Genomic DNA, 57,671 nt, shown 5'->3' with positions numbered 1-57,671 from the left:
GAACTCATATAAAAATGATTTATAGTTTTCAAATCCAATTTTGTTGACGAAACGACTAATTGTTGCGGTGGATACAAAAAGACGTTCAGATACATCCACAATTCCCGTGTTTTCCAAATCTTTTTTTGATAAGAAAAAACGTGCAATAATTTGTTCGGATTGCGTAAATTCGGATAAGTTATACTCCAAATATGAGATGAGATTGTCCATAATGGGTCCTCTTTTCGTTAGTAATATCATATACAATTGTGTAAATATTTACAAGAATATAAATATATGTGTAAATCAATCCGCATTGTACGCACTAAATAGGTGAAAAGTGATGTAAATTTTATCAAGTGTATGGGCATGTGTTTTATTAATTATAATATTTGATATATTTGTCGTAGATGGTAAGCGCTACCACTAATCCATTAAGGAGGAGAAAAAATGGATACAGTTAGACTTTTATTAATTTTCGGAATTATTGTGTTCTTCATCACAATGATGATGAAAAAGAAAATCCCTACAATTATTGCATTGCCAATGATGGGATTTCTCGTTGCCTTGGTTGCATCAATTGGTGTGGTACCAATGGCAGGGCTATTTGATTATCCCGTTATGGTCGACGGCGTCGAAAAAATGACACCAGGTATCTTTAGTTTTGTTATTACTGATGGTGTGAAAATGATGGCTGGAGCGATCGCTACGGTTATCTTTGCATCCGCATTTTCAAAAATGTTAATGAAACAAAATGTTGTTGAAAAGATTATTAAAACTGCAGCTGAATATGCTGGGGACCGCCCACTCGTGCTCGCATTAGTATTCTACGTTGTTGTATCTGTCATTTTCATGGCTATTGGGGGATTGGGAAGCATTATCTTGGTTGGGTCAATTATTTTACCAATTATGCTTTCAGCAGGTATTAAACCATTGCATGCAGCGACTATTTTCTTATTCTCATTTAGTTCCGGTGGTGTCTTTAACCCAATGAACTATTCTGCATTTATTCCGTTACTTGCACCATCATTTGGAGACAATGCAGCTCAAGCACAACAGGCCTTGATCTCAATGTCATTACCAATCTACATTGTTGCATTCTGTGTACCGCTTATCTACATCTTTAAAAATATCAAAGGCACTAAATCCGTTAAATCATGGACAACCGACTCAAACATCGGTGGTAAAGGCAACAATGTTTCAACCCTCGCAATGTTTGCACCTGTCGTTCCGGTTGTGATTTTAATCGGTGCTCAATTAATGAAATATGCTGTTCCAGCTGAAATTGCGATTGTTGTCGGGATTATTTACTTACTTCTCACAACAAAAGCGAAAAATGTATTCCAATTAGTAACGCAAAGTTTTGTTGAAGGAACCCAAGATGTTGCGGGTGTTATCTTATTAATGATTGGTTTAGGAATCCTAATTAAAGGGGTTCAATACCAAACAGTACAAACGGTTGTCGGACCTTCAATCAAATTCTTAGTCCAATACTTACAAAATCCACTAACATACGTTATCGGGTTTACTTTAGGATCATTACTTGCATTGTACCGTGGACCTTTAAATACTTATGGTATTGGGGGTGCCTTACCAGCATTGTTTGGTGCTGCAGGATTCAGTCCAATGGCAATCATTTGGGCATTGCGCGCAAATGGAAATATGCAAGGATTTGGAGATCCAACCAACTCACAAAACATCTGGGTTGCAGACTTTGTCAACGTGGATGTGAACGATATCTTAAAAGAGGTACTACTCTATGGAATGCTTATGTCATTGCTTATCTTAAGTTATGCAGTGTTTGTAGCAAAAATTCCATTGGTAATCTAATAATTTTTTAGAAAAGAGGCTTATATGAATCAGAGACAAGTAAGAATTGGAATTGATGTTGGTGGTACTTTTACCGATGCCGTTGTCATTGATAATGAAACAATGGATGTCATTGCATTGAAAAAGACACCGACAACTCATGATAGTGAAGAAGGTGTTGCAAAAGGAATTATTAACATTGTGCGTGAACTCTTAGATGAGTATCACATTGATGCAGAAAATGTTGTCTTTATCTCGCACGGTACAACGCAAGCAACGAATGCTTTATTAGAAGGTGATGTTGCGCGGATTGGTATCGTGGGGATGGGTGATGGTACATCTGCTCGCAATGAAACCAATGTAGAAAAACTTGAACTTGCACCCAATAAATTTTTGGAAGTCTTTCATGAGTTTATCCCGTCTTCAGAAGTTTCTGATTCGACGATAGGTCAAGCCATTGATACGTTGATTGCGAAAGGTGCAGAAGTTATTGTTGCGAGCGAAGCATTTTCTATCGAACATCCAGAACATGAAATTCGCGTCATCGAGCTTGCACAAGAACGTGGTTTTTATGCAACTGGTGGTTTCCAAATTTCGCAACTTTATGGACTAAAATTGCGCACCCGAACGGCGGTTGTTAACGGATCATTGATTCCCAAAATGATGGAAACATCCGACATGACAGAAAAGGTCATTAAAGACTTAGGAATCAAACGCGATTTGATGATTATGCGTGCTGATGGTGGTGTTATGTCTATTGATGAAGTTCGCAAGCGTCCAATCTTGACGATGTTGTCAGGCCTTGCAGCAGGTGTTGCAGGTGCCATTATGCATGAAAAAATATCTGATGGTGTCTTCTTGGAAATTGGCGGAACGTCAACCGATATTTCAGTCATTAAAGATGGCCAAGTTATGATTAAAAATGCCAGTGTTGGTGGACATAAAACATACTTGAAATCTGTTGATGTCCAAACGACCGCAATTGCCGGTGGTACGATGATTCGTCACACGAATCAAGGGATTGTAGTCGGACCACGATCGGCGCACCTTGCGCACTTACCCTATGAGTGTTTCGATATTCCTGAAGGGGAGACCTTTACCATTAAAAGGATTCAACCACGGGCTAAGGATCCGGATGATTATGTTGTTTGTGAAGACAGTACGGGTAAGACGTATGCATTTACGGTTGCAGGAGCTGCAAATTATCTGCAGTGTGTTCATACGGAAGATTACTCATGTGCTACGAGCAAGGGATATACCCAGGCATGGGAAGCTTTTGCACAATATTTAAATATGGATCCAGTAACACTCGCGACACAGTGTATGGACCGTGCTTCGGAACAAATTTGGGCTATCATTGAACAGCTCATTGCAGACTATGAACTTGAACGTTCTTTCATTACGCTTTACGGAGGTGGTGGAAGTGCAGGCGTTATTACTCACTACTTAGGTCAAAAGTATGACCTAAAGAGCAAGGTTGTGAATAATGCTCCTTACATTTCCACAATTGGTGTTGCATTAGCCATGATTACGGAACAAATTGAGCGCAGTGTTGTCAATCCAAATGAAGATGATATTAAACGAATTCGTGCTGACATTATCGACAAAATGTTAGAAATGGGCGCGCTGCGCGAGACAATCGAAGTTTCGATTGAAGTGGATACCTTGAACAATGTCTTAATTGCGAATGCATCCGGTACCAATGAAATAAAAAATAATGATGCTGCCGTAGTGGTACAATCGCATGCAAAACTCAAAGAAATTGCGGTCCAATCACTCGGATATGAAACGGCTGAAGCAAACATTGTTGTTGAAAATGAACGTATTGTTGGGGTTGAAGTGACTCATAGTGAAAAACGCGCATTAGGACTCTTCAAGAAAAAAACAACATCTGCAGTTATCCTGACTAAAGATGGCGTTGTGAAGTTTAGACGTCCCAATGGAAAAATTGTCTATGGTACAAAAGGACAATTTAAAGAAGTTATGGCGTTCATCATGGACGAGTATTCAACCTTTAGTGATGCTGGACAAACAGTTCCAGAGGTACATATGTTTGCCAAGTTCCGAACATTCAACTATTCAGGACTTATGAACAAAGAACAAATTGAAGATATATCATGGATGGATTTGGAAGGACTGGAAGATGATGAACGCATTGTATTCTTGGTTACAAGAAGAGGTTAAGGTTCAGGATTTAACCGATTATATTTACTGGTTTGAGTTGAATATGACCCAAAACAGTAATCGCGTAATGGCTCAGATTGCTGAAGCAGTAACCCAACAGATACAAATTGATCCAGCGGCACTGCTTGATGCGCAAAATATTAGAACTGAAACGGTCGATACGGATCCCGCATCGGTTCACGCTCAATACAATCCAAATACTCAAACAATCACAATTAATAACGAATGGTTACAAAAGTACGAACAAATTATGGATGCAAAACAAGCATACAATCTGCATTTTATGCATGAAGTGTATCACGTTATCGAAATGCAAGGTGTCTGGTACGATGCATTAAAATATCGCCAACGCCATTGCATTTCTGAAGTATCTGCTATTTATTACTCGCAACTGCAAAGTGGGTGTCCGGTACATCCACGTATTGCCGAGTATGTTATTGCCATTCATGAAGGTTCGTATACAAAAGAAACACTAGCGACGTATTTAAAAGAGAGGGTTCAAGATTATGAAATTTATCGATTTGCTCAATGAAGAAGGTTTAAAATTGGTAGTCAGCTGTCCTAAGAATGACTATGAGTATGTAAAAGCAGCATGGGAAAATGGTGCAGATGCAGTGAAAATTCATCTTAATGTTCATCATCATGCAAGTGGAACAGATTTTGGAAGTGCCGCACAAGAACGTGCATTTATTGAGAAAGTAATTGCAAACTCACCCGTCCCAGTTGGGGTTGTTGTAGGGGGAAGTCCAGAAGTTGTTAATGATGATTTGAAAAATGTGTTAGCCTACGATTTCGAGTTCTTGTCACTATACCTTCACGATGCAACACCACAAGTTGTGAATCAAGATAAATTGACACGGATGTTTGCATGCAGCTACGCATACACATTAGATGAAATCAAAATGTGGTCACAAATTGGCGCTGAAGTTGCTGAATTAAGCATCGTCCATCCGGATGATTATGGCAAACCATTGAACATGCGAGATTTGCTCCATTATAAGCAAATTATTGATGCAATTGATATACCAGCAGCATTACCAACACAAAAGAAAGTTCGAATTGAAGAACTTGGAAACATTAAGGATCTCGGCTTCAAAGCAATTATGATTGGTGCAGTTGTTACGGGTAACGAATATGAAGGCTTTGTTGAAACCATTAAATCATTTAGAGCAGCCATTGATGCACTATGAAACGAATTTTAATTTTACCGATTGATGATCGCCCATGTCATACTGACTTTATTCTTGAAGCGACCCGAAACATTCGCGATGTTCAGATCGATATGGTTCCCAAATCATATTTGGGTCACTTTACCCATGCAGGCGATACACTAGCAATTCGTAAGTATTTACTGGATCATTGTGCTGAAGCGGATACACTGGTTATTTCGATTGATGCGTTACTTTTTGGGGGATTGGTGCAATCTCGGACCATGGATACCACAAAGACTCATGAAGATTATGAAGCACTGTTGCACACACTTCGGGAGGTGAAGCACCTTAATCCCAATATTAAAATATTGGCGTACTCTGTTATTGTGCGTCTCACCACAACCGTCACCGATTCCAGTCAACTTCAAATCTGGGAAGATCTTTTTGAATACTCTCAGTTAGTACATCGTGTTGCCCATGAACCACAGTTTGAAGACCAACTTCAAATTGTGACACAACGAATCCCCCAAGCCGTCCTCAATGATTATTTGGCCGCACGTCAACGCAATCACCATTTTAATAAAGCGTGCGTAGACTTAGCGAATGAGGGAATTCTTGACTATGTTTCACTGGTGCAAGAAGATACGCATGAATTCGGACTTCACGTTCGGGAACAAGAAGTACTGCATACTATGATCGAAGCCTATGCATTACAAGATCGCGTGTCGATTAAAAATGGTACTGACGAGATGGTGGCTCTTTTGATCGCTCGAGATCTCAATCAGAATACAAAGGATTTTAATGTTGATGTTACTTTTGTCGACCCAAAGTATATCGCTAAATTTGAAGACCGTACAATTATTGAGAATATTGCAGGTGCCTTTAAAGTTGCAAATATGAGTGCAACTGAAACTGAAACACCATATGTGTTTCTCACACTTCCAGCCACAGGTCGGACCATTGATTTGGCATTTGAACCGAAACTCGCAACACCAACGCTAACTACTGAGCAGTTAGATTATTATAAACGTTACAATGGCAAAGCATTGTTTGTTTTAGATGTTCAATATGGTAATGGTGGTGATATTCGCAGTCTTGACCGTTTGTTGAGTACACTTGATGATGCAACACTACAAGGATACAGTGCGTGGAATACAGGTAGTAATTCAATTGGAACGTTGGTTCTTGATTTAGTGATTGCGATGTATTATGACACGAACCCTACTTATATCAAACATCGAGTGATCGATGACGCCCTCTATCAGGGCGACATTAGGTTACTGGTGAATGCTAAAATGCGTGAAATGGGATTTGATGTGTGGGCTGAGAATTATAGTGACACCATTAATGAATATCTAACGACGTTATTAAACGATACAGCACAAAAGTACCCATTCTTAGATACACCTGAATTCCAAGCGTATTTACCATGGGGTCGAAGTTTTGAAGTGGCCATGAAGGAGATTTAGTTTATGAAAACATATGATGTAATTGTTGTTGGCGGAGGTAGTGCAGGTGTAATTGCCGCACTCTCCAGCGCACGTAGTGGCGCAAAAACACTCCTAGTTGAGTCAAAAACAACGTTTGGTGGGACCAATACCAATGCATTAGTGGGACCACTTGTACCATTTCTTGGTGAATCAAAAACACCAATTGTAGGAGGGATTCCTCAAGAAATTATCGATGAACTCATTGCTATTGGCGGTAGTAAAGGCCATGTCGATGATCCCATTGATTTCGCCTACTCGCTGACACCGGTTGATTTTAAGGCAATGCAAATTATTCAAGCGAATAAATTGTATGCTGAGTCAAATCTTGAGATTGTGACCGGCACAAGCGTTACTGCAGTAGAACGCGAGGGCAGTCGTATTCAAGCAATCAACACGTTAAATGAATATGGAACTATGAATCGCTATCGTGCTGCCGTTATTATTGATGCTAGTGGTGATGCTGATGTTACGCGATTGAGTGGTGAAGCTGTCAATATCGGACGTGAGTCTGATCACAAAAGTCAACCGATGACAATGTGCTTTAACGTGGGCAATGTGGATCTTGAACGCGTCCGTGATGACGTTGCAAAGAACCCCGATAACTTTGCGGTGAGCGATGCGATTCGTAACGGTGAACGCATGGATTATGTTGCAATTTCAGGCTACTTTGATGAAGTTCGTTCAAGCAAAACGTTCCCGATCCAACGCGACCGTCTCTTATTCTTTGAAGGCGTCCAAGAGGGTGAAGTCGGAATGAATACAACGCGAATCATGAATCTCTCAAGTTTGAATCCGGAGGAATTGCAACAAGCAACCATTGAAGGTCACCAACAAGTATTGGCGCTATTCAAATGGTTAAAAGCGGAAATTCCAGCATTTAAAGATGCATACATCAAAGATGTTGGAGAGATTGGTGTCCGCGAATCCGTCCATATCGTTGGTCGAAAACAACTAACAGAATATGATGTACTAAGCGGTGCTAAACAAGAGAAATCAATCGCTGTTGGATGTTATCCAATAGATATTCATTCTCCAGATTCATCAATCATGGAGTTTCTTGAAGAAAACATTGTTCGAAACTTTGAAATTGATTTGGACATGTGTTTACCTCAAAATGTGGATAACTTAATAGTTGTTGGACGTCCAATCAGTGCAACGCATGCAGCCCACGCAGCCAGTCGTGTGAGTGTAACCTGTATGGCATTGGGGCAATCAGCAGGAATCATTGCTGCATTGTCAGCAGCTCAAGCGGTAGATCCACATGAGTTGGACTACACACTCATTAAACAACATATTAAAGCAATGGGCGGAATTGTTGATCGCGATCAATAGTTGTTCGTTAATTCATCTCTATTAAAAAAAAGTTCGTGCATCACCACGGACTTTTTTCAAGAATGTAAAAAACCACGATTAACGTGGTTTTTTTGTTTGATCATAAGCGAGCACCGATACAATAAGTGGAACCATAAAATATAGAATATATGAAAGCGGATCTGTAGGGTCGAACACACCCAAAATATACAGGACGACATCGGCAATCATAACTGCAAAAACACTGATCACATACTTGTTTTTCATGCGACAACTACCTCTCTCTAGTTAGATTCTATTATACATCCATAAAATGTTCGTAAGAGCTCATGGCGCTTAACCTGATGATTCCGGTGTTTAAATGGTACATCTATACAGATGATTGGGATTCGTGTCACATTAAGTAATGATTGCACACGCATCTTTACACCTACAAACAAGTCAGGTCAAATGCAACCGATTGTGGGCATGGTATTGCCCTGTGATCTAGAAGACCTTGAACGACCCATAAAGGCGTTTTTGACGCAATGCAAAGCAGATCAAATCACCCCAACTTCTGATGTTTATGTTTTACAAGTTACAGACGAACTGACGATGGGACCAGAATTTCAATCGACAGTTATTGTTTTTGCCGGATACTAGTCGATAATGATGCCAGTTTGTTCTAACAATGTGAGTGCCTCAGGAAAACTAAATTTAGATCCTTTCAGCTGATTACTTGATATGTCGACAATATACGATCGTGCATCTCTAAAATCAGCTTTTTTTAGGTCGCAATTTGTAAACGTTGTGGCGTCTAAAGAACACCCTCTAAATGAAGCTTCAGTAAGTTCACAAAGATCGAAACTACTTCCTTGAAAATTGTTCGTCATAAAATGTTGCTTCTTCAACGAAAGGTTGATGAAGGAATTATACTTCATAAACGTATTCGTGATTGTGTTCAAGACGCGGCGATGCTTGCTTGGCCCAGTAAACATTCCCCAGGAAACACCGATGAGATTGCAATTTTCAAATGAGGCATTGTTTACTTCCCCAAAATTTGATGTCGGATTAATAATCGTACATTTTTTAAAGGTGCAGTTGAGTAGCACGGTACTATTCAATTCAATATTCTCAAACTTACAGTTTTCAAAAGTACAGTCAATATAACGTTGATCATCGAGTGATGCATCACGCATCTCAATATCTGTAAAGTGTTGATCTTCAATGTAATTCATCGTTGTTCCTCCGCTAAAGTAACCCTAGTTTCTCAAAGGAATTGGGGGTGTGTCAAGTGAGATTTGTCGCAGCAAAAACAGGAAATATTTCTGATTGCAATTATTATCAATAGGGAGTGGACTTATGCACACTATAATAAAAATATAAATTCTTTATCACTGCAGAATCGAAAAGTGACGACGCATGAACAGGTCCATACATTTATCGAATGCTCTTGGAATTGCAAGGGCTGAAGATTGCGGAAGTAACGATATGAAGGTCCATTGTTTTTTCACCCAGGTGTCACTTGCAAAGGCCAAATCATCGTGTTAAAGTAATAACAGACCAATTGGTCTGTTATGGAGGTCACATGTCACTAACACCAAAAGGGAAGATTAGTAAAAAGGAAATTATTGATGCAGCAATCCTTGAGTTTTCACAGGGAAGCTATACTGAAATTTCACTGAACCAATTCTGTAAGAATAATGGCATTAGTAAAGGGCATCTTTATCACTACTTTGAGAGTAAGGAGGCTTTGTATCTCGAAAGTGTCCAAGAAACATATCAATTGATGATGCACTATATTGTGGAGCATACTGAAAAAATATCAAACTATGAACAGGGTTTAAGCCAATATCTAGATGCACGTTATGCATTTGGAAAAGAGTATCCAGATCATTCACGACTGTTTATTCACACGCGCTACAATGTTCCAGAACAATTGCGTGAACCAATCCGAAGTATAAAGCAACAACTTCTCGATTTTAACTTAAACTATTTTCGGACGGTATTGGAGCATGCAACATTGGAAAAAGGATTAACTATTGAAGATGTACTTGAATACTATCTGGTAGTGAATGATGCATTTGATGCAAGATTTCATGAAATTGATTCAGTCGATATTGATCAACACTTCAAAGATATTGAATTGGTGATTAACATGATGATGTTTGGAACGATTAAGAGAGGGCAATAAAGATGGGAATTATTGAACTATCGAGACTTGTGGTGGCGATTGCTTTAGCGGTTGTAACCGGAAAACTTGTTGCGAAACTGGGCTTGCCTGAAATTCTTGGGTGGTTAATTGCAGGCATGGCAGTCGGACCGCATGCGTTAGGTATTGTAAATGAAGCTGTCATGGATGTGAATAGCTACCATGTCATGATTTCTTTCTTGGAAGCATTTGTAGGTGTCATGATTGGTAGTGAACTAATCATAAGTAAATTAAAGGAATCTGGGAAAGCAGTTATTGTAACGACAATTATTCAGTCACTGGTTACATTTGTTGTAGTATCGGCTGCATTTGCACTTGTGTTTAAAATGATGGGGATTCCATTGTATGTCGCGATTGTCATGGGTTCTATTGCCTTAGCGACTGCACCAGCACCTGCGTTATCTATTGTGAAAGAGTTCAATACAAAAGGTCCAATTACGGATACACTCTTACCGCTCGCCGCAATTGATGATATTATTGGAATTATCATTTTCTTTACGACAGTGTCCTTAATAGGTGCCTCAAGTGGTGCAAGTTCAATGTCTTTAGGTACTACATTATTTATTATGATTGTTGTTCCAATTGCCATTGGATTAGTTTTAGGCATTGGAACGGGATATATTCTTCGAAAAATCAAAGATAACCAGCATTCATTTTATGCTATTATGGTCGCAGTTGCACTTGTGACAGCTGTTGGATTATTCATGAACGTTGTAGTGTTTAAAGATTCGTTGGTCAATTTTATGTTGCTGGGGATGGCATTCGCAGCAGGATTTGCGAATATGCTCGAAACAACAAAACAAGAAGCACTCTTTACGTCCTTATCACCAGTCATTGGAACAGCTTTAATTCTTGTGATTTTGGACTTGGGAATGCCGCTAGATTACCATTTAATCTTTAGTGCTGGACTCTTTACGGTTGTTTATATCGTATCTCGGGCGATTGGAAAGTATTTTGGAGCAACAGCCGGTGCAACATTAATGCAGATGCCGAAAACGGTTCAAAAGTACCTTGGGTTTACCTTGTTGCCACACTCGGGCGTATCTTTGGTATTTACAGGTATAGCTGTAACCACAATTCTGCCATTTGACCCAAATTCTGCCATGATTATTCAAGGAACCATTGCTGCAGCTGCAGTCATCAATGAAGTCATCGCAGTTATTGTTGCGAAGAAAGCTTTTGAAATGTCTGGTGAAATTCAGGCATAGCCAAGCTCGATTACACCTAAAAAAATCTCGAATATATAGTTCGAGATTTTTTAAATAAAGACTAGTCAATGATTCCATACTCTTTAAGCATAAGTTCAATATCCGTATCTTTGATTTTCTTTAATGCTTGGTGTTTTACAAGTTTTGGTAATGGAAGTTCAGGTTGTTCACCATCAAGTAAACTTACGGCACCATACATGAGATAACGCAAATCATAACGAGAATTGTAAACCTCTGGAACACCTTTTTCAACCCCTGCGAGTACATAGACAGCTTCCATAGCGGTACGTCCTGAATACTCAATGGTAAAGACGGTGTCACGTCCTGGATCGTCTAGCGTTTCGGCGAATTGACCAAGGAACGCAAAGTTTACGGAATTTTTAGGAACAACGTAGGGGCGATCGCCCGTAGCCCGCGGCATGAATTGCGATGTAATAAATGGCATCATGACAGGAACGGCAGTACACGATTCAGCGAGTTCATCAATGTCGTAAACTGGAACTCCAATGTGGTATAGCCATTCTTTTGTAATTTCTTTACCGGTACAATCACGCATCGGTTTCTTAATAAAATCCCCAGGGACATCTGAGAATAGTCCGTAGACCCAAACTACAACATCATTTTCAGGTTGGCCAATATATTGACCTTGGCGGTTGATTGTCCAGCTCATGAGCCATGATGAATCAACAGCGGATACAATTCCCCCTGTAACGACTTTTCCGCCATAAGGGGAACGTTTGGTGATTGCTTCTATATATTTTGGAACACGCTCATCGTGACATGTAACGGTACACGATTCCCAATTTGATTTTTCAGGGTCACTGCAGAATTTTTCAGGATGACCAAATTCAGTAGATTGTGCAGCAATGTTTTTCCACAATGTCCAAACGCCTTTTGCTTCTGTTTCAAAAGGTGCAGGTGTATCATCGTCACCATAGCCTGATCCTTCCGTCATTGATCCATTCGTAATGAATAAGAAATCATCTTCCGTTAAATCGATGGAGATGTCGGTACCCGCTTTGTCGTAAGCAACGATTTTTTTTGCTACTTTTCGGGAGTCGCTAAGATCAAATTCGACATTCTCAACATTGACACCATATCTAAACTGTGCGCCATGGTCTTTCAAGTAATTGACCATTGGCAATACAAATGACGTATATTGATCGTGTTCTGAAAATTGCAATGCTGAAAGATCTGGAAGTCCATCAACATGGTGAATGAAACGGTTCATATAGAGTTTCATTTCAAGGGCACTGTGCCAGTTCTCAAATGCAAACATCGTGCGCCAGTATACCCAGAAATCACTCGCAAGTAATTCTTTTGAGAAAACATCATCGATCGTTTTATTTTCAAGTGAAGCATCGCTCATCATTACAAATTCAGCAAGTTCTTTGGCGAGTTTTTGTCCGAGGTTGAATTTGCCGTTATCATAACGTTTTCCTTGGTTCTTTGTGACCCGGCAATTGCTATAGTTTGGATCATCATAGTTTGTATAGAAGAAGTGGTCGAGTACACTCACACTTGGATCTTCGGTTGAAGGGAGTGAACTAAAAAGACTCCACAAGACTTCGAAATGGTGACCCATTTCACGTCCACCACGAGAAACATATCCTGCGTTTTGACGTACGATTCCATCCAGTGAGCCACCTGGTAAATCCAGTTGTTCAAGGAAAGTAATCTTGCTCCCGTCCATATGTGCATCCCGGATGAGGAAGCATCCTGCTGCTAATGAACCAATTCCGGTACCGATAAGATAAGCACTCTTATCTTCGATGCCGATTGGTTTTCGTGCATTCACGAGTGAATGATACGATCCGTTGGTTAACATTAATCGAGGATCATGTGTTTTTAATTCCATTGTAATTCCTTCTTTCTGTGCAAGAAACGTCGTAACCATATGACGTTATAACTTGCTTACATAAATAGTCTACGCCCTTGAAAAGGAGGGCGCATTATACAAAAAAAGATGGATGTCTAAGTTTCGGACAGTCCATCTTTTTTGTATAAAAACTAGGCACTCTTGTGAGTGTGTCTAGTTTGCACTTCGTTCTAATGAGTTTTGGATGTTGCCATCAAACAAGTATCCGATACGGCCCACAACTTCTTGGGGATCTTCTTTCATCCCCGTTTCAATCCAACGAATAACAAGCGTTGTAAGCGCTGATTGATAAAATGAGGAAATAAGGTCAACATCCCGTTTTTTAGCCCCAATTTGAGCATTTGCATTGTGAACATATTGTTCCATGACATTACCAGCAACCCGATAAATATAGTTGAGTAAAAAATCACGTTGCATTGAATCGTACACGTGGTAAATTGCGGTTTTGTTTTCCAAAGCAAAGGTGGCGGCAAGAATAAAGCTTTCTTCCCATGATAATGTGTCATTATAGGTTTGGATAACGGCATTCAGTTCATCTTCAAAAATTTCTTCGAGGAGTTGATAGACATCGTTATAATGATAATAAAAGGCATTACGGTTTATTTGACATGCGATAGCAATATCTTTAACTGTGATTTTTTTTAGTGGTTTCTCATTTAACATCGAGATGAACGCATCGCGAATGAGACACTTGGTATATTGTTGGGCCATGGTCCTTCGCCTCCCATTGTTCTTAAATTATAGCATCCGCTTCTTAAAAAAATATGAAAGAATGCGGGGACCTTTGTTATTATGGTACACTTAAATCATATTTCAGTAAGGTAAGGATAAACTATGCTAAATTTAAGAAAATATGAACGAAATATGCTCGAGTCAATGATTTGTGTTTTCTTTGATGCAGTCCACGAATCAACCCAACAAGAGTATGATGCGACTCAGCGCCATGCTTGGACTGGACGATTCGAGGATATTGACCGTGAACGCTGGCATCAACGATTTCAGAACTCACACACAGTAGTAGCGTATCATGATAGGCAAGTGGTAGGGTTTGCGAATCTTGTCGACGGTTACTATATTGATATGATGTTCGTAGCTTCAAGGTATCAAAGCCAGGGTATAGCCAGTAAATTACTCGCCGAACTTGAAGCTACAATACCAAGTCAAACTAAACTAGAAGTAGATGCATCAAAAAGTGCAGTATCTTTTTTCGAAAGAAAAGGGTATAAAATCTATACCAAACAAGAGCATAATCGAGGCACAGTCCACTTGATTAATTATAAAATGAGAAAGACACAGGTCTAAAAGGAGTCAGTATGTCATTACTTACAAAACAAGCAGAAGCATTACTCGAAAATGAGACAGATTTAATCGCCAATCTTGCAAATATTTCGGCACTCATTAACATGAACATGGACCGCATTAATTGGGTAGGATTCTATCTGTTTAAAGACGAACATTTAATTTTAGGACCATTCCAAGGGAAACCAGCTTGCGTTCATCTTTATCCAGGAAAAGGGGTTTGTGCCGCTGCACTGGAAGCAAATAAGACAATGAATGTTGCGGATGTGCACGCATTTCCAGGTCATGTTGCCTGTGATGCAGCATCGATGAGTGAACTGGTGGTCCCGATGTATTTAAACGGGGTACCTTTTGGCGTGTTGGACATCGATTCACCCGAACTGGATCGTTTTACCACAGATGATGAAAAGGAGATGGAAGCAATCGTGAATGCGCTTCTTGCACATCTCGAAAACACAAATGCCATTTAACGGCTCTATTTTTTAAGAAATATAAAAGGTAGCAGGTGCGTTACGTCGAGCAATCATGTAAACTATAATTATAAGGGGGATTAGATATGGAATGGATACTAATCGCGATTTTACTGGTAATTATTGTATTATTAGTTTTATCACGTAAACGAGAATCGCACGATGCTTTTGTAGAATATGATCGTTCAAAAAATATAAAACCGGATGGCATTACAAGTCATACTAGTTTTACAACGACTCATGATGGTCATCTTCACTCACACGAAGAAAAGAAGTCAGATTTTAATCAATCGCATTTCAATGCGATGAAACGAAATCAACAACGTCCGAATCAACAGTTTACAGGTGCATTTGAGTTGGATGCTGATGATAAAGTATATGTCGCAGGGCTCATCAAAGAAATGCAAAAAGTTCGGGCTATTAAATATATTATTGATAAATATGGTGTGAGTCTACGCGATGCGAAAGCAACAGTAGATACAATGAGTCGCAACGTGCTTTAATCATTCAAATTGCACGAACGTGCATGACAGGGGGATGTTATGAGTGATTCGAAAAATTATCTGTTTAAGCGGATAAATGTGTTATTTAATAGTTTTTGGGTATTAGCGATGGTGGCGGGAATAGGATTGGCAGTAACACTAATAGGCTCAAGTTCAGCACTTTTCTATCGTGCACTTACGGCCATTTTTGATCGTATACCTTATGTAGGTAACTTAGCCTATTCGTATGCGAAAGCAACACAACTCATTGATTTAAAAGAGTTTGTAACATCGATTTTTAATCCATTAATCATGGTAGATGCCTTATATTTTATCGTTCCATTTGTGATCTTTCAAATTGTGGTAATGATAATGAAACGATACATCGTAAAGCATGATCATGCACTTCTAGCAGCGGTTACCACACTCATTATCTTAATATCGATGTGGATGACAACACCAAACAGTATGTTCTTAACACGGATGTTTTCCAACCCTACAGTGATGCAAAAAGATACTGTGATGCGTTGGGTAATCGCGTTGGAGATTGCTGGATTTATTGCATTATTATATGGACTTCATCGCGAAGGGCGTTTTGACTTGCGTCAACTGTGGACGCATGAACGTGCACGTAAGTATACGCGCAATGGTCTTATCGCGACATTTTCCGTAATGGCGGTTATGAGTGTTGGATTGGTTACGACACGTGTTGTCGTCAATGATATGAAGCAAAACTTTCACGTCTCCTATGTCTTAGACTTTACACCCAATCAAGATGGTCATATTCTTTTAAAAGTTCCAAGTAAAATTAAGGATCCGTTGACATATGTTGGTGTGAAACTTCCAGAATATGTTGATGAGAATACAGTCTTAAAACAATTTGGAGTCGAGTCTCTTGATGTCGGTGCGATAATCAATGGTTTTACCGATGATACGATTAATAAAGGCGTAGCCCAATTTATAAGTGTTCCAATGTTTAATGCTGTTGTATCACTAATTATCGTTGTTTCGGTCGCGGTATTGGAATTCGTCTCACGACGGAATCAAATGCTTGCGCCACCTCTATATTTGATAGAAACGGTCTTGCTTGCGGGATTATTCTTTGGAATTGCCTACCAATTTGGTGTTATTACGATGGTTCTTGCGGGAATAGCATTGATTGGTGTAAGCATTCATTTGATAACCTATATGCGCGAGTCAGGCATGTTGGAGCGTCTATCATTAAAAGTTAAATCAGTTCGAACACACTAAGAGCAATGTTAGTGTGTTTTTTCATGCATCAGAAGATGTCGTGGTGAATCAATGTGATAAAATAGGGATAAAGCGAGGTAAACACCATGACCAAAATTAAACATCCAGTCTATGATAATTATCCAGAGTATCCGTATATATCACCTGAACGAGATCTTGCGCGATGGGAACAATATCCAGAAGAATTTCCTTATTCCAAAGTCGAAAAGAAAAATATGGAGCGTCTTCCAGAGGGACTTTTACCCGGTGATGTGATCATGTTGTGGCGTATTGGTTTGGGCACATTCAACTCACAAAGTATGATTCCTAACTATTTCGAATATAAGTATGGTATCGACAGCGATGAAAGTTTAGAATTGCTCGTTCGTAAAGGGTATGCATACAAAGCAAGTGCGAGAGAGTCTTTGGATACATTAAGTATTCCAGTGCTCAAACGAATCTTAACGGAAAATCAATTGGACAAAAAAGGAAAGAAACAAGATGTGTTGGATCGTGTTCGTGACAATGTCAGTGATGAGATATTGGAGCAGTCTTTTTTACTTCGTAATTATGTCATCACCGACGAAGGACGTGCGATTATCAAAACGTATGACGCAATCATACAAAAACACGGTCCTAAAATGTAAAATATCACATCAAATCATACATTCGATTCGTGGTTCAAAATGCAATTCGCACCGCAAGTATTTTTTTGTTAGACTATAAAAAACGGAGGAATTACCATGAAAAAGAAACAAGTACAGAGCATCGCCATCGTTATCGCAGTTGCACTCGTCGGTATAGGCTTCTGGTTCACATGGCAACGTGTTAATCCGAAACCGGAACCTAAGCTCGTCTTTAAAGATAATATAACGTTTAAAGTTGGTCAAAAATCATTTGAAGATGAAGGTGAAACCCTTGATCCTGCTTTACCAACAATTACGGTCGCGTCAATCATCGATATACAAGCCTCTGATTATGATGAAGCATCTTTCAATAAAGTGCCATGTGGGAACGAACCACAAGATATGATGTTCCGCTTTGTCGATACTGCTGATGTTGGAAGTTACGAGGGAACAGTTTATGCAGCTAAAGGAAATGTCTGCAAAACGTATACCTTTAACTACAAAGTAGAAGCATAAAGAAAGATGGAACAGATTGTTATTAGTGAGCGTCATCAATTATTCAAGTGGCAGTACCCGGAATGGGCTTTATATCTTCATCTCATTCGAGGAGAACATCGAAACTATCTAATTGATAGCGGTATTGACCATGTTTCACTAGAGCCCTTGTTGACTATCTTAGCAACACTTTCAAAACCACTCGTTCTCATTAACACACATTATCATTGGGATCATGTTTTGGGTAATTATGCCATCCCTGCAGATTGTATTATGGCACACCAGCAAACGGCCATAATTCTTAGTAACTCGTGGGATACACGTGTTAGAGAAGCTTCGGATTATTTAAGCATGCAGCCGCCAAAGTGTCTACCAACTGATACATTTACCCAAGATTATGAGTTCGAAGATGATGGAATCTATCTATTTCATACACCAGGTCATACCGCGGATGGCATCAGTGTCTATGATCGTATTGAGAAAGTCCTTAACGTCGGAGATAATCTCGGTGATGACCAGGAACACATCGTTCCTGACTTAGATTTGGATGTCTCAACATACATCGTAACGCTAAACCAGTATGCATCTTTTGAGATTGCGACAATGGTTTCAGGACATATGGGTTTAGCACCGCCAACCATCATTGAAGCAATTAAAGAAAGCATTGCGAACACATCCAATGGTTAAATTCTTATGAAAAACACGGACGCTTCAGTTCGTGTTTTTTTTTTTTATGAAAAAAATAGTTTTAGAAATATTTGCCAAAAAGCTTGACAAAATACGTTTACATTTGTAATCTACGGATGTGTTTACAAACGTAAACAACTGGAGGAAGTTATGGACAACATTATTGAAGTACGCGATCTCGTGAAGCACTACCGCAAAAAGAATGGCGAAATCTTCGAAGCTGTGAAAAGGATTAGCTTTGAAGTGAAACGTGGAGAAATCTTTAGTTTCTTAGGACCAAACGGAGCAGGAAAATCGACAACAATTGGCATGCTGACGACACAAAAAGAGATTACCGATGGACACGTGTTCATTGACGGCAAGCCATTGCGTCTTAACGCAATCGAAGCACGAAGCAAAATTGGTATCGTGGCACAACACAAGAATTTAGATCGAGGTCTCACTGCACGTGAAAATCTCATCTACCATGCGTTGTACTTCGGAATGAGTCGCAAAGATGCTGAATCTCGTGCGGATTTCTTATTGGAAAAATTCGCACTTAAAGATTGGCAACACGAATACGTGAAGAGTTTCTCAGGTGGGATGGCACAACGCTTGAAGATTTCAAGAGCTATGGTTCACAAGCCAGAAGTATCATTTTTAGATGAACCAACTACAGGTCTTGATCCAGCATACCGTGAAATTTTATGGGAAGAAATGTTGGAACTAAATCGTGAGGGAATAACAGTGTTCTTGACAACACACTATATGGAAGAACCCGAACGATTCTCAGATCGTATTGCGATATTCAGTAATGGTGTCATCCAAGCGATTGGTACCTCGGCAGAATTGAAGCAATTAACACCTGGTAACCAGATTATCAACGTTGAGTTTGAAACGATTGAGCAAACACTCAAAGATGCATTAGCTGACCTACCCGAAGTCAGTTCAGCATCTGAAACATCGCCAACGAGCTTAACACTCTATCTTGAAGACAAACCCGCAGCATCAGAAGCTGTCCTTGAGTGGATTAACAAGAACCACTTAAAAATGCGTTCCTTCAACCTTAGCAGCATTACTTTGGATGATGTCTTTGTACACTTAACAACAAAAGGAGCAAAATAATGGAAACAAAAATTAGGAATCGTCAAATTATCACAACAATGGTCAAACGTGACTTAGTGATTCAGTCCCGTGACAAATATGAATTTATATTTAGAGTTGGGATGTTACCATTTATTCTTATCTTAATTTATGGATATGTGCTCCCTAAAATCGGTGTCGTATCCGCAGACTTTCCACAGTATATGTTCCCTGGTATGGTTGGAATGAGTTTACTCCTTACAGGTATCCATGGTACTGCAGTTCCCTTAACAATGGACTTCAATAATTCCCGAGAAATTGAAGACCGTCTTCAAGCACCAATTGATACACGATACATTGCGATAGCGAAAATGATTGTTGGTATCATCGAATCATGGATTGGTGCGTTAATCGTACTACCAATTTCACTCATATTCATGAACGAATCCCTTGCCTTCTCCTTCACATTCGGACAAATCATTGGACTTATCGGTGTTTTGATTCTTGCATCATTTGCATCCGCAACACTTGGGTTGTTAGTAGGAACAATCGTGAAACCAATGCAAATGGCTGCGATGTTCCCAGGATTCTTAATGCCTATGGTATTTACAGGAGCAATCTTCTTTACATGGGATGCATTGTCAACATTACCAGTATTTCAAATGCTTGTCCTTGTAAACCCGCTTGTGTATATTAACGAAGCACTTCGAGCATTGATGTATGTGGATGGAGCGTCTATGCCCCTTATGTTTAGTGTGCTGGGTATGGTTGTATTCACAATAATAATGGGTTATGTTGGCTTTAAACGCTTCATGCGTTTAGCACAAAACTAACATGACTATATCTTTCCTGATTCTCGATTTATCAGTCTAAATCTAATATGAAGGCACTTACTTTCCCCGCGGTAAGTGCTTTTGTTTATCGAGTATGCGTTCGCACGATAATATTGACATATGATGTCAGTGTGCTAGAATACGGGAAGAACACATCCGGAAGACTGCCGAGTCGTACGGTGTCATAAAGAAATGCATGCAAGGCCAAAGTAAATGCTACTTTGGCCTTTTTATATGCTTGAGGAGGAACTATGAATTATTCGAAAATAAGCAATCGGCATATTATTTGGAAGTTTGCGATTCCACAAATGATTGGACTCATTTTCAATTCCATCTATTTTATTATTGACGGAATTTTCATTGGGAGACGTTTGGGTCCTGACGCGCTTGCAGCGGCAGGGGTAGCGATTCCAGTTGTTGAAATCATGATAGCGATATCCATGCTGATTTCAGTAGGCGCGGGGGTTGTTATTTCATCATCTTTAGGTAAAAATGATACCAATGCTGCAAACCAAATCTTCAATAAAGCAAATATGATAACGTTGATTCTCGCAGCGAGTGTCGTTATTTTAGGGAATCTATTCTTAGAACCGTTGGCCCGTTTTATGGGTGCGACCGATCTGATTTTGAACGATACGATGGTTTACTTGCGTTACTTTATAACCGCATCACCGTTTTTAATTTTTAGTTTTACGTTGAGTACCTTTGCGCGCAATGACAATGCACCACGACTCGCAATGTGGGCACTTATTGTGGGGTCATTATCCAATATCTTGCTCGATTGGGTCTTTATGTATCCTTTGAATATGGGAATGGCAGGTGCTGCTCTTGCGACAGCACTGGGACCGGTATTTAGTGTCATGATTTTATTGCCACACTTTTTACGAAAAAAAGGTATCTTGTCGTTCAAATTCATGACCTTCTCGATTAAAGATGTCTGGGACATTACCGTAAAGGGGATGGCAGCTTTTATTACCAACTTTTCTATCGGTTTAGTAACCCTCTTCTATAACCTTTCAATCACTCATCAAGGTATGGGTGAAGCGACATTATCGGCCTATGTAATCATTGGCTATCTTGCCTTAATCGCATTGACGGCATTCTTGGGTTCCTCCCAAGGGATTCAACCCGCGATTAGCTTCTTTGCCGGAAGTGGTGATAATGACCGAATTGTGTCTTTAACACGATCAACGCTTTGGTTTAATGCTGGTTTGGCGCTCGCCTTTACAACTCTTATGTGGGTGGCTGGACCTGTTGTTATCAGTCTCTTTACGAACGATGCACTTTTAATCACCAACACAAGTGCAATTGCCAATATCTATTTCTTGAATCTTGTCTTTGCAGCTGTTAATATCGTGCTTGCAACAGTTCTTCAAGCATTGGATTATCAGAAAGCATCAACGAATTTATCACTGATGCGCTCAACGGTTCCCCTCATGGTTTTATTGGTTGTTTTACCATTGTTCTTTGGACCGACGAGTATTTGGTTCGCAGTCACTGGTGCGGAAGTACTGACTATGGTTGCTTCAGGATGGATTTGGCGTAGTATAAGTGCCCATCTTAACGCTCCAAAAGATACGCATTCACAATTCATTTAACAAGAGAGCCAGACGCTCTCTTTTTTATGTACCTAATTTGAAGGTGACGCACAAAAAGTATATGATTAATGAAGAAATCGAGGCGATATCATGAAACGAATTGAAAAATACTGGCAACTCTTCTCCTCCTCATTTTACTTAAGTGCATTTACGTTTGGAGGAGGGTATGTCATTATCCCCTTACTTCAAAAGAAATTTGTGGATAACTTGGGCTGGATTAGTAATGATGAAATGATGGATATGACCGCTATCGCACAATCTGCACCAGGTTCGCTCGCAGTGAATGCATCCATTTTGATTGGATATAAAATTGCGGGTATTTCGGGTGCATTGGTTTGTACATTGGGGACGGTTTTACCCCCATTAATCTTACTTTCCGTGATTTCGCGCTACTATGATGCCTTCAAGGCTAATCGCTATATTGCGGCTGCTTTACACACGATGCAAGCGGGTGTGGCTGCGGTAATCCTCGATGTCGTCATGACGCTCGGGCATCAAATCATCCAATCAAAAAATATGATGTATCTCATGATTATGGTTGTAACGTTTACTTTATCACTACTGTTTCAAATTAATGCGTTAATACTGATTGTTGTTGCGGGCTTGATGGGTGTTTTTGAAATGACTGTGAGGTCACAGAAATGATAATCTATTGGGAATTGTTTATCAGTTTTTTACAGATTGGCTTGGTGAGTTTTGGGGGTGGATATGCTGCAATGGCGCCGATTCAAGCTCAAGTGGTAGATAAACATGGTTGGTTGACGCTTTCACAATTTACAGATCTTATTACCATATCTCAAATGACACCCGGTCCAATTGCATTAAATTCCGCAACCTTTGTGGGGCTTCAAGTCGCCGGTATTCCCGGTGCAATTGTTGCGACGTTGGGAAATGTGTTCCCATCCATTGTGATTGTATCTGTGTTGGCTTATATATACTTTAATTACTCGAAAGTACGCGCGATTCAGGCGACATTAGATGCAGTTCGTCCGACGGTCGTGGCCTTAATCGCTGTTGCTGGTGTTTCTATTTTTATGAATGCGATGTGGAATGGAAACACTGTAGCTATTGATACGCTTGATGTGACCAACGCATTTATTTTCATGGGTGCATTTATTATTATTCGAAAACTAAAGTGGGATCCCACCGTATTGATACTTTTAACCGGCGGCGTCGGAATCTTTTTGGTCTTGATAGGAGTTTGAAATGAAACAAAAAATAGCAAAGTTATTAATGATTGTGGGGATTGGACTCTTTTCCTACAATATCGTGGCATACAGTACGAATTTTATGGCTAATCTTTTGCCACTTTCGAAATTTGCAATCGGGCTTGTAGCGATTTCACTACCGTGGTATCTTAAAAAATCATGGTTTAAACAGCTCGATGACAGTATCTATATTCTCTATTTTCTCTTCATACTCGCAACACTTTATGCAGGGGAACGTTTTGGGTTTTATTCCACGTTTGAACACTATGATTCAGTACTTCATTTTTCTAGTGGGGCGTTATTGACATTGATTGGTTATGAGGTATGGCGTCATTTTATGCAAGCAAAGCCTGCTCCAATCATAGTCATCGTGATTTTTGTTTTTTGTTTTGCGATGACTTTGGGAATCTTCTGGGAGCTTTATGAGTATATGGCTGATGGTTTGATGGATTTGAATTTACAACGCTATATGGACCGGAGTGGTCATGAAGTCCTTTGGGATACGATGAAAGATATCGTTGTAAATATGGCAGGATCACTCACGGCTTGTATCTACATATTTAAAAATCACCAGAGGTCTATTAAAAAAAGCTAAAATCGCATATTATTAAACTATGAGGTGAAACGATGGCAACGATCAAAGATATCGCAAAACGCGCAGGCGTTTCGCATGGAACAGTTTCAAACGTCTTAAATAAAAATGGCAATGTCAGTGTGGAAAAAATTCGTCGAGTGGAACAAGCGGCCAAAGAATTGGGTTTCGTCATGAACGTACAGGCCAAGCAACTTCGAAAAGGAAGTGCACGAAAGGTCGGCTTGATTCTGCCGAGTTTAATGCTCCATAAATATAATGAAATCTATAAAGGTATTGAATTCGAAATCGCGAAAACTGAATTTGAATTTGATGTCTACTTTTCAAATGGAAATCGCGAGATTGAATTAAATATTATAGAAAAAATTGCATCGTCGGGTGCGTCATGCGTCATTGCATATAGTGTATTAAAGCGACTTGAAGAATATGAAGCGTTGGATATTCCGGTGATGATTTTGAATCGAGACTTAACACTCACGCATCCATTGGTTCATTCAATCAGTTTTGATTATCGGGCATTAGGAAATGCGCTTGCACGACAAGTAATCCAAGATAACCGTCGCAATATCGTTGTTGTCACCGGGCAATCAAAAGTCATGTATCGAGAATTTCTTGAAGGTGTGAATGACGTTTTGGAAGATGAAGATGTTGCCATGACCCACAAGCGTCTGGATGATCTTTTGTTGATGAAAGGAACGTTAGACATTTTGTCACAACATCATTTGTATGATGCAATTATTGCGATGGATGAAGATGTTGTTGAAAATGCCATAAAGCTAACACGCTTTACGAATCATGCCACGATGCCAAATATTTATACTGTAGGGGCGACAGGACTTCTTGATCCGCAAGCAGCCTATCGTATGGATGTGAATTATCAACAACTTGGGAAAAAAGCTGCAGAAATCGTGACCCAACTTGATTTTGAAGCACCTGTAAGTCACTTGATGCTAGCAGATGATGGATTCAAATACGAAACCGTGACGAAACAGGATGAACCGGAAGAAATTAATGTTCTCATGCTGAAGTCACCGACAACCAATGCCATCCGCGCAATTGTCGCAGATTTTACGACCCACTATAGCATTCGTGTTAATATCGTGGAACTTACATACGATGAGCTCCTAAAGACTGTATCGCTACCTGATTCGGTAAAGAATTATGACCTTATCCGAATCGATATGGGATGGATGACGCGTGTTGGTGCCCAAATTTTTAAAAAGTTGGATAACTTAAAAATTGACACCCTTCAAGCACGTGTACCGCGATATATTCCGGATGACTATACACATATCGATGGCACCATGTATACAGTCCCACTCGATGCATCAGTCCAAGTCTTGTATTATCGTAAAGATTTGTTTGAAGATGCGATCATCAAACGCAGTTTTTATGAAATGCACAAACGTAATTTGACGGTTCCCACAACGTATGAGGAATATGACGAAATCAGCGAATTCTTTACGCGTGAGTTCAACAACAAGTCGAAGACACACTACGGGACATCTTTGGTGTATGGTTCCAATATCGTAACAGCAAGTGATTTCATACCACGAGTTCGTGACTACAGTCAAAAGAACCAAGTGGATATCAAGATGTATGATCTAAAGCATCCGGTGATGCGTGGCGCTATTGAAGCGTATGTTCAATCAAAAAAATATTCCGATCGAGATACAAATCACTGGTGGAGTGACGTCTTAAATAATCTTACAAGTGGCAGCACCGCAATGGGAACAGTCTATTCGAATCATGCGTCATCTCTGATTGAATCAGAAGAAGGCATTCATCGCATTGGCTATGCAGATATTCCTGGTGGACAACCGATGCTTGGTGGGGGTGTTATTGGTATTACAAAAACCACAAACCATGAAGCAGCGGGTATCAAATTTTTAGAATGGCTTTACAGTCCAGAGATATCAGCATTAATTACATATCTTGGCGGAAGTATTTTAACCAACAAAGTTCATGAGAACGTTGATGTCCTCCGTATTTATCCGTGGATAGAGAAATATCCCGAATATTTTGCAAAGGGAAAACGTCGCGAAGAATCGCTAAGCGATATTGGTATTGATGAATTCAGCTATGAAATGATCTTGGGAGAAGCGATTCGATCCTATATTCTGGGGGTCTCGACACTGGATGACGCATTAGAACGGGCAATCGAAACATTAAACAAGAGAAGGTAAAGCCTTCTCTTTTATATTGGAACGTTCAAATCACATAATTAAGCCAAAACCGCTATTTAACTGAATATTAATGTAATCCCTTTCATCAATCACACTATTTTAACAATTTTTAAATTGACACGTTCCAATTTCGTTGGTAATCTTGATGTAGGAGGAAGCTTATGTCCGAAAATAATTACTTAAAACAAATGCTCCAAAAACATGGAGTCTTAATTGCATCCCACCGTGGGTTGAATGGCGGGTACATTGCTCAAAATACGATTCTCGCATATAAGAATGCTTTACGTCACGGTGCTCATATACTCGAAATTGATGTAATCAGAAGTTCTGATGGCATTTTCTATGCATTCCACAACGGTCTTGAGAAAACAGTACTTGGATTTGACAAAGATATTCGTGAGGCAACGTCTTCGGAAATTGAAACTTTGTACATTAGCGGATCGAATGCCACACCAACACATTACAAACTTGAACGTCTGGATGATGTCCTTGCGTTTGTAAAAGAAACACCTGATTGCTTGGTCAACATTGATCGTTCTTGGTTCTATTGGGAAGACATTATTGAATACATCAACGAGGCGGCAATGGCATCACAGATTATTATTAAGTCCCCAGTCGACAAAACATTACTCACAACACTCAAGGAAAAAGGACCATCAATCATGTACATGCCGATTACCAAAAGTGTTGCGGATGTCGAAACAGTGAAAGCTATGGCATTAAATACAGTAGCTTTTGAAATGATTGTCGCCAAGGATACGGATACGTTGGCTGATAAAGCATACCTCAGTTCCCTTAAGGCAGAGGGATACAGCTTATGGATTAACACAATTACATTGGATGATAAAACGATTCTCTCGGCACATCGTGACGATAATCGTGCGATTGAAACCGGTGATTACGAGGCGGTATGGGGACACTTTATTGATCTTGGTTTTGATATGATTCAAACCGATTGGCCTGCATTGATTCAGAATTTCATCAAAAACAGATAAAGGAGATTATGATGAAAAAAATTATAGTAAGCATTCTTGTAACATTATTGGTATTGACAGGATGTGGTAGCACTGCAGAGAAAAAAGATTCACTCGTTATTTATTCGAACTCGGCAAGTGATGGACGGGGCGAATGGTTAACTGAAAAAGCAAAAGAAGCAGGATTCACCGTTGAAATTGTTCCAATCCCAGCTGGTGACCTCACAAACCGTCTTATTGCAGAAAAAAACAACGCAATTGCAGATATGGTTTATGGATTGAATACGATCGAATTTGAAAAGTTAAAAGCACAGGACATGCTTGTTGAATATACACCAACGTGGGCGAAGGAGGTGGATACATCATTAGGTGATGGAAAGCATTACTATCCAATCGTCGTTCAACCTTTAGTCTTTATTTATAATGAAAGTGCAGTAGGTAACGATGTACCTAAGGACATTGTTGAATTTGCGGATCCAAAATATAAAGATCAATACAATGTATTTAGTTTAGGTGGTGGTACAGGAAAAACATTATACTCAAGTATTCTTGTTCGTTATGCAGATCCAAGTGGCGTTCTTGGGGTCTCAGAAGAAGGGTGGAAGGTTGCGAAAGCTTACATTCAAAATGCTCATTTTGAAATAAAAGGTGAAGATTATATTGGAAATGTAATATCAGGAGAACGACCAATTTCCATGATGTGGGGATCAGGGGTAATGCAACATCAAGGCGAACGTGATTACAAGTTTGGAGTTATCTCGCCAGAAATTGGAGTACCGTATGTCGTTGAACAAGTCGCAATTCTAAATGATTCGAAAAAAGAGCTTGCAACAGCATTCGCAAACTGGTTCGGATCAGCCGAGACACAAGCAGCATGGAGTGAAAAGTTTGGAACAATCCCTGCTCATCCAGAAGCAATGAAAAATGCGTCCGCAGACGTCATAGAATTTATGAATTCAGTCCATGCACAAGACATTGACTGGGAGTTTGTAACCAAAAACATTGATCTATGGGTGGAAAAAGCTGAATTAGAATTTGTTCAATAGTACGAATTAGGAAGGGAAGACTATGATTAAATTTGAGAATATAGAAATCAAATACGGTGACTTCGTTGCTATTGAAAATCTTAACTTGGAAGTTGAGGAGGGTGAGTTTTTCACCTTTCTAGGACCTTCAGGTTGTGGTAAAACAACAACGTTACGAGCACTTGTTGGCTTCTTATCACCATCACAAGGGGATATTTATGTGGCGGATGATCGCATTACAAAGCAAACAGTTGAACAACGTCAAATTGGAATGGTTTTCCAGAGTTATGCACTCTTTCCAACGATGAACGTATACGAGAACATTGCATTTGGATTGCGTGTCAAAAAACTATCTAAAGATGTGATTCATCAGAAAATTATGGATGTGGCTCAGAAAATTGAATTAAAAGAGGAACAGCTCTATAAAAATGTTTCGGAATTATCCGGTGGGCAACAACAACGTGTGGCGCTAGCCCGTGCAATCGTCATGGAACCCAAAATTCTCTGCCTGGACGAACCGTTATCAAATCTTGATGCAAAGCTTCGCGTGGGATTACGTCAAGAGCTCAAGCGTTTGCAACGAGAGTTAGGCATCACCACATTATACGTAACACATGATCAAGATGAAGCACTTGAACTATCGGATAGAATTGCCGTTTTCAATCATGGAAAAATCGAACAAGTCGGAACCCCTTTCGAAATATACAATAATTCTCAAACCGAATTTGTCTGTGAGTTTATTGGTGCTATCAATAAACTTGAGGTCCCTTTTATTGAGGCAATTTCTGCTACAACATCAAAGCTTGATGCTACAAAACCAGGTTATATTCGTTTTGAACGCATTCATCGTAGTCAAAATGAACACTTTGAATTCGAAGGTGAAATTAAAGAAGTCATGTTTAATGGGCACGTTAGCACGTATGTTGTATCGGCATTTGGTCAAGAGTTCAAACATATTGAAAAAAATATGACAGATCGCCAATACGCCATCAATGAGATCCTTACTTTCGCGATTAATCCTGAAGATGTCATGCAGTTTTAGGGGGGATTATGGAAATAATAAAAGAAAAAATTCATAATGTAAAACTCGGTAGCCTTGCCGTTAAACTGGTAATTGCTTGGTTCTTAATCGCGTTTGTAATTTATCCGAATGCAAATCTATTAGTCAGTATTTTCTTCAAGAACGGACAGTTCTCCACAGATGCATTTGGAAAAATATTAACATCAGAACGTGCTATGAAAGCATTAATGAATAGTTTCGTTCTTGCGTTTACCTTGGTAATCACTGTAAATATTGTTGGAACATTGATTGTTCTTTTTACGGAATACTTTGAAATCAAAGGTGCGAAAATTCTACGTCTGGGCTACATGAGTACACTTATTTATGGTGGGGTTGTTTTAGTAAGTGGATATAAATTTATTTATGGTCCTACAGGAATCGTTACGAATCTTTTGACAGGACTGTTTCCAGCTATGAATGCTAACTGGTTCACAGGATATTTTGCGGTGGTTTTTGTGATGACATTCTCCGTGACGTCAAATCACATGATTTTCTTAAGAAATGCGATCGGTGGTTTGGATTACCATACAATTGAAGCAGCTAAAAACTTAGGTGCATCAGGTTCCAGTATTCTGATGAAAGTTGTGATGCCAACGCTTCGACCAACCTTCTTTGCAGTCACAATCCTTACATTTTTAACAGGCTTAGGGGCCATGTCGGCGCCGTTAATAGTCGGGGGTCCAAACTTTCAAACCATTAACCCGATGATCATGGCGTTTGCCAAAACACCGAGTTCACAAGAACTCGCAGCTTTACTTGCTGTGATTCTTGGTGTGGCGACGATTCTCTTACTGATGATTCAAAATAAGCTCGAAAAAGGAAAAAACTACATTTCGATTTCTAAAACTAAAACGAAATTACAGAAACAAAAAATTGATAATAAAGGACTTAACATCTTAGCTCATATTACAGCCTATGCTCTGTTCTTTATTTACACACTTCCAGTTGTTCTTGTTATCCTCTTTGCATTCTCCAATTCATTAGCAATCACAACCGGAAACTTAGCGTTTAGCTCATTCACACTTGAAAACTTCCAACGTCTCTTCGTGGATGCATCAGCATTCAAACCGTATCTCATTAGTGTGATTTATGCAATTAGTGCTGCTGTAATCGTTACTGCCATTGCAGTGGTCGTATCGCGAATTGTCCACAAAGGAAAATCAAAGACGAATGCATTCTTTGAATACAGTATGCTAATCCCTTGGATTTTACCATCGACACTGATTGCCTTAGGACTCATGTTAACTTATGATCAGTCCCGATTAATCGTTGGAAATAAAGTCTTGATAGGCACACTTGTCATTCTTCTTCTGGGTTACATTGTAGTGAAACTGCCGTTTTCGTTTAGAATGATTCGGTCAGCATTCTATAGTATTGAAGATAGTTTAGAAGAAGCTGCGCAGTCGATGGGTGCAAGTAAGTTCTACACATTACGTCGAATCATTATTCCCATCATCTTACCAGTGCTCCTTTCGGTAATTGCGTTAAATTTCAATAGTCTTCTTGCTGAGTATGATTTGACAGTGTTCCTCTATCATCCACTATATTCACCATTGGGTGTTATTGTTAAGGCGGCAAGTGATGATATTGCATCAACCAATGCGATTGCAATGTCCTTTGTCTATACAGTCGTATTAATGATAATTTCTTCGATTACGCTTTACTTAACACAAAAAGATGATCGATAGTCTCGTAGCAATTATGAACGCGTTGCATGAGTTTTCCTTCTTTGCAATCTTACTACGGTTAGGCTTAGCGATGATTCTTGGAGCTATGATTGGAACCGATCGTTCGCGAAAAGGCAGCCCAGCTGGTTTAAAAACACACAGTGTGGTTGCTGTAGGATCAGCGTTAGTAATACTCACCAGTCAGTACATCAGTGAATTAACGGGAAGTACGGATTTATCGAGAATGCCTGCACAAGTAATTAGCGGTATTGGGTTTCTCGGTGCAGGTACCATCCTTGTCATGGGCGGTAATCGAATTAAAGGATTAACATCTGCTGCAACTATTTGGTTTAGTGCTTGCATGGGGATTGCTGTTGGTATTGGATTTTATGAAGGAGCCATCGGATCCGTAATTTTTGAAATCATAATCTTCAAAGTACTGTCGCGGATGTCGATTCTTCAAAATGGTGTTTCCACTATTGAAATCTACATATCCTATACAAGTTGTTTCAATCTCCAACAATTTGTACGTTCACTCGAAGCAGCTCATGCACGAATTATTGAAATTGAATCCAATAAACTTCCAACCTTGAGAGATGGGGAAGAACGGATTTATAATACACAATTTATCATTCAATTGGATCAAGAAATTGATCACGATGAACTGGTTTCATCGCTAAAGAAAACATTGGGCGTTTTAACAGTGTTACAGTTTTAAAAAGTGCATTCGCACTTTTTTTTCATTTGTGAAAAAAGTTTCGAAAGTTCTTTAATAATGCGTGTTCAGTTGATATAAGGCTCTATTAGTGGGAAAAACGAACGTTGTTCATTTTCTTAAAATAAAAAATCAAAGGATCACTGTTGCATCTCTGTATACAATAAAAAATAAGTCTTGTATAATGTTCGAGACTTACCCAACGAAATGATATTTAAGAGGAGAAAATGTGTATGGATATTTTAGGGAAATACATAAAAAAATATAAATGGTGGTTTGTTGCCTCATTTGTATTAATTGGAACCTCTGCAGCAGCACAGTTAATCCAACCAAATATCCTTGCAACAATCATCACAGCAATAGTTCAACAGGACACAAGTACAATTACACGATTGGGTGTAATTCTTATCGGTTTAGCATTGCTTGGATTTGTAGCAGGGATTCTAAATACCGTTATCGCAGCACGGATTGCACAACGTGTTGGGAGTGAATTACGTGGGGAAATTTTTGAAAAGGTACAAGAATTCTCCTACAGTAACATTGAAAAATTTAGTGCAAGTAATCTCGTGATTCGTCTTGTTAACGATACGCAACAAGTTCAAAACTTAATCATGATCATGTTGCAATCCTTAACGCGTATCCCGGTAATGTTTATCGGAAGTTTCATTCTTGCCATGACAGTTTTACCACAATTTTGGTGGATCGTTATTTTAGCGATTGCTTTAGTTGGCCTTGTTGTCGGCGCAGCATTTGGGAAAATGGGTCCTCGTTTTGGAAAAATCCAAATGTTAATTGAGAAGATCAACGCCATTGCAAAAGAAAACTTCATTGGTATGCGTGTCGTAAAATCATTCGTCCAAGAAGATTCCGAGAAAGCAAAATTCAACGCTGAAAGTGATATCCTAACCAAAGAAACAATTCAAATTGGTTACATCTTCTCAATCATGATGCCTTCCTTTTTCCTCATTATGGACACAGGGATTGCCCTCGTAATGATTCTGGTAGGACGTAGTGCAGAAGTAGACCCAAGTATCATCGGAAACTCCGTATCTTTTATCAGCTACTTAGTTATGGTAATGATGTCCTTAATGATTGGTGGTATGATGGTTAGCTTCTCATCCCGTGCTTTTGTTTCTTTAGGCCGTATTAAAGAAGTGATGGAAACCGTACGTGATATGGATTATGTCAGTGAATCTGAAGCGATTGCTACAGGGGATGTTGTCTTTGAAGATGTGTCCTTTGCCTACGCAGAAGATGCACCTGACACCTTGAAACATATAAGTTTCCGTGTTAAACATGGTGAGACACTGGGAATTGTCGGTGCCACTGGTGCTGGAAAAACCTCATTAGTCCAATTGATGGCGCGTATTTATGACCCATCATCCGGGCGTGTACTCATCGGAAATCAAGATTTAAAAGCAGTTTCTGAAGCAGTCTTGCGTCAAGATGTTGCACTTGTGTTACAGCGACCAACACTATTCTCAGGAACCATCGCAGATACAATTCGCCAAGGGAAAAAAGATGCCAGTCTTGAAGCAATGCAACGCGCTGCTGATATTGCGCAAGCGTCTGAGTTTATTGCGAAAGAACCCAAAGGATTTGAGTCAGAAGTCTACCAACGTGGTGCTAACTTCTCAGGTGGGCAAAAGCAACGCTTATCAATAGCTCGGGGCTTAGTTGGTAATCCGAAAGTGTTGATTCTTGACGATAGCACGAGTGCCCTTGATGCAAAGAGCGAGAAAAAAGTCCAAGAGGCCTTGAAGACTGACTTACCCGATACAACAAAAATTATTGTTTCTCAGAAGATTTCGTCAATCATTCATGCCAACAACATACTGGTTCTTGATGATGGTGAATTGGTGGCTCAAGGAACCCACGAGACACTCATGAAAACATCAGAAATCTATCAACGTATTTTTGAATCGCAAAAAGGCAAAAACCTCTTTGCGTCAGAAGAATAGGAGGTACTTATGAAAAACACATTGGGTTATTTTTGGAAATATATCAAAGTTCACAGTCTCAAGCTGTGGGTCGTGATTGCAGCGTTAATCGTAAGTACATTCTTGACGGTTAAATCACCAGAATTTATTGGTGAAGGAATTAATGAATTGGGTGCCTATATCATGGGCAGCCAAGATAAATCAGGATTCTTTAGAGTTATTATGTTCATGGTCATCTTTGCGGTGGCCTCATGGGTATTCAACTTGATTCAAAACGTGTTAATGTCGCAAATCTCAGGAGATGCAACCAATGACATGCGAAAAGATCTCTTTGAAAAACTTGAAGGACTTCCGATTGAATATTTTGACAAGTCGAATGATGGAGACATATTGTCACGTTTTACCAGTGACTTGGATAATATTTCGAACACATTAAACCAATCCATCCATCAAATAATGGTCAATACATTTATGCTCGTTGTAACCATAATCATGATGTTTATGAATCATGTTGAATTATCGTTTGTAGTTTTGTCGATGTCGCCCTTGATTATTGGTGCAGCCATCTACATTATTAAACAGGCCCAGAAATTTGTAATCTTACAACAAAAACGTGTCGGAGAAATGAACGGTTATGTTGACGAACAATTCTCTGGACAAAAGCTGGTTATTGCGAATGGTCTACACGATGCATCACGCACACAGTTTCATGAAAAAAATGAAGCATTGTTTGAAGCAACGTTTAAAGGGCAATTCTATTCAAATGTTCTCTTTCCAACGCTTCAAGGACTTTCGATGCTAAGTACAGGAGTTGTAATCTTCTATGGTGCATGGATGACCTCAGTTGGTCGCCTTCCTATAGCACAAGCTGCTGGTACCATCTTCTTATTTACACAATATGTACGGATGATTTACCAACCTTTATCACAGATTGCATCACAATATACACAAATGCAGTTAGCGTTTGCTGGTGCATCGCGTATCATGGAAGTACTTCAAGAAGAAGATGAAAAAGACCGCAGTACAGTAACGGCGATCGATGGAATTCATGGTGATGTTAATTTAGTTGATGTATCGTTTGGTTATGATGAGTCACTGGTTCTTCATGGTATTAATATATCAGCAGATAAGGGACAAATGGTCGCTCTTGTTGGTCATACAGGTTCTGGTAAGACAACGATTATGAATCTTCTGAATCGCTTCTATGATGTCCGTCAGGGGCGAATCGAATTTGATGGCCGCGATATTCGCGATATTTCATTACCAACGCTACGGAAACATGTCGGCATCGTGCTCCAAGATTCTGTATTGTTTACGGGTACAATTCGCGATAATATTGCTTTTGGAGATCCTCAGGCATCCCAGGAAGTCATTGAACGTGTTGCGAAACAAGCCAATGTTCATGATTTTATCATGACGCTTGAAGATGGCTATGATACGGTTGTAAGCGAAAGTAACAGTCGTATGAGTGTTGGTCAAAAACAATTGATTAGTATTGCACGAACGATGTTGGTAGATCCAGATTTGTTAATTCTGGATGAAGCAACAAGCAATGTCGATACTGTAACCGAATCTGATATTCAAAAAGCGATGGATGTTGTGATTGAAGGACGTACAAGTTTTGTGATTGCACACCGCTTAAAAACAATCCTCAAAGCAGATAAGATTGTTGTACTCGAGAATGGTCGTATCATCGAAGAAGGGACCCATGAGTCTTTACTTGCTGATGGCAACCATTACGCGGAACTTTACAATAACCAATTTGTATTTGAAACGACTGTCGATTAAAAAGAAACCGCACGTTATCGTGCGGTTTTATTGTGCATGGTCATATTCAAACAAACGGTAAGTTTCGATGATTTCGATAAGCTTGGAAGCGTAGTTAGGGTCAGTCGCATAACCGCCGTCTTGAAGCGCTTGGGCAGCTTCACGATACGTTCGTGCTTCACGCACACCGTCATAACGCGAAAGATACATCAATTCAGCATGGTCTGCAATGGATGTTCGATAATCGGGATATCTTCGAAAGGTATCCTCCATTGAGGCAAAGGCACCATCTTCGAACTCAGTTGTGGTAACGGTATAGGATTTTCCGTGATAGTCCCCCTTAATTCCAAAAAGATTATTGGCTTCAGTCGACAGTTCACTTTGTCCCCAATTGGACTCAAGAATAGCTTGCGCGTAGACAACACTTTTAAATGTCGGATGTGGGGTCATATTGGCATTCAAGGTTTCAATAAACTGTTCTTGAAATGATATCTTGGGCTGGGAAAAATGCTCGCGAATCATCATAAAACTCATCGATACGACGAAAACGAGCAGAATCCATCCAATCATACTTGGTTGCTTTTTCCGGCGTCTATTGCTCATGTTGATACCATGTTATCTGTTTTCGTTGTGAGATTAAAGTAGGGTATCCCCAGTATAGAGCCACAAAGGCTGTCAAGGTAACGCTCGTTGCAATCGAAATCATGATGGCAATTTGGTACATAATAGCCGTAAGTGGTACTGTACCCGACAGAATTTGTCCTGTCATCATCCCTGGTAATGCAATAATCCCCATGTTAAGCATGGAATTTAATGTTGGGATGAAGGCCATTTCTAAACCATTCTTTACATGCGGCATTAAAATTGCTTTGGGTTCGATACCGGCATTAAGGAGGGTTTCGGATTTTGCACGTTCTTGATCAAGGTTTTGAGTGAAGGCTTTAAGGCCTAGGTTCACCGCCGTCATTGAGTTTCCGAAAATCATGCCACCTAAGGAAATCGTATATTGTGGATTAAAGAAATCGGTACGAACGACCAGTGTAACAAAAAAGACAAGAATCAGTGTGCCACACCCTGCGATGGCCATGACAATGCGACGCCGGAAGGCTTTATTCAGGCGTTGATTTTGTTTGAGGATGCGATGGCTTGCAAAGATAACCATCGCAACTAAATACGCGATCACAAATAAAGGGTGTGGGTTGCCAAAAACATACGTTAAAACAAGACCCGCAAGGTAGAGTTGAATCGACATCCGTAAACTCGCTACGAAGAGCAGTTTGCTTTGGTCGATTTTTGCGTACTTCATAATCGCTAAAACGAGTATGAGCAATACATAGACAGTTGAAAATTGGAGAATATCGAGTTGAATAATTCCGGAATTCATGAATTTTCACCTCGTTTCACAGCACTAAAGTCAATCAATGCATCTGCGTATTCACGCGCCAAGTCAGGGTCATGACTGATAACGAGTACGGTCATCTGCTTGGTTTTTATATAATTTTTAATATTTTCGAGAACTTTGGAACCCGTTGCTTTGTCCAATGAAGCCGTTGGCTCATCCAGTAAAAGGACCGTCGTCGCAAGTGATACAAAGATTGCAATGTAAACGCGTTGTCGTTCACCTCCGGATAATACATCAACATTTTTACCAAGGTCAAATTGTGCTTCGGTAATTTTAAGAAACGCTGAAATATCAGTATCAGTTAGAGGTTCTAAATGTCGCAGTTTCCGGAATTGATTAAAGTTATCGCGAATGGAACCAGGAAAGAGAAAAACGGATTGGCCACATAAGAGTAAATCTTGACGTAGTGTGATGGGGTCTAAGGTATTAATATCACGGTCGTTATAATATATTTGGTGATCACTGACCGACAAAGTACTGTTTAAAAGCTTGAAAAAAGTACTTTTACCGACCCCGCTGGGTCCGATGATGAAACTCATAGATTGTGCTTCAATTGTGATGTCTGGGTACATCAACATGTTTTTAAAGGTTAAATTTTTGGTATATATCATAAAAGCCTCCACATCAATTATAACGCAAAAAAAAGAAAAAGTAGGAGATCCTACTTTTGTAATGTGAGAATATGGGGTTTTCCATCGGTGATTGCAAGGGTGTGTTCGTATTGACAGCTTAGTGAGCCATCTACGGTGCGTGCAGTCCAACCATTGGAATCCAATTTTGCATAGTGAGTGCCAACATTTACGATCGGTTCAATCGTGATGACCATGCCTTTTTTGAGGAGTGTACCGGTTCCTTTTTGACCTGTAAAGGGAACCATTGGGTCTTCATGAATTGTTGGACCTAAACCATGACCAGTAAACTCTAAGGACATTTTGTAACCAAATTGTTTGATATACTCATCCATGACATATCCAATGTCACCGGTGCGATTGCCTGCAACCGCTTGTTCAATTCCTAATTCAAGTGCTTTTAGTGTCACATCCATCAGTGTCTGGATGGGTTCGGGTGTGTTGTCGCCAACACAGTATGCCCAACAAGAGTCCGATAAGAACCCATGCAAATCAATACAAAAATCAACTTTCACGAGGTCATTAGTTTTTAGAACCTGTGAGGTCGGGAAACCATGACACATTTCATCGTTGACGCTAATGCATGTTGCATACTTATAGCCTTGGTAGCCAATCTGGGCAGCAGTTCCGCCATTCTCTTCAATCATTGTTTGGACAAATTGATCGATATCGTGCGTTGTAATTCCGGGTTTAATAAATGTGCGTAGCGCTTCGTGAACGCGTGCAAGTAGTTGCCCAGATGCTTCCATTCCTTCAATTTCGCGGGCTGATTTAAGTGTTATCATGGTGTTCTCCTTGTTGTTTAAATGCTGATGGTGACATTCCCAATTTCTTTTTGAAATATGCAGAAAAATGGGTGGCACTGTTAAATCCGGTTGCGGTGGCAATATCGGATATTGAATGGTTGGAACGTAAGAGTAGTTTCTTCGCTTCATTCAACCGTTTATTAAGCAAAAATTCGATGGGCGAATATCCCGAGTGGTCTTTAAAAATATGAGATAAGTAGAACTTATTAAAGAACGTTAAGTCGGCAAGCTCATCCAATGTAATATCTTGTTTATAGTGTGTATTAATATAGTTTTCCACAAAAATGCATTCATTTTTACCTTCAGTTTTTGTTTGTTTGATGGACATTTTTAAATGCGTTCGTCGCAGAATATTGATAATGAGAACATTGAGAAGATGGTCAGAGACTGACTCTAAAAAAGCGTCAGGCGACTTGAATTCCTGTAATAATGAGCGCAAATAGAAAAGAACTTCGTGCTTGTATTCTTGATAATTATGCATGGAATAACCACGATATTCATCCTCGTTGGGAATAAAAGTCATCCCTTGGATTCCCAATACGATATAAACAAGTGGATCTTCATTGCTACTCATCTCTGTGTGCATAATATTCGAATCAATAATAATTAAATCATCACTTTGAACATTGACGGTGTATCCATCAAAGAAGAGAAACTTTCCTTTTCCCGATACAACGTAGAAGAGTTCGGTGAATGAATGGGAGTGCAAAATCGAGTGCCAGTTTTTTTCGTAGGCGTACTGCTCAATGCTTAAAAGCTTAGGTTTCACGGTCTGATTTTTTTTGTTCATGAATGAAGAGGCTCCTTACTCTTAGTCTATATGTTTTTAAAAGAATGTCAATTCTTAAGAAAACGAAATTATAGCAAGATATCGTAAATTGTCCACAATTTACGCATTGTCGGGCTTCAATAAGATTGGGTATGATGGGCGTAGAACGAAAATAGAGATTAGGAGATTATTATGAGCGAAACAAAAGGCCGACTTACATTACCTGGCGAACATGAATTTTATGATGAAACGAAAGAATTGATGCGACGATGGGGGGCTGATGCAATCCGTGATAGTGATGGGACGAAGTTAGAAGAACGTGTTAAAGATTTGGATGCAAAAATCTACACAACATATTTTGTAGCTCGAAACTATAATGAGTTTGCCCTGCAACACTTGGATGAAACCCAACAAATCTTTGTTATGAGTGAACGCACCATTGCGACATCAACGTCCGTGACAATTAAAATTTTAAAAGGGTTCTTCACCGAACAAATTCAACCCAATACGCTGGAAGATCCAAAGGAATGGTGGCAAGTACATAACCGAACAACAGGTGAATTACTGCCTGTGGAAGCATGGACTTATGATGTGGCCACACAATCTGTCACAATTAATAATGTGCAACCTTTCCACGAATACACGGTCAACTTCTTAGCCTTTGTGATGTGGGATCCAACACAGATGTACAACCACTTAACGAATGATTGGGGTGATGTTCCGAAAGATATACCGTTTGATGCCCGTGGTCCCAAATCATGGGAATTCATGAAAGCAACCTTGCAGACATGGTTAGAAAATAATCCGAAAACAGATGTGGTCCGATTCACCACCTTCTTCTACCATTTCACGTTATTTTTCAACGATATGAAAAAAGATAAGTTTGTCGATTGGTTTGGGTATGGTGCCAGTGTGTCACCAGCAGCTTTGAAAGCATTTGGAGCAGAACATGGATACCGTTTGGTTGCCGAAGACTTCATCCAAGCCGGAACGTACAACTCAACCTTTAATGAACCAACACAACGATACCTTGATTACATTGATTTCCAACAACGCTTTGTCGCAAGTCGTGCAAAAGAACTGGTTGATATGGTTCATGCTCATGGTAAAGAAGCAATGATGTTCTTAGGTGACAACTGGATTGGTACCGAACCGTACGGCAAGCATTTCGCTTCAATTGGTTTGGATGCCGTTGTTGGTTCTGTCGGGGGCGGTGCGAGCCTTCGTGTTATTGCAGATATTCCACATGTTAAATACACTGAGGGTCGTTTCCTGCCTTACTTCTTCCCAGATACCTTCCGTGAAGGAAATGACCCTGTAATTGAAGCATCAGATAATTGGTTACGAGCACGCCGTGCAATCATGCGTAAACCTGTGAATCGTATTGGCTATGGTGGTTATCCAAGTCTTGCTTACCAATTCCCTAAATTTGTCGATTATGTTGAACGGATTGCCGATCAATTTAGAGATATTATTGAAAACATTGAAGACGTGAAGCCCCATGCCAATTTAACAGTTGGAATTTTAAACTCATGGGGTCGATTACGAACCTGGCAAGCCTTTATGGTTGCGCATGAGTTATGGTACAAACAAACATATTCGTTCTATGGCATGATGGATGCTTTAAGTGGAATGAGTGTGGATGTGAAGTTCATAAACTTTGACGATGTGAAACAAGGTGCTTTAGCGGACATTGATGTTGTGATTAATGCCGGTCAAGCAGGAACTGCGATGAGTGGTGGAAGCAATTGGAATGATCCGGAAGTGGTCAGCATCATCCGCCAATGGGTTCATGAAGGTCATGGATTCGTCGGTGTGGGAGAACCCAGTGCATACGATAAATCCGGAAAATTCTTCCAGTTATCAGATATCTTCGGCGTTGAGCGAGAACGTGGTTTAACACTCTCATCAAATAAATATTTCAATACTGCCATGGATAAACACTTCATTACAGAAGACAAAACGCAACCATTCGAAAGTGGTGAGCCCGTAACGAATATTTATGCAACCCATAAAGGGACTGAAGTCATCGATATCCAAGATCAAAATGTAACGATTGCGGCGAACCAATACGGTCGCGGTCGCGGTGTCTATTTATCAGGTCTTCCTTACTCGCCAGAAAATGCGCGAATTCTCTACCGTAGTTTATTCTATGCGGCGGGAAAAGAAGCAGAACTACACCGTTGGTTCTCAACAAACTTCAATTGTGAAGTGAATGTGTACCCCGCGATTGGGAAAGTTGCGATCATCAATAACACCGCCGATGAACAACGTACGACTATTTATGATGGTAATGGGAATTCCCATACGATGATTCTTCGAAGTGAAGAACTCCGTTGGGAATCCATCGTGGAAAATTCAATTCAACTTTAAAAGTAGAAGAAACGTATTCGCTATAAGCATACGTTTTTTCTTTTATCAGCAGATATAGTGGAATTGTCAAGAATGTGAAAAGGAATCCTCGAAACACGCTATGTATGAAATTTATTAGTAAACCGGTAAAAACAAGATACTACAAGACAAAGGCAACATTCACGTAGTGAGAACGCTTTCAAGTATGTATGATGAACGTAGAGGAGGATTTACTAATGAAAAAATTATTTGTTGTAGCAGTAACAGCATTACTTGTTCTGACAGGATGTGGCTCTAAATCGAAAGATACGCCATCGGCATCAGAACCTACAGTCTTAAAAATTGCCGGCTTAGAAGGTGGCTATGGAAATGAAGGGCTTGAAGCTGTAGCCAAAACCTTTGAGGAAACAAAAGGTGGCACAGTAAAAGTTGAGCTCACCTTAGCGAAAAACATCACTGACGTTTTACGACCACAAATTCAAGCAGGTGATGTTCCAGATGTGATTCATTTAAGTATTGGTGCTGAAGGAAAACTAACAGATACCATGATTGCAGAAAAAAACATTGAAGAGATTTCGGATGTTGTTACTATGAAAATTCCTGGTGAAGAAGTAACGGTCAAAGATAAAGTGCTTCCAGGATTCCTAGAAAGCATTCGTACACAACCTTATGCAGATGGTAAAACATATCTAATGCCTCAAAACTATTCACCACTTGGTCTTTTCTACAATGAAGGACTCTTTGCTGAAAAAGGCTGGACAGTTCCAACAACTTGGGATGAAATGTTTGCTTTAGGGGATAAAGCAAAAGCAGAAGGCATTGCCCTCTTTACATATCCAACAACCGGATATTTTGATGGATTCTTCTCGTCACTCTTAAATGCAACAGCAGGTCCAGATGTGTATGCCAAACTGATGAACTATGATGAAGCGGCATGGAAACTTCCAGAAGTGAAAGAAGCATTTGATATCGTAGGGAAGCTTGCAACATATACACACCAAGACACCGTTGCACAAGCAAATAAAGAAGGGTTCACAAAGAACCAACAATTAATCTTGGATAATAAAGCACTCTTTATTCCAAACGGAACATGGCTCACTGAAGAAATGAAAGATGCACCGCGTACAGATTCATTTAAATGGGGATTCACAGCAATTCCAAAAACAACGAAAGATGCATATTCATCAACATTTACCGAAGAAATGTACATTCCTAAAGGAGCAAAAAATATAGATGTTGCTAAAGAGTTCTTAGCATTTATGTATTCAGATAAAGCGGTAGAGCTTCTCTACACTAATGGTGGAGCAATCCAACCGACAGCAAAAGCAAATAGTCTTATTCCAGCAGATGATGAAAAACATCTCTTCTACAGTGTCTATGATAATGGTGCAAAAGCGAATACAGTTGGTTTTGTTGCACACGATGCAGTTGAAGGTGTTGATTTAACATCACCAGAAGGTATTTTATATGGAACTGTAAATGCCGTTGTTTCAGGTCAAAAAACAGCAGACCAATGGTACAACGAAGTCGTCGAGGCAGTCGCTAAATTTAACTAGTATGAAGTTTAACGGCGATGGATGTCTATTCATCGCCCTTATTATGAGAAGAGGTAGCTTATGATCCACAAAAAATCCCGAAATCGCTTTATCATTGCATGTTTGGCGCCGGCTCTAATTCTAATTGGTGTCTTCATGGTTTATCCAACCCTCAATATTTTCTATATGTCGTTATTTAAGTGGGGTGGGTTATCAGCCAATAAAACATTCGTCGGTTTGAGTAATTTTGTAACCCTGTTTGAAGACCAAAAATTTATCCAATCGTTTCAAAATACCGTGTTATTAATCGTCATTGTAACACTTGTGACATTTGTGTTTGCCATTCTCTTTGCGAATGTCCTAGTCCGTGAAAATGTGAAGGGAAAAGGATTCTTCCGCGTAATTTTCTATATTCCAAATATATTATCGGTAGCTGTAATTTCAGCGGTCTTTGCGCAGATATATGCAGTGGATCAAGGCGGTCTCTTAAATAGTATCATTGCATTATTTAAACCGGATACCTGGCAAAGTATACAGTTTCTAGGAGATCCGAATATTGTCTTGTATTCAATTATTGGAGCGATGGTTTGGCAGGCAGTTGGTTACTATATGGTTATGTATATGGCAAGTATTAGTAGTATACCTGAGCATATGTATGAAGCCGCTAAAATTGAAGGTGCATCAAAGACACGACAGTTCTTTCAAATTACTTTACCCTTGATCTGGACGAATCTTCGAACGACACTGACATTCTTTGTCATATCGACGATAAATATGAGTTTCTTATTTGTAAAAGTCTTGACCTCGGGAGGACCGGGTGGATCCAGTGAAGTTTTCTTAAGTTACTTATACAAACAATCTTATGACAATGCATCTTATGGCTATGGTATGGCTATTGGTGTCATCGTCTTTATATTCTCATTTGCTTTATCAGCCATTATTAATCGTGTTACCAAGCGTGACACCATACAAATGTAGAAGGAGCGTAAAATGACAAAACTTAAAAATATGCCAATTGATAAACTCTACAAAGTGTTTGTATATGTTGCGTTAATAACGCTGGCAATTTCAATCATTATTCCGTTAGGTTGGGTATTTCTCGCATCGGTGAAAGCGCCATCGGAATTCTTTATGAATCCTTGGAAACTTCCCGAAGCCTTCCATTTCCAAAACTATATCGATGCATTCAACCAAGCCAAAATGGGTGAGTACTTTATGACATCGATTATCGTGACAGCATTGGCAATTATAATCTTGCTTGTTACGGCGATACCGGCTGCTTATGTGTTGTCGCGCTTTGACTTTAAATTTAAGAAACCCATCAATAGCCTTTTTATGGCAGGTCTCTTTATTAACGTTAACTATATTGTTGTTCCGATATTCTTAATGCTACTGGAATGGAACCAAGGTGTTAAAGCAGTGTTTGGTGATGTCTTCATCAACAATCGCTTCACACTTGCATTGGTTTATGCGGCGACAGCATTGCCGTTTACAATCTATCTGTTATCCGGATACTTCAAAACGTTACCCCATGCATTTGAAGAAGCGGCATCCATTGACGGTGCTTCGCATTTTCAAACGATGATGAAGATAATGATACCCATGGCCAAACCGAGCATTGTGACCGTCATTCTATTCAATTTTCTGTCGTTTTGGAATGAATATATTATTGCCCTCACACTGATGCCTGGCACAACCAAAACCTTGCCTGTTGGTTTGATAAATTTGCAACAGGCTGCACGAGGAGCTGCCAATCCAGGACCGTTGTATGCGGGATTGGTGATCGTCATGCTTCCAACCTTAATTTTGTACATCTTTGTGCAAAATAAATTAACCCAAGGGATGACTCTTGGTGGATTGAAAGATTAGGAGATTATTATGAGCGAAACAAAAGGCCGACTTACATTACCTGGCGAACATGAATTTTATGATGAAACGAAAGAATTGATGCGACGATGGGGGGCTGATGCAATCCGTGATAGTGATGGGACGAAGTTAGAAGAACGTGTTAAAGATTTGGATGCAAAAATCTACACAACATATTTTGTAGCTCGAAACTATAATGAGTTTGCCCTGCAACACTTGGATGAAACCCAACAAATCTTTGTTATGAGTGAACGCACCATTGCGACATCAACGTCCGTGACAATTAAAATTTTAAAAGGGTTCTTCACCGAACAAATTCAACCCAATACGCTGGAAGATCCAAAGGAATGGTGGCAAGTACATAACCGAACAACAGGTGAATTACTGCCTGTGGAAGCATGGACTTATGATGTGGCCACACAATCTGTCACAATTAATAATGTGCAACCTTTCCACGAATACACGGTCAACTTCTTAGCCTTTGTGATGTGGGATCCAACACAGATGTACAACCACTTAACGAATGATTGGGGTGATGTTCCGAAAGATATACCGTTTGATGCCCGTGGTCCCAAATCATGGGAATTCATGAAAGCAACCTTGCAGACATGGTTAGAAAATAATCCGAAAACAGATGTGGTCCGATTCACCACCTTCTTCTACCATTTCACGTTATTTTTCAACGATATGAAAAAAGATAAGTTTGTCGATTGGTTTGGGTATGGTGCCAGTGTGTCACCAGCAGCTTTGAAAGCATTTGGAGCAGAACATGGATACCGTTTGGTTGCCGAAGACTTCATCCAAGCCGGAACGTACAACTCAACCTTTAATGAACCAACACAACGATACCTTGATTACATTGATTTCCAACAACGCTTTGTCGCAAGTCGTGCAAAAGAACTGGTTGATATGGTTCATGCTCATGGTAAAGAAGCAATGATGTTCTTAGGTGACAACTGGATTGGTACCGAACCGTACGGCAAGCATTTCGCTTCAATTGGTTTGGATGCCGTTGTTGGTTCTGTCGGGGGCGGTGCGAGCCTTCGTGTTATTGCAGATATTCCACATGTTAAATACACTGAGGGTCGTTTCCTGCCTTACTTCTTCCCAGATACCTTCCGTGAAGGAAATGACCCTGTAATTGAAGCATCAGATAATTGGTTACGAGCACGCCGTGCAATCATGCGTAAACCTGTGAATCGTATTGGCTATGGTGGTTATCCAAGTCTTGCTTACCAATTCCCTAAATTTGTCGATTATGTTGAACGGATTGCCGATCAATTTAGAGATATTATTGAAAACATTGAAGACGTGAAGCCCCATGCCAATTTAACAGTTGGAATTTTAAACTCATGGGGTCGATTACGAACCTGGCAAGCCTTTATGGTTGCGCATGAGTTATGGTACAAACAAACATATTCGTTCTATGGCATGATGGATGCTTTAAGTGGAATGAGTGTGGATGTGAAGTTCATAAACTTTGACGATGTGAAACAAGGTGCTTTAGCGGACATTGATGTTGTGATTAATGCCGGTCAAGCAGGAACTGCGATGAGTGGTGGAAGCAATTGGAATGATCCGGAAGTGGTCAGCATCATCCGCCAATGGGTTCATGAAGGTCATGGATTCGTCGGTGTGGGAGAACCCAGTGCATACGATAAATCCGGAAAATTCTTCCAGTTATCAGATATCTTCGGCGTTGAGCGAGAACGTGGTTTAACACTCTCATCAAATAAATATTTCAATACTGCCATGGATAAACACTTCATTACAGAAGACAAAACGCAACCATTCGAAAGTGGTGAGCCCGTAACGAATATTTATGCAACCCATAAAGGGACTGAAGTCATCGATATCCAAGATCAAAATGTAACGATTGCGGCGAACCAATACGGTCGCGGTCGCGGTGTCTATTTATCAGGTCTTCCTTACTCGCCAGAAAATGCGCGAATTCTCTACCGTAGTTTATTCTATGCGGCGGGAAAAGAAGCAGAACTACACCGTTGGTTCTCAACAAACTTCAATTGTGAAGTGAATGTGTACCCCGCGATTGGGAAAGTTGCGATCATCAATAACACCGCCGATGAACAACGTACGACTATTTATGATGGTAATGGCAATCCTCATAGTATGATTTTACGAAGTGAAGAATTACGATGGGAGTCCTACGATGAAAACAGCATTATCATATAGCTTACAAATTATCTTGTTTATCATAGGTGTTGCATGTGTGATATTGGGGCAAAAGACAATTGGTATTCAAAGTCTGGGTATGATGATGATTGGATTGATACTCCTCTTATTTGTCCTACACCGCTACAATAAACGTTATCAAATTAAATAAACTAACAAAGAGGCAAGACATCCATTATGGGGTGTTTTGCCCCTTTAAAAGTCCAAGCTCTAACATGCAAGAGTATGACAAAAATAGTGGATTGATTTGCTGCTTCAAAATCGAACAAACTTCAATATGACATTATATTCATGAGCACTTCACATTTTATTAAGAATTTCACTGTTAAAATAGGATTCATAACTAAGGGGGGTAAAGATGAAAAAAATACTAAGCATAAGTTTAGTCGTTTTGATGTATATTTTGGCATTACCAGTGATTGCTGAGAGTCGACCGGGAAGTTCGACATACTCGAACGATATTTTAGATTTAGTTTATGCAACAGCGCGTGATAATCAAGAAGAAGATTTACTGATTGATGATCAAGCAATCGATGACTATGTCAAAATGATTCACACCGTGGGTCCAAGCTACTATTCAGCGACAGATCAAAAGACATATTATGTTTTTGATTATAAGGGAATCGAGAACTTTGAAAATTTAGCTGAGTTAACAGCTGTGATTGATTTAGGTACCCTGGGAGAATCAGGAACACCTAAGAAAATTCAAAATCTAACGATTTGACCACAAGAATTTACAGATAACTCTGGTGAAATCCAAATTTTTGCAGGTGAGTACTCAAAAGATACAGGAACCTATGAACAATTGGGCGATACATACTGGGGTGATACGGATCCTGCGACTGCAAAAACACTCGCACATGCGAAATTCAATGAATACCAGTCGGTCTTTGTGTCGGAGTTAATCTCAATGTCTACACAGTATAGTGGACCTCGTATTGGTGTTCCATTGGATGGGTTTGATGCGCTTTTAGTAAACTTAAACTGGATGGTCGGGTTAAAACGCAATCTTAATTTTGATGTCGAAGCAGAGATGGTCACTCGTTACATTAGACGACCGGTCCACCTTGAAACATTGAATGATAGTTTGTACTATGCAATAACACTACAAGACGAAGATATACCATCCGTAATTCGTAAAGAAGGCAATACATTCCAGAAGGCAAATGCCACACAAAAAACTGTCGGTATTGATTTGGATCGTCTTGCAGACTTTGTTGATGACCATCTCGGCGATTCCGGTGTTACGACAATTCCTTTTAAAGTGATTGCGACCTTAGAGGATGGCCGTACATTTGAAGCTGACCGTGTCTATCGCGATGATATAGACAAAGACTACGATGATGAACGCTATACATTCTTCTACGATTATGATTCTTCGGATTCAATCATCGGCAGTATTCAACGTATTGACTTTTATGTTGCGAAGATGGATATTGTAGCGCTACAACTTACAAAAAACTCTGAACTCTATGAAGCATACGATCGTGCTGATATAGAAGATATTGGATCTTACATGGATACTGATTTCTATGCAATGGGTCAAGGTCTTGTCTTACATTCATATTCCTATGATGAATTTGACATTAACCGTGATTCTAATGTTATTACACCAACCTATCTTCCAGTATTTGATGCCAAGTATGACGTCTATTTTGACAGTCATGGGGGTGACACCGTGTCACCAGTACTTCAAGTGTACCTCGGATCCCAAATTACGAAGCCAACTGATCCAACAAAATCCAATGCAATTTTTAAAGGTTGGTTCACAGATGATACATACACGACACCATGGAACTTTGGTCAAGACTATGTTGAGAAGACAATAACCTTGCACGCAAAATGGGAAGAACTTGCAGTTGATACTTACGACGTGACATTCGAAAGCAATGGTGGAACTGGCATCGCGCCACAACACGATTTAGAAGCCGGTGCTACAGTAGTGAAACCAAACGATCCAACTCGAAGTGGATATACATTCGCAGGATGGTACACTAGCCCAGTGTTTGAAACACTGTGGAACTTTGATACTGACACCGTACAAAATTCCATGACACTGTATGCGAAGTGGAATCAAAATCCAATCGTAAACACTTATGATGTGACATTTGAAAGTAATGGTGGAACTGCCGTCGCACCCCAACACAATTTAGATGCTGGTGCTAAAGTAGGGAAACCAAACGACCCAACGCGAAGTGGATATACATTCGCAGGATGGTATACCAGCCCAACGTTTGAAACGCTGTGGAATTTTGATACTGATACCGTACAGAATAGTATAATACTGTATGCGAAATGGGATCTGAAGGAAGCTATCTTACCTGCGACAGGGTATGCTAGTAACTCAGCAATCTTAGCCGGTGGTGTAGTCGCAGGGCTTGGACTGATTTTACTTTCATTTCGTAATAAGAAAATAAAACAATAACCAAAAAACTGAAGCCAAAAGGTTTCAGTTTTTTTATCGCATCTCGATAAATGACAAAACAATGCGACGTTTAGATTAATTGCAACGCGACACAATTGCTATAAAGCTTGAGAACATTGATGTTCTTGAAGTCATGGCAAAATGACTGGTTTTTGTGAAGAAATGTAATAATGGAAAAGATGTCATGAAAGTTACACACGCAAAGGAGAAAAATGCGTGTTGGCGGAAGGAAAAAGAGGTAAAAAGAAACAAGGGTTTCCATGTGTTGTTCAATTATGATAGAATTACAATATATTTGAACAAAGATACAAATCTTTGCATGGAGGCAATTATGCAAGCATTAATTCTCGCAGCTGGAATGGGGTCACGTTTAGGGAATCTTACTGAGGTTCACCCAAAATGTATGGTTGAAGTCAATGGCGTATCAATGATTGAACGCGTACTTCGTCAATTGGATGTAAAGAACTTAGAGCGAATTATTATCGTGGACGGATATCAGAATGATGTCTTAGAATCATTCATTCGTGAATTTGATATAAAAACACCGATCCAATTCATCACAAATGAAATCTATGATCAAACGAATAATATTTATTCACTTTACTTAGCACATGAGGCGTTACTGGAATCGGACACGATCCTTCTCGAATCAGACTTAATCTTTGATGAAGCATTGCTTGACGTCATTCTTAATGATCCTAATCCAAACAGTGCTCTCGTATCAAAATATGAAGCGTGGATGGATGGAACCGTTGTAACGCTTGATGATGCAAAAACAATTACCGATTTTATCGGCAAGCAAGCATTCAATTACCAACATACCGATACTTACTACAAAACAATTAATATTTATAAGTTTAGTAAAGCATTTTCAAAAAACGTGTATGTTCCGTTTATGGAAGCTTACATGAAAGCATCTGGCGTTAATGAATACTACGAAAACGTGCTAAAGTTTGTTGTTGAATTATCCGACGTTTCATTTAAAGCCGTCCTCAATGATGGCATTACGTGGTATGAAATTGATGATGTTCAAGATCTTGATATCGCGCAGGTTATGTTCGCACAAACAGCCCATCAAAAACTTGATTTAATGCAAAAACGTTATGGCGGATACTGGCGTTATCCGCAATTGATAGACTTCTGTTATCTCGTGAATCCTTTCTATCCGAATGAGCGTCTGTTGGATGAAGTAAAAGCAAATTTTGATCGTCTGGTACGTGATTATCCCTCGGGTATGGGTGTTAATACATTACTAGCAGCCAAACATTTTGGAATTCGTTCGGAACAAATTGTAATCGGAAATGGTGCTGCGGAACTTATTAAATCTTTAATGGAAACACTGGAAGGCAATATTGGGGTAATCACACCAACTTTCGAAGAATACCCAAATCGCTGTGGTCATATGCAGGTCGTACCTTTTGATAGTTCAGTTGTTGATTATCAATACGATACCGAAACGCTGATCGATTTTTATGAAGATAAGAACCTTGATTCACTAATATTGATTAATCCGGATAATCCTTCAGGAAACTACATCACACACGAGAACGTTCTCAAACTCGTCACATGGTGTCAGGAAAAAAATATTCGTCTCATCCTCGATGAGTCATTCATTGATTTTGCAGAAAGCGATGATGCCGGTACACTCTTAAAATCAGATGTTTTAGATACATATCCCAATCTGTACTTAGTTAAGAGTATTTCTAAATCGTATGGCGTCCCTGGATTTCGTCTTGGCATCCTAGCAACGGCAGATACATCAATGATTGCCCATATTAAAAAAGATGTGTCCATTTGGAACATCAACTCCTTCGGAGAATACTACATGCAGATTGTGGATAAGTATAAGAAAGACTTCAAGCAGGCAATGGTTCAGTTTAGGGCTGTGCGTCGCGACTATGTAGATCAGTTAAATACAATTCCGAACCTCAAAGTTTATCCATCTCAGGCAAACTACATTATGATTGAAATTTTGGGTGAGCATACAGCACAAAGTGTTACCGAAGAACTCCTTGATATGCACAATGTTTTTATTAAAGACTTATCAACCAAAGCTGGCTTTAAGAAAGAGTTTATTCGAATCGCAGTAAAACGTCCTGAAGAAAACAAAACTCTTGTGGATGGACTACGTAGCATTATGGAGCGCGAATCATGAAACTTTCGCCTCTTAAAAAAAGTCACTTGAATGTAAGTGGGCATATCTACGGTCCTGACTTTATCAATCTTGCCAAAATAACCGATGACTGCATTAACTTTGATGATAAGACCCGCTTTCTCAATCAAGAAGAGAAAGACAAACTAAACGAGCAAGCCATTGTAGCCTATGAGAATGTAGTATATATTGTTGAAAGAGATGGGAAGTATTGTGTCATCTGTAATGTAGCCATGAGTGATTATACAGAGGGTAATTTGATTACCCATGAACTTGTGTTGCCAGATATCATTCAAGGAATGCTCAGCAATCTTAAAGCATATAATGCAGAAACGGCACCGGTGTTTTTGATGAGTCCAACGGATTTACAATTGAAAAATATTGTAGATACATACGACCATGAGACAATTCAAATGGATACAATGGCAGTTCACATTTTTAATGAAGCCAACGCCGAACTTATTATGCAACGACTCAGTATTATTGAGACACTTATAGTAGGTGATGGTCATCATCGTCTCTATACAAGTTCTTTGTGGCGTCGAAAGGGTACCATCTTTAGTTGCTTAATGAGTATTGATGATATCGAAATTAATAGTATTGATCGCATGATTCCGCAAGTCGATGATGCATTGTTCGCTAAAGCAATGACATTCATTCAGAATCAGTTTGAAGTATCTGATGCAAGCGTCCCATTAACCAAAGGAATGGTTCGTGTAAGTCGTGGTACTGAAAGTGTCAATGTTAAATTAATTGATCTGGAATCGGATGATTTTTGGAATAATGATGTCTACAGACTTAATACGCAGATATTGTCACAAGCATTCGGAATTTATGATACAAGCCAATTAGAGTACTATATAAGTTCGAAATCATGCAAAGATAAATGCAAGCACAATATTCAAGCGGTACAGCTAGAGCTTGCACCAATTTCCAAAGAGGAAGTCTTATTTGTCTCGAGTAAGCGAGCAATTATGCCGCCCAAATCAACCGCATTTGATCCAAAGTTTCCATCGTTTTTGATTTTTAATGAATATCAGTAACCCAATGTCCGATGGCATTTTAATCATTTGATGACATATTTCGCTATAGTGATGACGTCATACCCGCAAAGTGGTTGTACCAAGTTATAATTTGAAAGAATCATTGTTAAGGTTCTTGGGACTTTAACGCGATTCGAGCGTTCATAGATACATTTATGTTGGTGGGCATAATGATATCTAATGGCACAATAAAACATAATGATAATGCTAAACGTCTATCGCATGCGGGAATAGTAATTCACGATAAGTGGAAAACTAATGTGATGGCAACCTCATAATAATTGGCTATCTTATGTAAAAAAAACTCTGTTTCGTCATTTGACAAACAGAGTTTTTTATTATTTGAAGAACTGAGGAAGGTAGGCTTTATGAGCATCCAACATCTCAAGTACAACTTCACGTGCCTTGTATGAACTTGGGCACAAAGGATTACTGCTTAGCGCAGTGATCGCAAGATCTGTATTTCCAGTGATGGCTGCTTCAATAGTCATTAGTTCAAATGCCTTAATGTTTTGAACTGTTCCGTTTATCGCCGGGCGTAGGGTCCCCACAGGAATTGGAACAGGTCCATCTTTTGTGATGGTTGCAGCAACTTCGATAACGGTGTCTGTAGGAAGATTCGAGATGGCCCCGTTATTTAACGTATTAACGTACTGAATGTCTTGACGATCATTGTAAATTGAATCAATCAAACTACATGCTGCATCAGAATAGTGCGCACCACCGCGTAATTCTAACTGTTTTGGTTTCACGGCAAGATTCACATCTTTGTATTGCTCGAACAATTCTGTTTCTAGTTTTTGTACAACTTCACCACGTACGGTACCATTGTTAAACTCTTCAATGTTTTTTGCTAATTGCTCTTGTGTGAAATAGTAGTAGTTATGGTAAGGACATGGAATTGCGTTAAGTCCTTTGATAAATTCAGGCGTATATGCCAAGGTACTAAAGTTTTTCATTTCTAAAGTTTCAGAACCTTTTTGGATATAGTTTTCGATGACTGTATCGAAGACACTGGTGTTGTTATGGAGGATATCAGTGATAAAGACATGATGGTTCAGGCCACTCAATTGCAACGTCAATGCATCATAGTCGACGTCAAGAATCTTCGCAAAGTGGAACTTCATATCGACAGGCACATTACACAAACCGATAGTACGTTTAAAATCGGTGTAACGAGTGATTGCTTCAGTAACCATTCCCGCAGGGTTCGTAAAGTTAATCATCCATGCATCAGGACAGAGTTCTTGAATGTCTTTCACAATGTCTAAGATGACAGGAATCGTTCGAAATGCTTTGAACATGCCTCCCGCACCATTAGTTTCTTGCCCGATCATGCCGTGTGAGATTGGAATTCGTTCGTCCAAAATCCGTGCATCAATTTGACCGACCCGCATTTGGGTGGTTACAAAGTCTGCATCTTTCAGTGCCTCGCGACGATCAAGGCTTAAAATGACTTTGATTGGTAGACCTGCTTTTTCAACCATACGCTGTGCAAGTTTTCCAACAATTTCAAGTTTTTCTTTACCTTCTTCAATATCAACGAGCCATAATTCTGTAATTGGAAGTGAATCATAACGTAAGATGAAACCTTCAACGAGTTCAGGAGTATAACTGCTACCCCCTCCAATTGTAACGACTTTAAGCTTTTTCATGTTTTGTCACCTTCATCATAATATTGTAAGCAGCACCGATTTTTCCAGCATCATTGAATTGCTTACAAACATCAATGTGCCAATGTTTTGAGTATTTGTTCATTTGTGCCACTTGATCGCGAATGTCATTAACGATTCGTGGTACTGCGCTTACACCGCCACCAATCAATATTGTATCCGGGTCAAGGGCAAAGCCGATGTTAAGAACACCGGTTGCCAGAGCCCGGATCCAGCGTTTATAGATAGCTTCAACATCTGGATCGCGTGCATCAAGCATTGCGAAGACTTTCTTACCGTCTAACGATTCATAAGGAACATTTTTGGCATTTGCGACCATTTTAATCATGGGGATCGAAGCACTGGTTGCGCTCATGATCTCGATATCGGCGTAATCTTCGAATTCACGATGAATCATATATCCGAACTCACCAGCAAAGAAATTACTGCCAGTGTAGAGTTCGTGATTTATGATGATTCCGCCACCGATACCACTGCCGATGGTAATGCAGACAAGGTTACGTGCATCAACCCCATTACCAATCCATTTTTCTGCTAAGGCCACACAGTTTGCGTCATTTTCGATCACAATCTCAAATCCTGTGCGTGCCTTAAGAATGTCACTCAAGTTTGATCCCCCAATTACCGGGACCGCACCACCTTCAATAATTGATTGGGTATCCGTATTGACACCACCGGGAATACTTAGTCCGACACCGTCAAGATCTGGGTAACCCCTAATAATATCAACAACTTGATTGACAAAATCATCTAAGGACGTTTTGGGTGTCACACACTGACCTTGTTCGTCAACATATGCAATACCCAGATCGTTGTAGACGCCATATTTAATCGAACTGCCGCCAACATCTATTCCTAAAAATCGTTTCATAAAAATCTCCTATTTCTACGTTTGTGGAAACGTTAATCCATTTTATTTGCTAAGTTTACAAATGGAATATAAATAACTACTGATAAAGCCAATGTACAGATCGATAGGAAGGTGGCACTGAGACTTCCTCCTGTGGCTAAGAATGTATTCAGAATTGGTGGTACGACCCATGGTGGGGCGATATAAACACGTCCTGCAAATGGTATAACAGCGGTAAAGAACCAACCAATCGTAACCATAATCGGTGGAATAATAATAAATGGTATAGCAAGTACCGGATTCAAGACAATCGGCAATCCATAAATAACAGGTTCGTTAATTTGGAAGACCCCTGGCATCAATGATAATTTCGCTAACTCACGATAGTCTGCACGTTTTGAAACGATGAAGATTGCGATAATTAACGCCAACGTTGCACCAGATCCACCAGCCATTCCGTAGAGATCAATAATATTTCGCGTGATTGCATTGGGTGCTTGCACACCATGTACTAAAACTGCTTCAGCATTTTGTGATAGTGATGCAGAATACATCGTATCAAGTACCGGTCCGACGATTAAGGAACCGTGTAGTCCAAAGAACCATAAGACCTGTGCAATAAGTGTAATTAAAATCAAGGTAAACGGTGATTGTCCAAGACTTGTCAGTGGAATTTGAATGGAAGTGTTAATAATATCTTTTAACGTCGTTCCAAGAACTGTTAAAGTAAGATATGAGAAGATTCCAAACATAAACATGACAACACCAGCAGGGATTACGGCACTAAATGCTCGGGATACTGCGGGTGGGACTTGTTCTGGCATTTTAATAACCCAACCCTTACGATTCATAAACATAAAGACTTCAGTTGATACAATCGCAACAATAATACCTGTGAAAATCGCTTCTGAGTTGAACGATGTCCATGATACTGTTCCCCATGCAGCATCAGGGCCTGCTTGTTGTGGTAGTAGCATAAAGTATGAAACAACTGCGAGAACACCTGCAGTGAGTGAGTCTTGTTTGTCAAATTCTGCAAGTTTATACGAAATCGTAAATACGGTAAATACAATTCCTAATGCGAGCGATCCCCACCAAATTTGGTTTGAAATCGGTAATAATACACTGTCGAAAAACGGCTGTATATTTTCTGCATAGAAAGACCATTTATTCAATGATGCACCGAATAGTGATGTTGGTGTGAGGAGGATTTCCTTAACCATAATGTTAAGCGCTCCAAACATGCTAATAGGCATAATAGCAATAAAACCATCACGAAGTGCAACTAAATAACGAAGGTTACTTAATTTCACTGCTATTGGAAGAAATTTATCTTCCAACCATTTCATGATTAATCCCATCTAATTTTCTCCTTATCGATGTAGCACTGACTAACTCGGCCGTTGTTAGCCCTTACACCACATACTATAGCCGAGTGAAATTACCACATCAAGAATAGGAATATGCAACTGTACTGGTACAAAAATGTGGTATGATAAGGCAAATGGAGATAACTATGAAGCGATATGAACAAATAGTATTTGATGTAAAACAAGAAATTGGAGATGGTTATTTATTGTATGGTGATAAATTGCCTTCACTTCATGAAATGATGAAACGGTATGCCTGTAGTAAGGGAACCGTTCTCAAAGCGTATGACACCCTTCGGAATGAACACATCATCTATGCAAAAGCACAAAGTGGTTATTATGTCGCAAATGATCTGCAACAGTATCAACATGATGAAAACATTGCGTACGATTTGAGTTCGGGGAATCCAGTAGTCGATGCATTTTCAATCACCGAAGCAAAACATGTTTTAAATGTTGCGTTGGAATCGTATCGAAAGAGTTCGCTCGAACAAGAGATTCGTGGAGTCCTCTCACTAACTCGATTGTTGGCGGACTATCTCAATGATTTTCATATCTATACAAAACCCCGCAACATTTTTCTCACGCAAGGTGTAATTCAAATGTTGACGCTATTTACGCAAATGACTTTTCCGAATCAAAAAACCAAAATTTTGGTCGAATCACCAACATTTTCATTTGCGAATAAACTTTTACATAGCCATGGAGCACCCGTATTAACGATTGCGCGCGACGAAAACGGATTGGATATGGACCATTTAGAACTACTTTTCAAAACAGAGCCTATAAAATTTTTTTATGTCGTACCACGCAATCATAACCCATTGGGGACAGTGTTGCCTGCGAGCCAGCGTCGTCGCATTATGGAACTAGCGCACCGTTACGACGTTTATATTATCGAGGATGACTATTTTAATGACTCCTTTCATATTCCCAAATATGAGCCTCTTTACTATTATGCTAACTTTGACAAATGTGTATATCTCAAGAGTTACTCAAAACTCTTTCCCTTTATTAGAATTGGTTATGCGGTTGTATGCGATGCCTTGCTTGAGACATTTAAAGAAGCGATTGAACATTCATATTTTACATCCTATCAAATGCCATCTTTAGTCTCACAAGCAACACTTGAAGCCGCAATTCGAAGCGATATTCTCCAAAACAACGCAGGGACATTATCCGATCGCTTGCATGAAAAAATAAAGACTTTAAATACAATTACCCAAAAATGGGATCCAACGATAGCATGGCACCTCCCAGCCCAATCGGGATACTATTCCACTATTTTTGTTAACGAATTGATTGACGTTGATGCGGTAATAGTTAAACTAAAACAACAAACGATCAGTGTCTCTTCAATTGAAAAATCGTATTACCATCCCCATGAGATTAAAAAAGGCATTCGCATCACGATTACACGTATTACGAATGTACAACTCGACCATGCACTCAACGCAATCTATAAGACTTTATGCGAAAGCATGACCA

At 39.6% G+C, this 57,671-nt stretch carries 54 protein-coding genes (2 of these 54 running past the window's edge); 41 read left to right on the top strand and 13 right to left on the bottom strand.

Annotated features, from left to right (window positions below; translation table 11 throughout):
* A protein-coding gene (locus tag GVV22_RS04015; protein ID WP_159648877.1) for a MurR/RpiR family transcriptional regulator crosses the window boundary here: on the bottom strand, positions 1–210 show its 5' end (the start). Its footprint begins 579 nt before the window's first position; the window shows 210 of its 789 coding nt (coding positions 1–210); the start codon lies at positions 208–210; the stop codon falls past the left edge of the window.
* A 219-nt stretch (positions 211–429) separates the two neighbouring features.
* Between GVV22_RS04015 and GVV22_RS04010 the strand changes: the two genes are divergently transcribed.
* The 6 genes from GVV22_RS04010 to GVV22_RS03985 are packed head-to-tail and all read left to right on the top strand — an operon-like array spanning position 430 to position 7,945.
* Entirely contained in the window at positions 430–1,809 is a 1,380-nt protein-coding gene (locus tag GVV22_RS04010; RefSeq protein WP_159648876.1) for a transporter, read from the top strand.
* Positions 1,810–1,833: 24 nt separating this feature from the next.
* Complete coding sequence (locus GVV22_RS04005; protein ID WP_159648875.1) at positions 1,834–3,972, top strand: hydantoinase/oxoprolinase family protein; 2,139 nt, start codon at positions 1,834–1,836, stop codon at positions 3,970–3,972.
* The gene (locus tag GVV22_RS04000) at positions 3,932–4,504 is read left to right on the top strand and encodes a hypothetical protein (protein ID WP_159648874.1); all 573 of its coding nucleotides are present in this window, start codon (positions 3,932–3,934) and stop codon (positions 4,502–4,504) included. The genes GVV22_RS04005 and GVV22_RS04000 overlap by 41 nt, the downstream gene beginning before the upstream one ends.
* Positions 4,479–5,162 carry a hypothetical protein gene (locus GVV22_RS03995; RefSeq protein WP_159648873.1) on the top strand — a complete coding sequence of 228 codons (684 nt, stop codon included), beginning with the start codon at positions 4,479–4,481 and terminating at the stop codon, positions 5,160–5,162. The genes GVV22_RS04000 and GVV22_RS03995 overlap by 26 nt, the downstream gene beginning before the upstream one ends.
* Positions 5,159–6,592 (top strand): DUF4127 family protein, encoded by a 1,434-nt coding sequence (locus tag GVV22_RS03990; protein WP_159648872.1) that lies wholly within the window; start codon positions 5,159–5,161, stop codon positions 6,590–6,592. Before GVV22_RS03995 ends, GVV22_RS03990 begins: the two co-directional genes overlap by 4 nt.
* A gap of 3 nt (positions 6,593–6,595) precedes the next feature.
* Entirely contained in the window at positions 6,596–7,945 is a 1,350-nt protein-coding gene (locus GVV22_RS03985; RefSeq protein ID WP_159648871.1) for an FAD-dependent oxidoreductase, read from the top strand.
* A gap of 78 nt (positions 7,946–8,023) precedes the next feature.
* Here the strand turns inward: GVV22_RS03985 and GVV22_RS03980 are convergent, their stop codons facing one another.
* The gene (locus GVV22_RS03980; protein ID WP_159648870.1) at positions 8,024–8,191 is read right to left on the bottom strand and encodes a hypothetical protein; all 168 of its coding nucleotides are present in this window, start codon (positions 8,189–8,191) and stop codon (positions 8,024–8,026) included.
* Positions 8,192–8,302: 111 nt separating this feature from the next.
* On the opposite strand from GVV22_RS03980, the gene GVV22_RS03975 reads away from it, so the two are divergent.
* A complete protein-coding gene (locus GVV22_RS03975; RefSeq protein WP_159648869.1) occupies positions 8,303–8,566 on the top strand; it encodes a hypothetical protein in 264 nt (87 codons plus the stop codon).
* Here the strand turns inward: GVV22_RS03975 and GVV22_RS03970 are convergent.
* Positions 8,563–9,141, bottom strand: coding sequence for a pentapeptide repeat-containing protein (locus tag GVV22_RS03970; RefSeq protein WP_159648868.1), 579 nt, complete (start codon positions 9,139–9,141; stop codon positions 8,563–8,565). The genes GVV22_RS03975 and GVV22_RS03970 overlap by 4 nt on opposite strands.
* Before the next feature lie 350 nt (positions 9,142–9,491).
* On the opposite strand from GVV22_RS03970, the gene GVV22_RS03965 reads away from it, so the two are divergent.
* The gene (locus GVV22_RS03965) at positions 9,492–10,097 is read left to right on the top strand and encodes a TetR/AcrR family transcriptional regulator (RefSeq protein WP_159648867.1); all 606 of its coding nucleotides are present in this window, start codon (positions 9,492–9,494) and stop codon (positions 10,095–10,097) included.
* A gap of 2 nt (positions 10,098–10,099) precedes the next feature.
* Complete coding sequence (locus GVV22_RS03960) at positions 10,100–11,323, top strand: cation:proton antiporter (RefSeq protein ID WP_159648866.1); 1,224 nt, start codon at positions 10,100–10,102, stop codon at positions 11,321–11,323.
* Between the two features lie 61 nt (positions 11,324–11,384).
* Here the strand turns inward: GVV22_RS03960 and GVV22_RS03955 are convergent, their stop codons facing one another.
* Entirely contained in the window at positions 11,385–13,181 is a 1,797-nt protein-coding gene (locus GVV22_RS03955; protein ID WP_159648865.1) for an oleate hydratase, read from the bottom strand.
* A gap of 174 nt (positions 13,182–13,355) precedes the next feature.
* A complete protein-coding gene (locus tag GVV22_RS03950) occupies positions 13,356–13,913 on the bottom strand; it encodes a TetR/AcrR family transcriptional regulator (protein WP_159648864.1) in 558 nt (185 codons plus the stop codon).
* 123 nt (positions 13,914–14,036) lie between these two features.
* Here GVV22_RS03950 and GVV22_RS03945 point away from each other — a divergent pair, with 123 nt between their 5' ends.
* From GVV22_RS03945 to GVV22_RS03845, 21 genes are all read left to right on the top strand, one after another.
* On the top strand, positions 14,037–14,504 hold the full coding sequence (locus GVV22_RS03945) for a GNAT family N-acetyltransferase (protein ID WP_159648863.1): 468 nt from the start codon (positions 14,037–14,039) through the stop codon (positions 14,502–14,504).
* Positions 14,505–14,515: 11 nt separating this feature from the next.
* Positions 14,516–14,971 carry a GAF domain-containing protein gene (locus tag GVV22_RS03940; RefSeq protein ID WP_159648862.1) on the top strand — a complete coding sequence of 152 codons (456 nt, stop codon included), beginning with the start codon at positions 14,516–14,518 and terminating at the stop codon, positions 14,969–14,971.
* Positions 14,972–15,057: 86 nt separating this feature from the next.
* Positions 15,058–15,474 carry a hypothetical protein gene (locus GVV22_RS03935; protein ID WP_159648861.1) on the top strand — a complete coding sequence of 139 codons (417 nt, stop codon included), beginning with the start codon at positions 15,058–15,060 and terminating at the stop codon, positions 15,472–15,474.
* A gap of 39 nt (positions 15,475–15,513) precedes the next feature.
* The gene (locus GVV22_RS03930; protein ID WP_159648860.1) at positions 15,514–16,704 is read left to right on the top strand and encodes a hypothetical protein; all 1,191 of its coding nucleotides are present in this window, start codon (positions 15,514–15,516) and stop codon (positions 16,702–16,704) included.
* Positions 16,705–16,790: 86 nt separating this feature from the next.
* Complete coding sequence (locus GVV22_RS03925) at positions 16,791–17,330, top strand: hypothetical protein (RefSeq protein ID WP_159648859.1); 540 nt, start codon at positions 16,791–16,793, stop codon at positions 17,328–17,330.
* A 96-nt stretch (positions 17,331–17,426) separates the two neighbouring features.
* On the top strand, positions 17,427–17,825 hold the full coding sequence (locus tag GVV22_RS03920; RefSeq protein WP_159648858.1) for a hypothetical protein: 399 nt from the start codon (positions 17,427–17,429) through the stop codon (positions 17,823–17,825).
* Positions 17,826–17,831: 6 nt separating this feature from the next.
* Entirely contained in the window at positions 17,832–18,491 is a 660-nt protein-coding gene (locus tag GVV22_RS03915) for an MBL fold metallo-hydrolase (RefSeq protein ID WP_159648857.1), read from the top strand.
* A gap of 150 nt (positions 18,492–18,641) precedes the next feature.
* Positions 18,642–19,595: an ABC transporter ATP-binding protein gene (locus GVV22_RS03910; RefSeq protein WP_159648856.1), complete on the top strand. Its 954-nt coding sequence runs from the start codon at positions 18,642–18,644 to the stop codon at positions 19,593–19,595.
* Positions 19,595–20,386: an ABC transporter permease gene (locus GVV22_RS03905; protein WP_159648855.1), complete on the top strand. Its 792-nt coding sequence runs from the start codon at positions 19,595–19,597 to the stop codon at positions 20,384–20,386. The genes GVV22_RS03910 and GVV22_RS03905 overlap by 1 nt, the downstream gene beginning before the upstream one ends.
* A gap of 251 nt (positions 20,387–20,637) precedes the next feature.
* Positions 20,638–21,984, top strand: coding sequence for an MATE family efflux transporter (locus GVV22_RS03900; RefSeq protein WP_159648854.1), 1,347 nt, complete (start codon positions 20,638–20,640; stop codon positions 21,982–21,984).
* Between the two features lie 90 nt (positions 21,985–22,074).
* Positions 22,075–22,629: a chromate transporter gene (locus tag GVV22_RS03895; RefSeq protein WP_159648853.1), complete on the top strand. Its 555-nt coding sequence runs from the start codon at positions 22,075–22,077 to the stop codon at positions 22,627–22,629.
* Positions 22,629–23,189: a chromate transporter gene (locus tag GVV22_RS03890; protein ID WP_159649204.1), complete on the top strand. Its 561-nt coding sequence runs from the start codon at positions 22,629–22,631 to the stop codon at positions 23,187–23,189. The genes GVV22_RS03895 and GVV22_RS03890 overlap by 1 nt, the downstream gene beginning before the upstream one ends.
* A 1-nt stretch (position 23,190) precedes the next feature.
* The gene (locus GVV22_RS03885; protein ID WP_159648852.1) at positions 23,191–23,787 is read left to right on the top strand and encodes a DUF2238 domain-containing protein; all 597 of its coding nucleotides are present in this window, start codon (positions 23,191–23,193) and stop codon (positions 23,785–23,787) included.
* A gap of 32 nt (positions 23,788–23,819) precedes the next feature.
* Positions 23,820–25,970 carry an extracellular solute-binding protein gene (locus GVV22_RS03880; RefSeq protein ID WP_159648851.1) on the top strand — a complete coding sequence of 717 codons (2,151 nt, stop codon included), beginning with the start codon at positions 23,820–23,822 and terminating at the stop codon, positions 25,968–25,970.
* A gap of 161 nt (positions 25,971–26,131) precedes the next feature.
* Positions 26,132–26,965, top strand: coding sequence for a glycerophosphodiester phosphodiesterase family protein (locus GVV22_RS03875; protein WP_159648850.1), 834 nt, complete (start codon positions 26,132–26,134; stop codon positions 26,963–26,965).
* An 11-nt stretch (positions 26,966–26,976) separates the two neighbouring features.
* Complete coding sequence (locus tag GVV22_RS03870) at positions 26,977–27,990, top strand: extracellular solute-binding protein (protein ID WP_159648849.1); 1,014 nt, start codon at positions 26,977–26,979, stop codon at positions 27,988–27,990.
* A 22-nt stretch (positions 27,991–28,012) separates the two neighbouring features.
* Positions 28,013–29,011, top strand: a complete 999-nt coding sequence (locus GVV22_RS03865; protein WP_159648848.1) for an ABC transporter ATP-binding protein — start codon at positions 28,013–28,015, stop codon at positions 29,009–29,011.
* 8 nt (positions 29,012–29,019) lie between these two features.
* The gene (locus tag GVV22_RS03860) at positions 29,020–30,717 is read left to right on the top strand and encodes an ABC transporter permease (RefSeq protein ID WP_159648847.1); all 1,698 of its coding nucleotides are present in this window, start codon (positions 29,020–29,022) and stop codon (positions 30,715–30,717) included.
* Positions 30,707–31,414: an MgtC/SapB family protein gene (locus tag GVV22_RS03855; RefSeq protein ID WP_159648846.1), complete on the top strand. Its 708-nt coding sequence runs from the start codon at positions 30,707–30,709 to the stop codon at positions 31,412–31,414. Before GVV22_RS03860 ends, GVV22_RS03855 begins: the two co-directional genes overlap by 11 nt.
* A gap of 230 nt (positions 31,415–31,644) precedes the next feature.
* Positions 31,645–33,372, top strand: coding sequence for an ABC transporter ATP-binding protein (locus GVV22_RS03850; protein ID WP_159648845.1), 1,728 nt, complete (start codon positions 31,645–31,647; stop codon positions 33,370–33,372).
* A gap of 9 nt (positions 33,373–33,381) precedes the next feature.
* A complete protein-coding gene (locus GVV22_RS03845) occupies positions 33,382–35,139 on the top strand; it encodes an ABC transporter ATP-binding protein (protein WP_159648844.1) in 1,758 nt (585 codons plus the stop codon).
* A gap of 27 nt (positions 35,140–35,166) precedes the next feature.
* On the opposite strand, the gene GVV22_RS03840 is transcribed toward GVV22_RS03845, so the two are convergent.
* Genes GVV22_RS03840 through GVV22_RS03820 form a run of 5 tightly spaced genes read right to left on the bottom strand, consistent with a single transcriptional unit; the run spans position 35,167 to position 38,745 of the window.
* The gene (locus GVV22_RS03840; protein ID WP_159648843.1) at positions 35,167–35,721 is read right to left on the bottom strand and encodes a glycoside hydrolase family 73 protein; all 555 of its coding nucleotides are present in this window, start codon (positions 35,719–35,721) and stop codon (positions 35,167–35,169) included.
* Positions 35,711–36,502, bottom strand: a complete 792-nt coding sequence (locus tag GVV22_RS03835; protein WP_159648842.1) for an ABC transporter permease — start codon at positions 36,500–36,502, stop codon at positions 35,711–35,713. The genes GVV22_RS03840 and GVV22_RS03835 overlap by 11 nt, the downstream gene beginning before the upstream one ends.
* Complete coding sequence (locus GVV22_RS03830) at positions 36,499–37,131, bottom strand: ABC transporter ATP-binding protein (protein WP_159648841.1); 633 nt, start codon at positions 37,129–37,131, stop codon at positions 36,499–36,501. Before GVV22_RS03830 ends, GVV22_RS03835 begins: the two co-directional genes overlap by 4 nt.
* 50 nt (positions 37,132–37,181) lie before the next feature.
* Positions 37,182–37,934: a type I methionyl aminopeptidase gene (gene map, locus GVV22_RS03825; protein ID WP_159648840.1), complete on the bottom strand. Its 753-nt coding sequence runs from the start codon at positions 37,932–37,934 to the stop codon at positions 37,182–37,184.
* Complete coding sequence (locus tag GVV22_RS03820) at positions 37,921–38,745, bottom strand: AraC family transcriptional regulator (RefSeq protein ID WP_159648839.1); 825 nt, start codon at positions 38,743–38,745, stop codon at positions 37,921–37,923. Before GVV22_RS03820 ends, map begins: the two co-directional genes overlap by 14 nt.
* 171 nt (positions 38,746–38,916) lie before the next feature.
* On the opposite strand from GVV22_RS03820, the gene gnpA (GVV22_RS03815) reads away from it, so the two are divergent.
* The 10 genes from gnpA (GVV22_RS03815) to GVV22_RS03770 all read left to right on the top strand — a co-directional run bounded on the left by gnpA (GVV22_RS03815) (position 38,917) and on the right by GVV22_RS03770 (position 52,290).
* Positions 38,917–41,097 carry a 1,3-beta-galactosyl-N-acetylhexosamine phosphorylase gene (gene gnpA / locus GVV22_RS03815; protein ID WP_159648838.1) on the top strand — a complete coding sequence of 727 codons (2,181 nt, stop codon included), beginning with the start codon at positions 38,917–38,919 and terminating at the stop codon, positions 41,095–41,097.
* Positions 41,098–41,312: 215 nt separating this feature from the next.
* Positions 41,313–42,632, top strand: a complete 1,320-nt coding sequence (locus tag GVV22_RS03810) for a carbohydrate ABC transporter substrate-binding protein (protein WP_159648837.1) — start codon at positions 41,313–41,315, stop codon at positions 42,630–42,632.
* A gap of 60 nt (positions 42,633–42,692) precedes the next feature.
* The gene (locus tag GVV22_RS03805; protein WP_159648836.1) at positions 42,693–43,589 is read left to right on the top strand and encodes a carbohydrate ABC transporter permease; all 897 of its coding nucleotides are present in this window, start codon (positions 42,693–42,695) and stop codon (positions 43,587–43,589) included.
* 12 nt (positions 43,590–43,601) lie between these two features.
* The gene (locus GVV22_RS03800) at positions 43,602–44,480 is read left to right on the top strand and encodes a carbohydrate ABC transporter permease (RefSeq protein WP_159648835.1); all 879 of its coding nucleotides are present in this window, start codon (positions 43,602–43,604) and stop codon (positions 44,478–44,480) included.
* Positions 44,481–44,489: 9 nt separating this feature from the next.
* On the top strand, positions 44,490–46,670 hold the full coding sequence (gnpA, locus tag GVV22_RS03795) for a 1,3-beta-galactosyl-N-acetylhexosamine phosphorylase (RefSeq protein ID WP_159648834.1): 2,181 nt from the start codon (positions 44,490–44,492) through the stop codon (positions 46,668–46,670).
* Positions 46,648–46,821: a DUF6903 family protein gene (locus tag GVV22_RS03790; RefSeq protein ID WP_159648833.1), complete on the top strand. Its 174-nt coding sequence runs from the start codon at positions 46,648–46,650 to the stop codon at positions 46,819–46,821. Before gnpA (GVV22_RS03795) ends, GVV22_RS03790 begins: the two co-directional genes overlap by 23 nt.
* Before the next feature lie 207 nt (positions 46,822–47,028).
* A complete protein-coding gene (locus tag GVV22_RS03785; protein ID WP_159648832.1) occupies positions 47,029–47,394 on the top strand; it encodes a hypothetical protein in 366 nt (121 codons plus the stop codon).
* Positions 47,395–47,475: 81 nt separating this feature from the next.
* Positions 47,476–49,095, top strand: coding sequence for an InlB B-repeat-containing protein (locus GVV22_RS03780; protein WP_159648831.1), 1,620 nt, complete (start codon positions 47,476–47,478; stop codon positions 49,093–49,095).
* Between the two features lie 331 nt (positions 49,096–49,426).
* Positions 49,427–51,250, top strand: coding sequence for an aminotransferase class I/II-fold pyridoxal phosphate-dependent enzyme (locus GVV22_RS03775; protein WP_159648830.1), 1,824 nt, complete (start codon positions 49,427–49,429; stop codon positions 51,248–51,250).
* Positions 51,247–52,290 carry a DUF1015 family protein gene (locus GVV22_RS03770; protein WP_159648829.1) on the top strand — a complete coding sequence of 348 codons (1,044 nt, stop codon included), beginning with the start codon at positions 51,247–51,249 and terminating at the stop codon, positions 52,288–52,290. The genes GVV22_RS03775 and GVV22_RS03770 overlap by 4 nt, the downstream gene beginning before the upstream one ends.
* A 338-nt stretch (positions 52,291–52,628) precedes the next feature.
* Here the strand turns inward: GVV22_RS03770 and GVV22_RS03765 are convergent, their stop codons facing one another.
* The 3 genes from GVV22_RS03765 to GVV22_RS03755 are packed head-to-tail and all read right to left on the bottom strand — an operon-like array spanning position 52,629 to position 56,174.
* Positions 52,629–53,945: a 6-phospho-beta-glucosidase gene (locus tag GVV22_RS03765; protein WP_159648828.1), complete on the bottom strand. Its 1,317-nt coding sequence runs from the start codon at positions 53,943–53,945 to the stop codon at positions 52,629–52,631.
* Complete coding sequence (locus tag GVV22_RS03760) at positions 53,932–54,834, bottom strand: ROK family protein (RefSeq protein WP_159648827.1); 903 nt, start codon at positions 54,832–54,834, stop codon at positions 53,932–53,934. The genes GVV22_RS03765 and GVV22_RS03760 overlap by 14 nt, the downstream gene beginning before the upstream one ends.
* Before the next feature lie 32 nt (positions 54,835–54,866).
* Positions 54,867–56,174, bottom strand: coding sequence for a PTS sugar transporter subunit IIC (locus tag GVV22_RS03755; RefSeq protein WP_159648826.1), 1,308 nt, complete (start codon positions 56,172–56,174; stop codon positions 54,867–54,869).
* 155 nt (positions 56,175–56,329) lie between these two features.
* Between GVV22_RS03755 and GVV22_RS03750 the strand changes: the two genes are divergently transcribed.
* Positions 56,330–57,671: the 5' portion of a PLP-dependent aminotransferase family protein gene (locus GVV22_RS03750; protein ID WP_159648825.1), read on the top strand. The gene runs 11 nt beyond the window's last position; only the first 1,342 of its 1,353 coding nucleotides appear in the window; it begins with the start codon at positions 56,330–56,332; its stop codon lies beyond the right edge, outside the window.

This window comes from Erysipelothrix aquatica (assembly GCF_009828825.1).
Taxonomy (GTDB): Bacteria; Bacillota_I; Bacilli_A; order Erysipelotrichales; family Erysipelotrichaceae; genus Erysipelothrix; species Erysipelothrix aquatica_A.
The sequence above is the reverse complement of the archived record's forward strand: the minus strand, read 5'-3'. Positions and strand labels throughout refer to the sequence as shown.

Bases quoted from the DNA above. Each gene is read 5' to 3' on its own strand.
- GVV22_RS04010 (WP_159648876.1), top strand. From the start codon at position 430: ATGGATACAGTTAGACTTTTATTAATTTTCGGAATTATTGTGTTCTTC.
- GVV22_RS04005 (WP_159648875.1), top strand. From the start codon at position 1,834: ATGAATCAGAGACAAGTAAGAATTGGAATTGATGTTGGTGGTACTTTT.
- GVV22_RS04000 (WP_159648874.1), top strand. From the start codon at position 3,932: ATGATGAACGCATTGTATTCTTGGTTACAAGAAGAGGTTAAGGTTCAG.
- GVV22_RS03995 (WP_159648873.1), top strand. From the start codon at position 4,479: ATGAAATTTATCGATTTGCTCAATGAAGAAGGTTTAAAATTGGTAGTC.
- GVV22_RS03990 (WP_159648872.1), top strand. From the start codon at position 5,159: ATGAAACGAATTTTAATTTTACCGATTGATGATCGCCCATGTCATACT.
- GVV22_RS03985 (WP_159648871.1), top strand. From the start codon at position 6,596: ATGAAAACATATGATGTAATTGTTGTTGGCGGAGGTAGTGCAGGTGTA.
- GVV22_RS03980 (WP_159648870.1), bottom strand. From the start codon at position 8,191: ATGAAAAACAAGTATGTGATCAGTGTTTTTGCAGTTATGATTGCCGAT.
- GVV22_RS03975 (WP_159648869.1), top strand. From the start codon at position 8,303: ATGATTGGGATTCGTGTCACATTAAGTAATGATTGCACACGCATCTTT.
- GVV22_RS03970 (WP_159648868.1), bottom strand. From the start codon at position 9,141: ATGAATTACATTGAAGATCAACACTTTACAGATATTGAGATGCGTGAT.
- GVV22_RS03965 (WP_159648867.1), top strand. From the start codon at position 9,492: ATGTCACTAACACCAAAAGGGAAGATTAGTAAAAAGGAAATTATTGAT.
- GVV22_RS03960 (WP_159648866.1), top strand. From the start codon at position 10,100: ATGGGAATTATTGAACTATCGAGACTTGTGGTGGCGATTGCTTTAGCG.
- GVV22_RS03955 (WP_159648865.1), bottom strand. From the start codon at position 13,181: ATGGAATTAAAAACACATGATCCTCGATTAATGTTAACCAACGGATCG.
- GVV22_RS03950 (WP_159648864.1), bottom strand. From the start codon at position 13,913: ATGGCCCAACAATATACCAAGTGTCTCATTCGCGATGCGTTCATCTCG.
- GVV22_RS03945 (WP_159648863.1), top strand. From the start codon at position 14,037: ATGCTAAATTTAAGAAAATATGAACGAAATATGCTCGAGTCAATGATT.
- GVV22_RS03940 (WP_159648862.1), top strand. From the start codon at position 14,516: ATGTCATTACTTACAAAACAAGCAGAAGCATTACTCGAAAATGAGACA.
- GVV22_RS03935 (WP_159648861.1), top strand. From the start codon at position 15,058: ATGGAATGGATACTAATCGCGATTTTACTGGTAATTATTGTATTATTA.
- GVV22_RS03930 (WP_159648860.1), top strand. From the start codon at position 15,514: ATGAGTGATTCGAAAAATTATCTGTTTAAGCGGATAAATGTGTTATTT.
- GVV22_RS03925 (WP_159648859.1), top strand. From the start codon at position 16,791: ATGACCAAAATTAAACATCCAGTCTATGATAATTATCCAGAGTATCCG.
- GVV22_RS03920 (WP_159648858.1), top strand. From the start codon at position 17,427: ATGAAAAAGAAACAAGTACAGAGCATCGCCATCGTTATCGCAGTTGCA.
- GVV22_RS03915 (WP_159648857.1), top strand. From the start codon at position 17,832: ATGGAACAGATTGTTATTAGTGAGCGTCATCAATTATTCAAGTGGCAG.
- GVV22_RS03910 (WP_159648856.1), top strand. From the start codon at position 18,642: ATGGACAACATTATTGAAGTACGCGATCTCGTGAAGCACTACCGCAAA.
- GVV22_RS03905 (WP_159648855.1), top strand. From the start codon at position 19,595: ATGGAAACAAAAATTAGGAATCGTCAAATTATCACAACAATGGTCAAA.
- GVV22_RS03900 (WP_159648854.1), top strand. From the start codon at position 20,638: ATGAATTATTCGAAAATAAGCAATCGGCATATTATTTGGAAGTTTGCG.
- GVV22_RS03895 (WP_159648853.1), top strand. From the start codon at position 22,075: ATGAAACGAATTGAAAAATACTGGCAACTCTTCTCCTCCTCATTTTAC.
- GVV22_RS03885 (WP_159648852.1), top strand. From the start codon at position 23,191: ATGAAACAAAAAATAGCAAAGTTATTAATGATTGTGGGGATTGGACTC.
- GVV22_RS03880 (WP_159648851.1), top strand. From the start codon at position 23,820: ATGGCAACGATCAAAGATATCGCAAAACGCGCAGGCGTTTCGCATGGA.
- GVV22_RS03875 (WP_159648850.1), top strand. From the start codon at position 26,132: ATGTCCGAAAATAATTACTTAAAACAAATGCTCCAAAAACATGGAGTC.
- GVV22_RS03870 (WP_159648849.1), top strand. From the start codon at position 26,977: ATGAAAAAAATTATAGTAAGCATTCTTGTAACATTATTGGTATTGACA.
- GVV22_RS03865 (WP_159648848.1), top strand. From the start codon at position 28,013: ATGATTAAATTTGAGAATATAGAAATCAAATACGGTGACTTCGTTGCT.
- GVV22_RS03860 (WP_159648847.1), top strand. From the start codon at position 29,020: ATGGAAATAATAAAAGAAAAAATTCATAATGTAAAACTCGGTAGCCTT.
- GVV22_RS03855 (WP_159648846.1), top strand. From the start codon at position 30,707: ATGATCGATAGTCTCGTAGCAATTATGAACGCGTTGCATGAGTTTTCC.
- GVV22_RS03850 (WP_159648845.1), top strand. From the start codon at position 31,645: ATGGATATTTTAGGGAAATACATAAAAAAATATAAATGGTGGTTTGTT.
- GVV22_RS03845 (WP_159648844.1), top strand. From the start codon at position 33,382: ATGAAAAACACATTGGGTTATTTTTGGAAATATATCAAAGTTCACAGT.
- GVV22_RS03840 (WP_159648843.1), bottom strand. From the start codon at position 35,721: ATGAGCAATAGACGCCGGAAAAAGCAACCAAGTATGATTGGATGGATT.
- GVV22_RS03835 (WP_159648842.1), bottom strand. From the start codon at position 36,502: ATGAATTCCGGAATTATTCAACTCGATATTCTCCAATTTTCAACTGTC.
- GVV22_RS03830 (WP_159648841.1), bottom strand. From the start codon at position 37,131: ATGATATATACCAAAAATTTAACCTTTAAAAACATGTTGATGTACCCA.
- map (WP_159648840.1), bottom strand. From the start codon at position 37,934: ATGATAACACTTAAATCAGCCCGCGAAATTGAAGGAATGGAAGCATCT.
- GVV22_RS03820 (WP_159648839.1), bottom strand. From the start codon at position 38,745: ATGAACAAAAAAAATCAGACCGTGAAACCTAAGCTTTTAAGCATTGAG.
- gnpA (WP_159648838.1), top strand. From the start codon at position 38,917: ATGAGCGAAACAAAAGGCCGACTTACATTACCTGGCGAACATGAATTT.
- GVV22_RS03810 (WP_159648837.1), top strand. From the start codon at position 41,313: ATGAAAAAATTATTTGTTGTAGCAGTAACAGCATTACTTGTTCTGACA.
- GVV22_RS03805 (WP_159648836.1), top strand. From the start codon at position 42,693: ATGATCCACAAAAAATCCCGAAATCGCTTTATCATTGCATGTTTGGCG.
- GVV22_RS03800 (WP_159648835.1), top strand. From the start codon at position 43,602: ATGACAAAACTTAAAAATATGCCAATTGATAAACTCTACAAAGTGTTT.
- gnpA (WP_159648834.1), top strand. From the start codon at position 44,490: ATGAGCGAAACAAAAGGCCGACTTACATTACCTGGCGAACATGAATTT.
- GVV22_RS03790 (WP_159648833.1), top strand. From the start codon at position 46,648: ATGAAAACAGCATTATCATATAGCTTACAAATTATCTTGTTTATCATA.
- GVV22_RS03785 (WP_159648832.1), top strand. From the start codon at position 47,029: ATGAAAAAAATACTAAGCATAAGTTTAGTCGTTTTGATGTATATTTTG.
- GVV22_RS03775 (WP_159648830.1), top strand. From the start codon at position 49,427: ATGCAAGCATTAATTCTCGCAGCTGGAATGGGGTCACGTTTAGGGAAT.
- GVV22_RS03770 (WP_159648829.1), top strand. From the start codon at position 51,247: ATGAAACTTTCGCCTCTTAAAAAAAGTCACTTGAATGTAAGTGGGCAT.
- GVV22_RS03765 (WP_159648828.1), bottom strand. From the start codon at position 53,945: ATGAAAAAGCTTAAAGTCGTTACAATTGGAGGGGGTAGCAGTTATACT.
- GVV22_RS03760 (WP_159648827.1), bottom strand. From the start codon at position 54,834: ATGAAACGATTTTTAGGAATAGATGTTGGCGGCAGTTCGATTAAATAT.
- GVV22_RS03755 (WP_159648826.1), bottom strand. From the start codon at position 56,174: ATGGGATTAATCATGAAATGGTTGGAAGATAAATTTCTTCCAATAGCA.